Source organism: Natronolimnohabitans sp. A-GB9 (assembly GCF_030848565.1).
Taxonomy (GTDB): Archaea; Halobacteriota; Halobacteria; order Halobacteriales; family Natrialbaceae; genus Natronolimnohabitans.
Map to the genome: position 1 here is coordinate 1 of NZ_JAVDDV010000024.1, position 45,479 is coordinate 45,479.

45 protein-coding genes and 2 pseudogenes are annotated in these 45,479 nt (G+C 61.8%); 29 read left to right on the top strand and 18 right to left on the bottom strand.

Annotated elements, in window-relative coordinates; genetic code table 11:
* Positions 1-387 precede the first annotated feature (387 nt).
* The gene (locus RBH26_RS18555) at positions 388-1,251 is read right to left on the bottom strand and encodes a site-specific integrase (protein ID WP_306759867.1); all 864 of its coding nucleotides are present in this window, start codon (positions 1,249-1,251) and stop codon (positions 388-390) included.
* Positions 1,252-1,659: 408 nt separating this feature from the next.
* Here RBH26_RS18555 and RBH26_RS18560 point away from each other — a divergent pair, with 408 nt between their 5' ends.
* The 3 genes from RBH26_RS18560 to RBH26_RS18570 all read left to right on the top strand — a co-directional run bounded on the left by RBH26_RS18560 (position 1,660) and on the right by RBH26_RS18570 (position 4,115).
* On the top strand, positions 1,660-1,902 hold the full coding sequence (locus tag RBH26_RS18560) for a hypothetical protein (protein ID WP_306759868.1): 243 nt from the start codon (positions 1,660-1,662) through the stop codon (positions 1,900-1,902).
* A gap of 411 nt (positions 1,903-2,313) precedes the next feature.
* The gene (locus RBH26_RS18565) at positions 2,314-2,604 is read left to right on the top strand and encodes a hypothetical protein (protein WP_306759869.1); all 291 of its coding nucleotides are present in this window, start codon (positions 2,314-2,316) and stop codon (positions 2,602-2,604) included.
* Entirely contained in the window at positions 2,601-4,115 is a 1,515-nt protein-coding gene (locus tag RBH26_RS18570) for a hypothetical protein (RefSeq protein ID WP_306759870.1), read from the top strand. The genes RBH26_RS18565 and RBH26_RS18570 overlap by 4 nt, the downstream gene beginning before the upstream one ends.
* Before the next feature lie 267 nt (positions 4,116-4,382).
* On the opposite strand, the gene RBH26_RS18575 is transcribed toward RBH26_RS18570, so the two are convergent.
* Positions 4,383-4,916, bottom strand: coding sequence for a hypothetical protein (locus RBH26_RS18575; protein WP_306759871.1), 534 nt, complete (start codon positions 4,914-4,916; stop codon positions 4,383-4,385).
* 745 nt (positions 4,917-5,661) lie between these two features.
* Between RBH26_RS18575 and RBH26_RS21380 the strand changes: the two genes are divergently transcribed.
* The 3 genes from RBH26_RS21380 (at position 5,662) to RBH26_RS18585 (ending at position 7,102) form a co-directional block, all read left to right on the top strand.
* Positions 5,662-6,006, top strand: coding sequence for a hypothetical protein (locus tag RBH26_RS21380; protein ID WP_345784089.1), 345 nt, complete (start codon positions 5,662-5,664; stop codon positions 6,004-6,006).
* Positions 5,946-6,275: a GAP family protein gene (locus tag RBH26_RS21385; protein ID WP_345784087.1), complete on the top strand. Its 330-nt coding sequence runs from the start codon at positions 5,946-5,948 to the stop codon at positions 6,273-6,275. Before RBH26_RS21380 ends, RBH26_RS21385 begins: the two co-directional genes overlap by 61 nt.
* A gap of 200 nt (positions 6,276-6,475) precedes the next feature.
* Positions 6,476-7,102, top strand: a complete 627-nt coding sequence (locus RBH26_RS18585) for an ABC transporter substrate-binding protein (RefSeq protein ID WP_306759872.1) — start codon at positions 6,476-6,478, stop codon at positions 7,100-7,102.
* On the opposite strand, the gene RBH26_RS18590 is transcribed toward RBH26_RS18585, so the two are convergent.
* On the bottom strand, positions 7,080-8,384 hold the full coding sequence (locus RBH26_RS18590) for an IS4 family transposase (RefSeq protein WP_306759873.1): 1,305 nt from the start codon (positions 8,382-8,384) through the stop codon (positions 7,080-7,082). The genes RBH26_RS18585 and RBH26_RS18590 overlap by 23 nt on opposite strands.
* Positions 8,385-8,834: 450 nt before the next feature.
* On the bottom strand, positions 8,835-9,629 hold the full coding sequence (locus tag RBH26_RS18595) for a hypothetical protein (protein ID WP_306759874.1): 795 nt from the start codon (positions 9,627-9,629) through the stop codon (positions 8,835-8,837).
* 323 nt (positions 9,630-9,952) lie between these two features.
* Between RBH26_RS18595 and RBH26_RS18600 the strand changes: the two genes are divergently transcribed.
* Positions 9,953-10,462: a type IV pilin N-terminal domain-containing protein gene (locus RBH26_RS18600; protein ID WP_306759875.1), complete on the top strand. Its 510-nt coding sequence runs from the start codon at positions 9,953-9,955 to the stop codon at positions 10,460-10,462.
* Between the two features lie 20 nt (positions 10,463-10,482).
* Entirely contained in the window at positions 10,483-11,055 is a 573-nt protein-coding gene (locus RBH26_RS18605; RefSeq protein WP_306759876.1) for a type IV pilin N-terminal domain-containing protein, read from the top strand.
* Between the two features lie 64 nt (positions 11,056-11,119).
* Here RBH26_RS18605 and RBH26_RS18610 read toward each other — a convergent pair whose 3' ends face one another.
* Positions 11,120-11,350: a helix-turn-helix domain-containing protein gene (locus tag RBH26_RS18610; RefSeq protein ID WP_306759877.1), complete on the bottom strand. Its 231-nt coding sequence runs from the start codon at positions 11,348-11,350 to the stop codon at positions 11,120-11,122.
* A 493-nt stretch (positions 11,351-11,843) separates the two neighbouring features.
* On the opposite strand from RBH26_RS18610, the gene RBH26_RS18615 reads away from it, so the two are divergent.
* Together RBH26_RS18615 and RBH26_RS18620 are read left to right on the top strand one after the other, a co-directional pair.
* Positions 11,844-12,626, top strand: coding sequence for a site-specific integrase (locus tag RBH26_RS18615; protein ID WP_306759878.1), 783 nt, complete (start codon positions 11,844-11,846; stop codon positions 12,624-12,626).
* 494 nt (positions 12,627-13,120) lie between these two features.
* Positions 13,121-13,870, top strand: a complete 750-nt coding sequence (locus RBH26_RS18620) for an aquaporin (RefSeq protein WP_306759879.1) — start codon at positions 13,121-13,123, stop codon at positions 13,868-13,870.
* Positions 13,871-14,295: 425 nt separating this feature from the next.
* Here the strand turns inward: RBH26_RS18620 and RBH26_RS18625 are convergent, their stop codons facing one another.
* Positions 14,296-14,490 carry a hypothetical protein gene (locus tag RBH26_RS18625; RefSeq protein ID WP_306759880.1) on the bottom strand — a complete coding sequence of 65 codons (195 nt, stop codon included), beginning with the start codon at positions 14,488-14,490 and terminating at the stop codon, positions 14,296-14,298.
* A 180-nt stretch (positions 14,491-14,670) separates the two neighbouring features.
* Between RBH26_RS18625 and RBH26_RS18630 the strand changes: the two genes are divergently transcribed.
* A complete protein-coding gene (locus tag RBH26_RS18630; RefSeq protein WP_306759881.1) occupies positions 14,671-18,027 on the top strand; it encodes a PAS domain S-box protein in 3,357 nt (1,118 codons plus the stop codon).
* 26 nt (positions 18,028-18,053) lie between these two features.
* On the opposite strand, the gene RBH26_RS18635 is transcribed toward RBH26_RS18630, so the two are convergent.
* On the bottom strand, positions 18,054-18,293 hold the full coding sequence (locus tag RBH26_RS18635) for a hypothetical protein (RefSeq protein ID WP_306759882.1): 240 nt from the start codon (positions 18,291-18,293) through the stop codon (positions 18,054-18,056).
* A gap of 422 nt (positions 18,294-18,715) precedes the next feature.
* On the opposite strand from RBH26_RS18635, the gene RBH26_RS18640 reads away from it, so the two are divergent.
* From RBH26_RS18640 to RBH26_RS18655, 4 genes are all read left to right on the top strand, one after another.
* Complete coding sequence (locus RBH26_RS18640) at positions 18,716-19,108, top strand: SPW repeat protein (RefSeq protein ID WP_306759883.1); 393 nt, start codon at positions 18,716-18,718, stop codon at positions 19,106-19,108.
* A 136-nt stretch (positions 19,109-19,244) separates the two neighbouring features.
* Positions 19,245-19,541: a hypothetical protein gene (locus RBH26_RS18645; protein ID WP_306759884.1), complete on the top strand. Its 297-nt coding sequence runs from the start codon at positions 19,245-19,247 to the stop codon at positions 19,539-19,541.
* Between the two features lie 310 nt (positions 19,542-19,851).
* A complete protein-coding gene (locus RBH26_RS18650; protein WP_306759885.1) occupies positions 19,852-20,535 on the top strand; it encodes a helix-turn-helix domain-containing protein in 684 nt (227 codons plus the stop codon).
* A gap of 449 nt (positions 20,536-20,984) precedes the next feature.
* The gene (locus tag RBH26_RS18655; RefSeq protein ID WP_306759886.1) at positions 20,985-21,557 is read left to right on the top strand and encodes a hypothetical protein; all 573 of its coding nucleotides are present in this window, start codon (positions 20,985-20,987) and stop codon (positions 21,555-21,557) included.
* A gap of 94 nt (positions 21,558-21,651) precedes the next feature.
* Here RBH26_RS18655 and RBH26_RS18660 read toward each other — a convergent pair whose 3' ends face one another.
* Positions 21,652-22,383, bottom strand: coding sequence for a GNAT family N-acetyltransferase (locus RBH26_RS18660; protein ID WP_306759887.1), 732 nt, complete (start codon positions 22,381-22,383; stop codon positions 21,652-21,654).
* A gap of 186 nt (positions 22,384-22,569) precedes the next feature.
* On the opposite strand from RBH26_RS18660, the gene RBH26_RS18665 reads away from it, so the two are divergent.
* Entirely contained in the window at positions 22,570-23,013 is a 444-nt protein-coding gene (locus tag RBH26_RS18665) for a hypothetical protein (protein WP_306759888.1), read from the top strand.
* A 170-nt stretch (positions 23,014-23,183) separates the two neighbouring features.
* On the opposite strand, the pseudogene RBH26_RS18670 reads toward RBH26_RS18665, so the two are convergent.
* Positions 23,184-23,273, bottom strand: a pseudogene (locus RBH26_RS18670) ((2Fe-2S)-binding protein); the annotation flags it as partial.
* A 113-nt stretch (positions 23,274-23,386) separates the two neighbouring features.
* Here RBH26_RS18670 and RBH26_RS18675 point away from each other — a divergent pair.
* Positions 23,387-24,565: a redox-regulated ATPase YchF gene (locus RBH26_RS18675; protein ID WP_306759889.1), complete on the top strand. Its 1,179-nt coding sequence runs from the start codon at positions 23,387-23,389 to the stop codon at positions 24,563-24,565.
* A gap of 1,061 nt (positions 24,566-25,626) precedes the next feature.
* Positions 25,627-25,899, top strand: coding sequence for a hypothetical protein (locus tag RBH26_RS18680; RefSeq protein ID WP_306759890.1), 273 nt, complete (start codon positions 25,627-25,629; stop codon positions 25,897-25,899).
* A 53-nt stretch (positions 25,900-25,952) separates the two neighbouring features.
* On the opposite strand, the gene RBH26_RS18685 is transcribed toward RBH26_RS18680, so the two are convergent.
* Positions 25,953-26,813 carry a UbiA family prenyltransferase gene (locus tag RBH26_RS18685; RefSeq protein WP_306759891.1) on the bottom strand — a complete coding sequence of 287 codons (861 nt, stop codon included), beginning with the start codon at positions 26,811-26,813 and terminating at the stop codon, positions 25,953-25,955.
* Between the two features lie 105 nt (positions 26,814-26,918).
* Here RBH26_RS18685 and RBH26_RS18690 point away from each other — a divergent pair, with 105 nt between their 5' ends.
* The 5 genes from RBH26_RS18690 to RBH26_RS18710 all read left to right on the top strand — a co-directional run bounded on the left by RBH26_RS18690 (position 26,919) and on the right by RBH26_RS18710 (position 31,488).
* On the top strand, positions 26,919-28,610 hold the full coding sequence (locus RBH26_RS18690) for a thiamine pyrophosphate-binding protein (protein ID WP_306759892.1): 1,692 nt from the start codon (positions 26,919-26,921) through the stop codon (positions 28,608-28,610).
* A gap of 104 nt (positions 28,611-28,714) precedes the next feature.
* Positions 28,715-29,449 (top strand): class I SAM-dependent methyltransferase, encoded by a 735-nt coding sequence (locus tag RBH26_RS18695; RefSeq protein ID WP_345784088.1) that lies wholly within the window; start codon positions 28,715-28,717, stop codon positions 29,447-29,449.
* 153 nt (positions 29,450-29,602) lie between these two features.
* Positions 29,603-29,881 carry a hypothetical protein gene (locus RBH26_RS18700; RefSeq protein ID WP_306759894.1) on the top strand — a complete coding sequence of 93 codons (279 nt, stop codon included), beginning with the start codon at positions 29,603-29,605 and terminating at the stop codon, positions 29,879-29,881.
* A gap of 95 nt (positions 29,882-29,976) precedes the next feature.
* The gene (locus RBH26_RS18705; protein ID WP_306759895.1) at positions 29,977-30,990 is read left to right on the top strand and encodes a TIGR04024 family LLM class F420-dependent oxidoreductase; all 1,014 of its coding nucleotides are present in this window, start codon (positions 29,977-29,979) and stop codon (positions 30,988-30,990) included.
* Positions 30,991-31,077: 87 nt separating this feature from the next.
* Positions 31,078-31,488, top strand: a complete 411-nt coding sequence (locus RBH26_RS18710) for a hypothetical protein (RefSeq protein WP_306759896.1) — start codon at positions 31,078-31,080, stop codon at positions 31,486-31,488.
* A gap of 47 nt (positions 31,489-31,535) precedes the next feature.
* On the opposite strand, the gene RBH26_RS18715 is transcribed toward RBH26_RS18710, so the two are convergent.
* Positions 31,536-32,501: an NADPH:quinone reductase gene (locus RBH26_RS18715; protein WP_306759897.1), complete on the bottom strand. Its 966-nt coding sequence runs from the start codon at positions 32,499-32,501 to the stop codon at positions 31,536-31,538.
* Positions 32,502-32,715: 214 nt separating this feature from the next.
* Between RBH26_RS18715 and RBH26_RS18720 the strand changes: the two are divergent.
* Positions 32,716-32,917, top strand: a pseudogene (locus RBH26_RS18720) (DJ-1/PfpI family protein); the annotation flags it as partial.
* Between the two features lie 13 nt (positions 32,918-32,930).
* On the opposite strand, the gene RBH26_RS18725 reads toward RBH26_RS18720, so the two are convergent.
* Positions 32,931-34,052: a pyridoxal phosphate-dependent aminotransferase gene (locus RBH26_RS18725; RefSeq protein WP_306759898.1), complete on the bottom strand. Its 1,122-nt coding sequence runs from the start codon at positions 34,050-34,052 to the stop codon at positions 32,931-32,933.
* Between the two features lie 147 nt (positions 34,053-34,199).
* Between RBH26_RS18725 and RBH26_RS18730 the strand changes: the two genes are divergently transcribed.
* The gene (locus RBH26_RS18730; protein ID WP_306759899.1) at positions 34,200-34,856 is read left to right on the top strand and encodes a DUF6517 family protein; all 657 of its coding nucleotides are present in this window, start codon (positions 34,200-34,202) and stop codon (positions 34,854-34,856) included.
* 193 nt (positions 34,857-35,049) lie between these two features.
* On the opposite strand, the gene RBH26_RS18735 is transcribed toward RBH26_RS18730, so the two are convergent.
* Together RBH26_RS18735 and RBH26_RS18740 are read right to left on the bottom strand one after the other, a co-directional pair.
* The gene (locus RBH26_RS18735; protein ID WP_306759900.1) at positions 35,050-35,913 is read right to left on the bottom strand and encodes a 2-oxoacid:ferredoxin oxidoreductase subunit beta; all 864 of its coding nucleotides are present in this window, start codon (positions 35,911-35,913) and stop codon (positions 35,050-35,052) included.
* Positions 35,910-37,670 carry a 2-oxoacid:acceptor oxidoreductase subunit alpha gene (locus RBH26_RS18740; protein WP_306759901.1) on the bottom strand — a complete coding sequence of 587 codons (1,761 nt, stop codon included), beginning with the start codon at positions 37,668-37,670 and terminating at the stop codon, positions 35,910-35,912. The genes RBH26_RS18735 and RBH26_RS18740 overlap by 4 nt, the downstream gene beginning before the upstream one ends.
* A 332-nt stretch (positions 37,671-38,002) precedes the next feature.
* Between RBH26_RS18740 and RBH26_RS18745 the strand changes: the two genes are divergently transcribed.
* Together RBH26_RS18745 and RBH26_RS18750 are read left to right on the top strand one after the other, a co-directional pair.
* Positions 38,003-38,680, top strand: coding sequence for an FAD-dependent oxidoreductase (locus tag RBH26_RS18745; protein WP_306759902.1), 678 nt, complete (start codon positions 38,003-38,005; stop codon positions 38,678-38,680).
* Positions 38,681-38,759: 79 nt separating this feature from the next.
* Entirely contained in the window at positions 38,760-40,088 is a 1,329-nt protein-coding gene (locus RBH26_RS18750; protein WP_306759903.1) for a glycoside hydrolase family 68 protein, read from the top strand.
* Here the strand turns inward: RBH26_RS18750 and RBH26_RS18755 are convergent.
* Positions 40,085-42,250: a GH32 C-terminal domain-containing protein gene (locus RBH26_RS18755; protein WP_306759904.1), complete on the bottom strand. Its 2,166-nt coding sequence runs from the start codon at positions 42,248-42,250 to the stop codon at positions 40,085-40,087. The two genes, RBH26_RS18750 and RBH26_RS18755, sit on opposite strands and share 4 nt — an antisense overlap.
* A 160-nt stretch (positions 42,251-42,410) precedes the next feature.
* Between RBH26_RS18755 and RBH26_RS18760 the strand changes: the two genes are divergently transcribed.
* On the top strand, positions 42,411-42,797 hold the full coding sequence (locus RBH26_RS18760) for a hypothetical protein (protein ID WP_306759905.1): 387 nt from the start codon (positions 42,411-42,413) through the stop codon (positions 42,795-42,797).
* A 78-nt stretch (positions 42,798-42,875) separates the two neighbouring features.
* Here the strand turns inward: RBH26_RS18760 and mce are convergent, their stop codons facing one another.
* A complete protein-coding gene (gene mce / locus RBH26_RS18765) occupies positions 42,876-43,259 on the bottom strand; it encodes a methylmalonyl-CoA epimerase (RefSeq protein ID WP_306759906.1) in 384 nt (127 codons plus the stop codon).
* Positions 43,260-43,449: 190 nt separating this feature from the next.
* Between mce and RBH26_RS18770 the strand changes: the two genes are divergently transcribed.
* A complete protein-coding gene (locus RBH26_RS18770) occupies positions 43,450-44,205 on the top strand; it encodes a sulfite exporter TauE/SafE family protein (RefSeq protein WP_306759907.1) in 756 nt (251 codons plus the stop codon).
* A 67-nt stretch (positions 44,206-44,272) separates the two neighbouring features.
* On the opposite strand, the gene RBH26_RS18775 is transcribed toward RBH26_RS18770, so the two are convergent.
* Positions 44,273-45,112, bottom strand: coding sequence for an aldo/keto reductase (locus RBH26_RS18775; RefSeq protein WP_306759908.1), 840 nt, complete (start codon positions 45,110-45,112; stop codon positions 44,273-44,275).
* A gap of 117 nt (positions 45,113-45,229) precedes the next feature.
* The coding region (locus RBH26_RS18780; protein WP_306759909.1) for a hypothetical protein at positions 45,230-45,479 on the bottom strand (250 nt) is incomplete at its 5' end.

A 45,479-nucleotide genomic window follows, 5' to 3' on the forward strand; every position in this document is an offset into this window, starting at 1 on the left:
TATATTGATTTTGCCAATAGCAATAGGACTCGTCTCTTATTTCTCCAGTGATTCCTTCGTATCTGGGGTTCTATACGGGTTTCTAATGGCAGTTATTATCTTACTCTTTTACTGGTGGTCAGACATACTCGGCAATCCTGAATACGCGGGATGGCCGTTCAATAACAAGTAGTAGATAGCCAGTGCGACCATTCTTATCCCTGTAGTGACCGCTCGACTTTCCGCGTTGATCGACATTCACACCGTCCCACATTCGCGCTGTGTATTCAGCACGCAGTTCGTATCCGCTCTGAAGGATTTCAACAGAGCCTGGTACTCCGTTTTTCTGGAAAGTGAGAAATTCGGGAGTTTCAGGCCTCTATTCCTTACGCTGGCCTCCAGGCCAACTTACAACCGATCGACGTACTTCATTCGAGTCTCTCTCTCGTCCTCTTTTGTCTGCTCGTTATAGTGTTTCTCGAGCGTCTCGATACTCACGTCGCATCGGTCACTAACCTTGTCTTTGGGCCATCCACTATTGAGGTGGTGTGTTATTGCTCCCCGGCGAATGGGATGCATTGATGTTGACGACGGACAGCCGAAGGCTTTCGCTTTTTTCTGAGCTGCTTCGCACGTCTCTATGTCTTTGTTATGCGGGCAGTCGTTCGTGTACACGCACGGGCGCGAGAAGGCCACGACGTTCTTGTACGCCCGCTGCCGCGTGAGGCGTTGGGTTCTCGTAGTGAAGAGTGGCCGCCGGTTGTAGTCGTCTCTCGCGTCCTCACGATGGACCTCGATGTAATCGTTTAGGACGCCAATCAGTTCTTCGGAGATCGTGACGTTGCGTTCTCCCTTGGGTCCGTTTTTGAGCGACGTTCCCTGCTCCTTCCGGTCGACGAACTCGAGCTTCCGTTCTGCGGGATAGAAGTCACCAATGTCGAGAGCGATAGCTCCTGAGATTCGACAGCCAGTCTCCCAGAGCGTGTAGAACAGCGCGTGTTGTCTCGAGGCATACTGGTAGGTTTCAAGATAGCCAAGAATCTCCTGTGCCGTCTGGAGCGTTATGTGTTTGTGGCTGGCTTGATCGGCTTCTGGGATCTGCGGTATGTCGATCTTCTCACCGATGCCCAGCTCGACGAGGCTGGAACTCTCGCACCAATTCACGAACGTTTTGATGTGCTTGACGTTGCTTTTGAACGTGGCGGGTGCGAGATCATCTTTTTGCCTGTTCAGTTTCCACTGCTCGATTAGGTAGCCGTCCATCTCTTGCATAGATTCGACGCCTTCTCGCTCGAGGTATTGGACGAAGTGTTTGGTTGGGTATTTGTAGGCGCGGTAGGCTGAGTGTTTGAGGGTAGCCTTTTTTGCTGTCAGGAAGTCGCGCCGTGCTTTGCGCGGGTGAACGTTTCGGTTGGGTGTCATTGATCGGGTTCTCCGATCACAGTCGGTCGTGTGTACTCACGCTGGGGTGTAGCGGTCGCACCGAGTGGCCACCTATCTGAGATTATGAATCCTGAAGGGGTAAAGTGGAAACGCCGAGCGACGGTTGCGAGGCGTTGGGTCGGGGATTTATTTCGTGAGTCGTTAGGCGAACGAAAGGGTTCAAATCCCTCCGACCCCATTTGAAATAAAAACCGAGGAGCGGCTTCTCTCGGGTTTTCGACATACTTCGAACACGGGGTGGTCTGCGTGACGACCGCCCCCTGGCCATCGACGACTGGCCAGTCGACGTGTCGCCACTGCGGATCTCACGTTTCCGATCAGTTCTGCCGCGTCTACGGCGACAATCGGGATCGAGTTCACCGCTGTCCCGAGTGTGACACCTACTGCCGACTGACCCGTGGGTCCGCAGCTGGGACCGACGTCGCGATCCCCGACCCCGAGACGTCGGAAGGCCGCCACGGTGGTGAGGTCGATGTCTGAGACGTTCGTTCGTGCGAGCGACCTGGACGACGTCTCGAGTCGAACGCCCATCGCCCATCCAGCAAGCGAGGCGGTTCGTTGCTTGCTCGAGGAATGCAAGAACACTGTTTCGTGGCGAGATGAAAATCAAGACCAAGCGACTTACAGCGGGAGTGACCAGTCGTGGCCGCAGTCTGGACACTCGAAGTCTGCGATCGTCTCGTCCTCAGAGACGTATTTGTCGACTAATTCACCTAGTCCATCATCACACTCAGGACAACGGGCTCTCATTGCTACTATACGTCGTCTTAGCGACCAACCCCGGTTGAGTCTCCTCCCCAATTGCTTTGGTAGTTCATCTATCGAAACCTGTCTGAACGTTACGAAGCGTTCCAGAAACCACCCGGTGCCGAACGAAAGCGGAGGTCAGCGATGAGCGTCGATCGCGACGATCGCGACCTCGAGGCCGAGCTGGCGAGCGCCGATGCTGGCCGGGTCGGGATCCCCGTCGACGCGGTCTGCGTGGGCTGTGGGCGGACCCGAGTCAAGCGCGTCGATCCAGCGGCGATGGATCACGATTCCCAGGTCGACCCGACCACGCTCGAGGCGACGGACTGCGCGTCGTTCAAGCATATCTGTCACTCCTGCCAGGCCGCGACGTGGTGGAATCCGGTGGCCGTGTTGACCGGCCTTCTCGAGTCTGATCGGGGTGATCAGGAGTGACGTCCGACCACCCGGCGACGGCCGCTCACGAAATTCGAGGCTATCTGACCTACACCGAGTACGGCGACTCACCGTACTGGCAGTGGGGGAAAGTGGTCGAGGCGTACGACGGCGGTCAGAAGGACATCAACATCGATATCGACGGCGAACGGTGGGTCGTCTCCGTTGGCTACCAGGATGGTGGTCTCGAGCCGCGCCCGTCGGACAAGGTCGACGGAAACCTTCGCGAATACCGCGTCACGGCTCACGGCGAAGACGAACGGAAGCTCCCGCTGTTGATTCAGCCCCGACTCGATTGGTCGAGCGAGCGTCGTCCCCAGTCCGTCCCCGCCGATCTCGGGCTCGCGACGAACGTCAAGCTCGAGCAGTGTGTCAACCTCGAGCCCGAGGAGATCGAGGAGCTGATCCCGCGTGTGCTGTCGGCGATCGCGGAGAAAGTCGACGTCGACTGGTACGCCGAATACTTCACCGGCACACCACACGAGTACTCGAGAGTCACCCAGTATGAGCGATACCTCCGTGTCGACCGGGAGTACGCACGCAAGATCGTCAGAAGCGATGGGATCTTTCACCGACTGTTCCACTTGCTCGCCGACCAGGAGGGATCGAAGATCGTCTACTCGGCGGACAACCGCGACGTCGTCGGCTACAATCACCAGCTCCGGCTGCCGACGAAAGCCGTCTCGAAGATGTTCCCCGACGGTACCCGTCATGGGCTCCAACTCAAGCACTATCACCCGGAGCACGTCCGCAAAGACGAGAAAACCGACGATGGCGAACTCGACCCGTTGTACCATCCGAAACTCGGTGCGCTGTTCAAGAAGGGACTGAACGGCGGCGCTCATCCCTGGCACGAAATCGACGGTCTCGGGCAGGAACTCGAGGAGACGCTGATCAACACCCTCGAGTGGTCGGACGTCCCGACCAAGGGATCGACGTCGTTCGTTTCCGACTGGCACTTCGACGCGACCGAGCGATCCGACCTGGACGTCGCGCTGTTCGACGATCCGACGCCAGCGATCGAAACCGAACAGGAGTCCGTGTTGATCTCGACGCTGACCAGGCTGTCCGATCGCGACCAGGACGTCCTCGAGCGGGTGGCCGTGACCGATGGCGGGAACGCCCACGTCGACGAGATCGCCGAGGAAACCGATTGGTCGACGTCGACGGTCTACCGCGCGCTGCGGAAACTCGGCGATCTGCTCGAGAACGACAACGGGAACGTGTCGTTCATCTCGGCGAAGATCCGCGATCGCGTTCGCGAGTTAGTCGACCAGCTCGACGAGACCGTCGAAGCGACGACGCGGATTATCGAGGATACGCTCGACGTCGATCCGCGCGATCTCGAGCGAAAGGGTCGGGCGTGGCAGAACTGGCTCACCCGGTACGGCGCCGAACTGATCCGCAAGGGAGAGCAACCGAACGAGAACGCGAAGATCCGCATTCGGGAGATCCTGAACACCTACAAGTCGGTACAGCGTGTCATAGAATCAGTCTCAGCCGGTCAGTAGAACTGCGAACTGATCGAAGAAGAAATTACCAGATAAGAGTAGTATTTGTACTGGTATGCAAGATGGAAGGCGCGAGTGTTGCAGACAAAATGACCTACGACCACCTCGGAACTGCCACTGTGAATCGATTCCCGTCGTCATACTCGAAAGTACGCTTACCGTTCGACAACTGCGAGACTTTAGTTTCTGGGTGGGGACGCACTACTGGCACAGGCAAGCATTTATAATAGATCTTGATGGATCGATAAAGCAACCCGGGATAGGGTACTAGTCTGCCGGGAGGGCATCGAGCCGTCGCAGGCTATACGTTCGAGGCAATATTTCGTGTTCATTTTCAAAGTAATCGTGGAGAGCATCATCGTATCCGCCGTCTGGTGCTTCGATAGAATCCACCTCTACGTACCTGTTTTCGTCATCATCCCATTCATATAGGAATCCGTACCCGCCTGCACCAGCTTCCTGTGTATACGCTACAAGTGCCCACCCGTCACCATATCCAAGAGACAGCGTTGCAGCAACCCATACCTCAACTACGGTATTATTGAGATCAGCGCCGTACACGTACACCTTCCCGTCTTCCTCAATCACATTTATGTCCTCAAAATTGCCGTGTTCCGTGATGTAGTCCCAGTTTCTTGCACCTGGATTAATATCGTTGAACACGCCGTAGTCCCCAGTGTACGATGCAGGGATGGATTCGATATCATCACCTGACAACGCTGCCTGAAGGTTTGTCTTAACGGCCGTAGGACTGACATCGTCTGGTGCTATCGTGATGCAGACCTCATCCCAACTACCCATGTTTAGCAGGTCACTGTTTACACCCCGGATGTTAGTGCTTTACTCACCGACGAACTTCCCTGGCCACGCAAGGAAGTGAAGAGCGTCAGCTCGCCGTCGCAGACATGTTTGAACTCTCATCAACCGGGCGGTCACATTCATCGGTTGTGTCCCAAACCTATCTAGAGTCGTAACCTACCGATCCCGTCGTAAAGAGGTCTATGACATATACTTCCATGTCGAAAAGGTATTCTTCTTAGCCACCCTGTCGATATGCTCTTTTCTTTAAGTTGATTAGAGGTGACGTATAGGTGAGAATGAATGCCGCTATCTACGCTCGTGTTTCGACAAACGAGCAAGATCCGCAACGGCAAATCGAAGACTGTCGCGGGACGCTCGACGAGCGGGACAGTGATAGGGCTTAGCGTAATTCGAACATCTGCACAACTTCGGACTCCGCCCCCGAAAAACGGAGGTCGATTCCGCGTGAGCCGAGTTTTCGACTCATCGTGATCAACACGCGTGAACGGTATACTCGGTTATTTCGGTCTTCAGCGACAGCGCTGGCTAGCGATAGCAACAACCTCCTTCGAGGGAGCGGGGTATAATGTCGGTGGAACGTGTATTCGATCGAAAGTTGCATAAGTGAAGTTGACAACCAGCAATACTCGGGCCGTGGTGTTCCAATCGACGTCGGTCATAATCGTGAGCCGAAAATCTCGAGTGTCGACGGACAGGCCGCGATCACGCGTGTAATCCTCGAACGATGAACTTCCTGGTAATCCTCCCCCTGGTATTCGTCATGATCGGCGGGCCACAAATCCTCAGCGCCATCTTTCTGGCCACGAGCGAGGACTGGCGGCGGAATTCGGCCGCGTTCGTCTTCGGCGCCTCCCTCTCGATCAGTCTCGTCGTCACGCTCGCGTATTATTTCGGCAGTGGCGTTCGTCAAGGCGGATCGAACCGGATGCTGCAGCTGTTCGTACTCGTCGTTCTCCTCGCCGCGATGGTGAACGTCTACCTGAAGCGCGAGCAATCGGAACCCCCGGCGTGGATGGGGAACTCGAGACCGCGACTCCGACGTTCTCGTTCCAACTGGGATTCCTGTTGATGGGGTTCTTTCCGACCGACATTCTCACGTCGATCACCGTCGGGACCTACCTCGCGAGTCACGGCGATCCGCTGTGGTACGCGACCGGGTTTGTCTTACTGACGCTACTGTTTCTGGCCGTTCCATCGCTTTCACTGGTTATGATCGGCGACCGTGCGGAGACGCTCCTTCCGACGGTTCGCACGTGGATGAACACACATTCGTGGATCGTGAGCGAAATCGTGATCCTCATCTTTGTCGTGATTACCATCAACAACATCGTCGGGTGACTCTCTATCGAAGGGGATAGTGGCGTCGGAAACGCCACGAGCAGGCGGTGGTTCCGGGTACCGTGTACACGATAGCGACCGTCGCTATCAGCACTGAGACGGTACCGTCGACGTTCCTCGAGTACAGGTACAGGGCAGGGAAACTCACGCTAACCGCCGGAAAGCTACTTTGCGAACTTTGTGGGGAGTTGGAGTGGAAGATGTCGAGAAGATCTAACGCCAGTGGACAGGAGCGACGGAGTACGAATCGTCGACGGTTTTTGAAAGCGACCGGGGGAGCGGGCGCCGCCGGCCTTGCAGGCTGTCTGGGTGGCGAGTCGACGGCAACCGCCACCGCTTCCGAGGCGGACGATAGCAGCGACGAAGACGACGGGGGTGACGAGACGCCGACGGACACGATCACACTCGGCGGCTCGATGAGCCTTTCCGGCGATCTCTCCGACCTCGGTCGGCTGTATGCGGACGCGTACGAATTGACCAGAGAGCGAATCAACAACGCTGGCGGCGTCGAAGCGGGCGACGGTACTACCTACGATCTCGAGCTGGTCCTGCGAGACGACGAGAGCAACCCCTCGAGGAGCGAAGCCATCTACCAGGACCTCGTCAACCAGGCGGGGATCGACTACCTGGTGGGGCCGTACTCGAGCGGAATTACACTGCCGGCCAGTGACGTCGCGGCGAACGCCGAGCGGCCGATGGTTGCGGGTGGCGGCGCTAGCAGGCAGATACTCGAGCGCGACAACGAGTGGATTTTCAGCCTGTTACCGACCGCCGACACCTACGCCACCACGCATTGGTCTTTAGTTAGGCCTCAGCAGCCGGCTTGATGGCGATAGCGAGCTGTTCTTGGAGAATCGGGCGTTGTTTGTGGATCTTCTGCGCGTCGGCGATGAGGCGGTCAAGCAGTGGTGGTGGAGAATACCCGAGGTAGCCACTCAACCGGTAGAGAATGAGCTGGGCGTGCGACCGGAAGGTCGCCGCCCAGCGTTCCGGCGGGAACACGAGCTCATCATCTGCGTGTTCGATGACCAGACTGAGCAACTCACGGCTCACGACCAAGGACAACAGCGCCGCGTACAACAGAATCTCTACGACGTGCTTCTTCGTCGTATCGAACTCATCCAGTCTGTACTGCGTCTTCAGCTCCCGAAACAGTAGTTCTACCTCCCACCTGCACCGGTAGATCGTCGCTAGATCCTCCGGCAGGAACTCTTCGCGTGAGGGATTCGTGATGTACAGGTGGTAGTCGTCGGCGTCCTCGTTGCGGACGCCGACGACGCGGAACCGTTTCGTATCGCGTGACTGCGTGCCCGCGTACTCTCTCCGGTCAAACTCGATCTCAACTTCGACATCGATGTACTTGCGACAGAGATCGTCCACGACGTCGAAGATTTTCTTCCCCTCCAAGGGAATGGCGCGGCCGCTCCATTCCCGTAATTCGTCGGTTACAACCGGGTTAGAGCTGCGTTTCAGTCGGCTCACGAAGTAGCCGTCGTTCTCGTCGATCAATGCGAATCGTCGGTACTTGAAATAGGCCAGGTCGAGGATCGCTAACCGGCCTTCGAGCCACGATCCTGTCTCGAACTGTGTGCTGTCGTGTCGTTTCTCGTCTGTGACACTGAACCGGTCGATCGTCTGCTCAGTGACGTTGTGGAGCAGGTGGAGCCGTGCTCCAGCCTGCTCCTCACGGCGACCTTCGTACTCCTCAGAAAGCAACTCGTGGAGCCGGAGAACCGTTCCATCTGCGATCATTACGTCTCTGAATCGGTTGAACTCTTCTGAGACAGTGTGGGGAACAGCGACCTCGTCGAGCCCGTACTCGACGAGGTCGCGGAGGTACTCTGCGAGAGTCGGCGTCAACCGCTGATAGAAGCCTCCTGAGGACAATGTCTTGTCTGCAGTTGAGTTGTAGCTTCGTCTGAAGCTGGCGAGCGTTCGGCTTGCGCCGCCGGCGAAGCCGAACGCAAATGACCAGACGAGCGGAGGAATCTGCAGTTTCCGGTCACGCTCGACCACGCCGACGGCATCGGCGTGGTCTTCGAGCGCTTCAGATGGAAGGAAGTTAGTGAGACGACGTTCTACTTCACGTGAGGAGGGTTCGGAGTGCACATCTGACGCCTCCTCATTGCTTCCGAAAAGAACTCTCGATAAGCCGCCGCTGTCGTGCGGTTTTGCGCCTAACTAAAGACGGATGGGGTCGAGACTAACTGTGAACTGCGCGTCGATTGTGGCGTGCATGGGTCACTTCGGGGTAGGTACCAGAGGTGACCCTGTTTCCACAGGAGTCAGTTACGACTCTAGACCAGTTTGGGACACGACCAATTATCTTCGCGTCCGTCTCCAGAGAATCCTAGAAGTGCACCTCCCTGAGAATTAGGTATCTCTGGAGTCAATTGATCCAGTGCCTTCTCTGTATTTGATATAAAGTACTTTCTAGTACCAATTGGTACAATCGCGATAGCAGCGGTGAGTATAATCAGCAGTATATCCAATATAATACTCATATCTCTCTTCCATTCAACTATGCTGATAAATACTACGAACCAGATTATGATATTGTCAGCCGGCAGTCGGTGACCGAAGATCGAGCGATCGGGCAGCGTCCGCCGAAATAACGATATTCATCTCCCCGAGTTCCACCGGACCGTCCGCGACCGATTCGATGAGATCGGCGAGCGCCTCGAGGTAGGTTCGATTACGATCCTCCTTGATCGTCAGCGTCGCCTTCCCGTCGTGTTCGACCGCGCGATTCTCGAGGTACGCGGCAACGAACGTTTCGCGGACGTCGGTCGGAGCGCTCTCGAGGTAGACCGGCAGCGAGAGATGTTGCTCCGTTTTCGAGCCCACGGGAGCACCGAGCACCGAGAGCACACGCCCGAGAACGGGACCGTCGGTCGTCGGCCGCGCTTCGTCGGCACGGCGATCACGATCGTCGACGAGCTGGTAGTCGACCCCGGCGTCCTCGAGCGCGGTGAGTACGTGGCTGTCCGTCCCGTGGAGCGCGAACGACGGCATGTAGTTTCGCTCGGTGATCGACCCACCCGAGAAGACGTTCGCGACGAGAACGTTCAGCGGCGTGAACTCGGGATCGGCGTACCCACACTCGAGCCAGCCGTAGTCGCGGGCAGTCTCGAGCCCACGTACCGGGTCGGGTTTCGAGCCATCGAGCCACGGCCGGACCCGACCCCGCGGGAGATCGAGTCGCGACGCGACGGCACTCGAGCCCTGGTCGGGATGTCGCTGGTGGTGCTCGCGGACCCGGCGATAGTCTTCGACGGCACTCCAGGTGTCGGCGTAGGCCCGGGAATCGTAGGTGCGCGCGAGCGCGCGCTCGGCAACGAGCGACGTGGACATGTACGGATCGTGAGGTCGAACGTACATTACTGTTGTCAAGTATCGGTTTCAGATCTGAGAATTGCCCTCAAACACGGTTCAAGGCCCTCTTGGATCGGTTCTGCGAGTGGCTGATTATCAGATCTGAAAACCTTTCGTTCCTACTGGACTGTCATTACCCCATAGGTTTATACGAGGGAAAGGATCTCGTTGCAATCAACATCCGACAGCGACGAAGGAAGGTCGCTCGAGGTGGCTGGTATGCGTGGTCCCTCGAGCGCACACATGGCGGTTGGACGTCGCCGTGTATAACCCTTCTCGCCGATCGGATGTGGTGAGAAACCATGGACGCAGACCTAACCAAATACAGACAGAAGTTGATCGGAAGCGAGGAGGAACGCGCAGTATCACCAGTCATTGGGGTCATCCTGATGGTGGCCATCACCGTTATCCTGGCAGCCGTGATCGCGGCGTTCGTGCTGGATATGGGTGATGATATGGGCAGTGAACCGTTGACTGCCTCCGTTGATAGTGAGGTGACGTACTCTGATGACGAGGTCGTCATCGAAGCCATCGATACGGGGAACGCGGACGAATTTCTAATTCGTGCAACTGGCGAGAATGAAGATGACATCTTTGATGATGGTCAGTCTGATACCTTCACATTCGACGGATCGGGTGACACTGTAATACTATCCGCGGATGAGGATAATGACGACGTGGACTTTGAGGAGAGTGATGTGAGTGAATTCACAAGTGATGGTGACAAAGAAGCAGAACTACGAATTATTGCAGTTGACGGTGACGACGAGACACAAGTTTCCAGCGTAGATGTTGTCTGGAATAATCAATAAGATATCCAAATAGATTGATTATGGACGCAGACCTAACGAAATATAGACAGAAGTTGATCGGAAGCGAGAAGGAACGCGCAGTATCACCAGTCATCGGGGTCATCCTGATGGTGGCCATCACTGTTATCCTGGCAGCTGTGATCGCAGCGTTCGTGCTGGATATGGGCGATGATATGGGTAGTGAGCCGTTGACTGCCTCCGTTGATAGTGAGGTGACGTACTCTGATGACGAGATCGTCATTGAAGCCATCGATACGGGGAACGCGGACGAATTTCTAATTCGTGCGGACGTCGATACGGAGGATGGTAGTTCAGACTTCGGTGAGGAATTCTTCTTTGATGAGGATGAGAGTGACGATGTCTCAGAGTCTGGAACATTTACATTCGACGGAGCGGGCGACACCCTAGCGCTCGAGCCGGATGAAGATATTGACCAAATACATGACCTGAATGATGATGTTGGTGAATTCACAAGTGAAGGTCCTCACGAAGTGGAACTGTCGATCGTTGCGATCGACGGTGACGATGAAACACAGGTCTCCTCTCTGGAAGTCAACTTCGATGAAGACACTACCACCGGCAGTCCCGACTAACTAATCAATCATCTACCAACAGCAATTACCATATTTTATATTATTATGTATTATGTGTAGTGTGTCACTCGAGATCGTCGCTATCTAATTCTCCCTCGAGATACGCACATCCACGATCAGTAATCCGATAGAGACCGTCGTCGACACGGTCGACGAGTTCGGCATCACGCAACTCTCCAAGCCGAGCGCTCACATAGTGCCTCGAGTAGTCCGTATTCACTGCGAGCACCCGTGGTGAAAGAACGAGATCGCTGTCAGCGAGGGTCTCGAGAATTCGATCGTCTGCTTGTGTCATCCACGATACCCTCGGTCTTGCCATACCGGCACGTGCCATGCTGGCACTTTAGCGATACTGGTTGATACACCTGATCATAACGTATGTTATCCTACAGATTAACGTAAGTTCGGTTAACTATAAGTAAGTGGAACGTTTTGGCTCGCGTGACGGAGGCCAGACGGACCCACCGCTATCCGGTCGGTCCTCGAGAAAACGCGGACCCGGTGTTAGGGGCACCGGCCCGCCTGGCTCCCGTACCAAAGCTACGGAAGCATGTACGCGAACATCGCAACGGGGCAAAAAGCCCCCGATCGATCGCATCGATCAGCCAGTGGTCCACGACCTACGGCACGAACTACGGTTCACGACGCACCCGCGACTCCGCCACGATCTCGCCCGGTCGCTGCGTTCCGGACGGCGATCGCCGATCGTCCGTTCGAACGTGACGACGTCGAGAACGGGCCGATAAGCGCGTTCTTCCGCGCCGATCGCTGGCAGGAGCGTGGTGACCGTGAGTAGGGATCTCTCGCCTCGAGAGGCCCGTGACCGGTTTCTCTCCCGTCGTCGACAGGAGAACACCGAGAAGACGGTTCGAAGCTACGAGAACCGACTGACTCGGTTCGTACAGTGGGCCGAAGACGAAGGCATCGACTCGATGACGGAGGTGACCGGCTGGGATTTAGACGAGTACCGGGCGGCTCGCGAGGCCGCGGGCGTCGCGCCCGCGACGCTGAAGGGACAGCTCTCGGCCGTGAAACAGCTGCTCGATTACTGTGCATCGATCGACGTCGTCGAAGACGATCTCCCGGAGAAGGTGAACGTCCCGACGCTCTCGCGAGCGGAGGAGTCCAACGACACGATGCTCGAGGTCAACGACGCGGAGTCGTTGCTGTCGTTCTTCCGATCGTCGACCCATTGGTTCGGCCGCCCGGAGCACGCGTTCCTCGAGGTCACCTGGCACGTGGGCGCTCGGATGAGCGGTATCCGTGCCCTGGATCTCCGTGACTTCGATCCGGACCGACAGACGCTCGAGTTCCGACACCGGCCGCCAACGCTGTTGAAAAACAAGGACGAGGGCGAACGCGTCGTCGGAATCTCCGAACCGGTCGTGAAGGCCCTGCAGACGTACATCAGCCGCGAGCGGTTCGAAAAACGCGACGAGCAGGGACGCGAAGCGAGTCAATGCCCGACCCGAGACGATCCGGCGACACTACTACAAAGCGACCGAGCGGGAGGAGTTCGAAGAACTGCGCGCCGAGACAACTCTGAAACTCGACATAGAAGACAACGATGAGTGACGATATCGCCCGAAATTTGGAGCGTACAGCCCTGAAGATGCCGCGATACCGAGTAGTGTCCATCCCTCCGACCCCATACTTTCCCTCCGAACAAAACTGTAATAATCAGGGATTACAATTCTTCCGAACTTTCCATTATAGATGACACTTCGGATTTCTTGTCGCTATCCATCCCGGGAGAACCTTCCCCGGAAACCAGTTCTCGAGCAGTGTTGTGTCTCCCACACTCTGAGGAATAGTACGTATCCGAAGAATGCCTGATGTGTCCCCAATCGCGTGTACTAGCGGAATGCAGCCGTGCGGTGACACCTGTTGCAGAAGCTGGGTACTATCGACGCTGAGTAACCCGACCAAGCGACGGCTCGGACTCGAGCTGGCGTCCCTGTATCGCTCGAGAGGTCAACCCGTCGCTGTCCGAAAATCCGGACAGTGCGGCCGTCCGGCGGTTGGGGTAGAGTGCTATATCCGCTCGAGACCCATGCGTTAGATAATGACTTCCAGTGAGTTCACCACCAGGCAGAAACTCCTCGCGGAATTTTTCGGATCCGCGACGCTCGTCTTCATCCTTGTGTCGTCGGGGCTACTCGCCGACGGAATGCTCGAGGCGAGTCCGAGTATGGGCGTACTGTTCATCGGGCTGGCGACCGCCGGCTGGCTGTTCGTCGTCGTCCAGATGATCGGGCCGATCAGCGGTGGCCACGTAAATCCAGCAGTCACCGTCGCGCTGCTGGTGACCGGCGACGTGGACGCAAAGACTGCCCGACAGTACATTCCCGTGCAGTTCCTCGGGGGGCTCGCCGGAGTCTGGCTAGCGGGATTGACCGTTGTGAGCACGATCGGGTGGGAGGTGTTTGCCATCTCCGCTGTCGAGCGACCGGCGTCTACCTGGGTTGCCGAGTTCCTCGGGACTGTGGTCCTCGCGTCGGTCATCATCTCCCTGATCCGCCAGGAGAGCGATTGGATCGGTCTCGCGGTGGGCTTTACCGTCGGCATGGGTATCATCGGAACGGCCTCGACGGCATTTTTGAACCCGCAGGTCGCACTCGCTCGCATCTTCACGTCGGGTATCGCCGGCATCCAGCCGTTCGACGCCGTCATGTTCATGTTCGCCTCGATGCTCGGCGGGATCGCTGCGGGTCTCATGTGGCGCTACCTCTGGCCGCGACCGACGCTCATCGACAAAGCGAAACCAAAACCCAGCGACGATACAGTCCTCGACGACTCGGTCGCGAAATCGTAGCTGCGAGCCGAACGCGTTCGAGGTATCGAGGATCGACGGAACCCGCTTCGGTTCCGAACTGTTTTCATACGGTCTCCTGTCGTCACTGGCCGCCGCCCCCATGTGGCGACCGGCGGGACCGCGGGACAGCAGTCCGTCTCAGTCGTCTCACTCGGGGCTGGAGCGCGCGGCTGACACAGTTCGTCTCCAGGCTCTCGAGGACGAAGCGGCCACTGTGGACGCCGAGGTGGATAACGCGGCCGTCGTGGACGACGGGTAAGCCGTCGACATCGACTCGAGAGAGCCGCGAACCGTGGCCCGCGGTGGTCCGGGCCGCGACTCGCGACGCAGAACAGCAACGGTTTGGCGATTCGATACCGTTCCGACAGAAGCGGGAACCCGAACGACGACCCTCGTTCGGACGTGCGTGGTCGAACGCCCGCCGGTCAGTGTGCCCCAGCCGAAGCGCCGTGGTCGTCCTCGAGTGCCGCGAGGACGAACCCACCGACGCTGAGCACCATGATCGTCCCGCCAGCACCAACGAGTGTGAGTTCGCCACCGAGGAAGACGCCGGCGAGGATGGCGAGGACTCCCGCGACCAATGCTACGAAGCCAGCAGTAATCGCAGTCGAATCGTCCATAACTGAAATAACTGGAGATACTCCTGATAAATCGGTCGGATAAACGAGAACCGAACTACTGAAGTTATACTGCCGGACAGTCGTCAGTGAGACATCGGCTGCGCAGGGCCTAGATTCCCGCATTCCGCCGCTATTCGTCGCCGGCGGTCGTTTTAACTGCTTCAGGATCCATCAGAAGGTATGAGCACACGATTCGGCGCCGAGGAAGACGGCTTCTGGGGAGAGGCCAACAGCGGCGTCGTCCGCCGGGCGTACCGGCGACTCGCGAATCGAGTCTCCGATGGCGTCTACCGTCTCGACGCCGACGGCCGGTTCGTTGCGATCAACGACGGCTTCGTCGAGTTGACTGGCTACGGCCGCGACGAACTCCTCGGCGAACACGTCTCCGTGCTCCTCGAAGATGCGACCGTGTCTCGAATCGAACGCGAGATCGAGCGCCACCTCGCGGAGGGAGTGGACGAACTCGACACGCTGACGCTGTCCGTCGAGACCGCCGACGGCGAGTGGATCAACTGTGAGCTGGACATCGATCTCCTCGTCGCCGACGGCGAGTTCAGGGGGACTATCGGTGTCGCTCGGGAGTGTCCCCAGCGGTCGGACAGTATCGAGACGACACAATCCTCCTATGACTCGCTGACCAGCGTCCTCGAGGAGGCAAACATCGGCGTCATCGTCCTCGACGACGAGTGTACCGTCACGCGAGTCAACGAGACGATCGAACGCTACTTCGGCCTCGAGCGCGCCGAAATCGTCAGCCGAGACAAGCGCGAACTGATCGACGACACGATAAAATACGCGTTCGCCGATCCGAAGCAATTTGCCGAAACAGTCATCGCAACCTACGAAGACAACAGCTACATCGAGCAGTTCGAGTGTCGCGTCACGGCCGGCGAGGACCGTGCGGAACGCTGGCTCGAACACTACAGCACGCCGCTCGAGTCGGGTCCCTACGCAGGCGGACGGATCGAACTCTACTACGATATCACGGACCGAAAGCGCTCCGAGGGGGCCCGCCAGGAGACCGAAGAGCGGTTCCAGTCACTGGTCGATGCCGTCGAGGAGTACGCCATCTTTCGGCTGGACCCGGACGGCTACGTCGTCAGCTGGAACGACGGTGCCGAGGCGATCAAGGGCTACGAGACTGAAGAGATCCTCGGCGAACACTGCTCGACGTTCTATACGGAGTCCGACCGGGCGGCGGACGTTCCAGAGCAGCACCTCGAGGCGGCGATCGAGGACGGATCAGTCGAAGACGAGGGATGGCGCGTCAGGAAAGACGGAAGCCGGTTTTGGGCGTCGGTCACGATCTCGGCGGTGTGGAACGACGACGGAAGTCTCCGGGGATTCCTGAAAGTCACCCGCGATATGACCGACCGGTACGAACGCGAGCAGGAACTCGAGAACGAACTCCAGCGGGTTTTCGGTCGGATCTCCGATGCGTTCTACGCGCTCGACGAGGAATGTCGGTTCACCCACGTCAACGAACGAGCCGAGCAGATCCTCGATGCCGACCAGGACGATCTGCTCGGGACGGACATCTGGACGGCCTTTCCCGACCTCAAGGGAACCGTCTTCGAAGACCGGTACCGGGAGGCGATGACGGACCAGGAGGCAGTCTCGTTCGAGGCGTACGCGCCGTCGAACGACGCCTGGTTCGAGGTCCACGCCTATCCGTCGGAGACGGGGCTGTCGGTCTACTTCCGGGACGTGACCGAGCGGGTCGAGCGAGAACGCGAACTCGAGCGAACCGAGCGGCGGTTCGAGGCGATCTTCCAGGATCCGAACATCCTCGTCGGGTTACTCGAGCCCGACGGGACGGTACTCGACATCAACGAGACGGCGATGGAGTACATCGATGCCGACCTCGAGAACGTGACCGGCGAGCCGTTCTGGGAGACACCGTGGTGGGGCGAGGGCGATGCGGTCCAGCCGGAGATCAAGCGGAGGACCGAACGGGCGGCGGACGGCGAGTACGTCGAGTTCGAGACATCGCTCACCCGTCCGAACGGCGAGGAGTACACGCTCAGTGGGTTCTTCAGACCCGTTACCGACGAGGACGGCGAGGTGGTCTCTATCATCGTCTCCGACCGCGACGTCACCGAACGGAAAAAACGCGAGCAACAACTCCGGAAGTCCGAACAACGCTATCGGACGCTCGCCGAGAACTTCCCCAACGGCATCGTCACGATGTTCGACGACGAGTGTCGATACACGCTCGCTGCGGGGGAGGCGTTCGGCGACCTCCCAGTCGCGCCGGACGACGTCGAAGGGAAAACAGTCGAAGCAGTCTGGCCCGACGAGCCTGCCAGACGACTCGGGACCGCGTTCCGGGATGCACTCGAGGGGGAACGACGGGTCGTCGACGTCGAGTACGCAGGTCGGGAGTGGGTCGTCCGTATCGTCCCACTGACCGGCAGCGACGGCACCGTCTTCGGCGGGATGACGATCGCCCAGGACATCACCGAGCGCAAGGAACGCAAGCGGGCCCTCGAGGAGAGCAAGCGACGCTATCAGACCCTCGTCGAACACTTCCCCAACGGCGCAGTCGGCCTCTACGACGAGGAACTCACCTACACGGTCGTCGGTGGCGAACTGATAGACGAGTTGGGGATCGATCCCGACATGGTCGTCGGTAACGCCATCACCGAACGATATCCGGACGAGCTCGTCGCAGAGTACGGCTCGTGTTTCGAGGCCGCCTTACAGGGCGAGTCGAACACGTTCGAGGCCGAGTACCACGGCCGCGATCTGGTCGTCCACACGCTACCCGTCCGAAACGCCGACGGCGAGATCCACGCGGGGATGGTGATGGTCCAGGACATCACCGAACGCAAGGAGTACGAACGCAAACTCGAGGAATCGAACGAGCGGTTAGAGCAGTTCGCCTACGCCGCCAGCCACGACCTCCAGGAACCGCTGCGAATGGTCTCGAGCTATCTACAACTCATCGAGAGCCGGTACGCCGACGTCCTCGACGAAGACGGCGAAGAGTTTCTCGAGTACGCCATCGACGGCGCCGACCGCATGCGCGCGATGATCGACGGCCTCCTCGAGTACTCCCGGGTCGAGACGCGAGGCGACCCGCTCGAGCCGACCGACCTCGACGACGTTCTCGAGGACGTCCTCGAAGACCTTCGACTCAGAATCGAGAGCACCGACGCCGAGATCACCGCCGAGGACCTGCCCCGTGTCGAGGGCGATCCGAGCCAGCTTCGGCAGGTGTTCCAGAACCTGTTGTCGAACGCGATCGAGTACAGCGGCGACGAGCCGCCACGGATCCACGTCGGTGCCCAGCGAGTCGGCGACCAGTGGCGGATCTCGATCCGCGACGAGGGGATCGGGATCGATCCCGACGAGACGGACCGGATCTTCGAGGTGTTTCAGCGACTCCACAGTCGCGAGGACCACTCGGGCACTGGGATCGGCTTGGCGCTCTGTCGACGGATCGTCGAACGCCACGGCGGTCGCATCTGGGTCGACTCCGAACCGAGCGATGGCTCGACGTTCTCGTTTACGTTGCCCGCAGTAGACGAATAGTCGAACGAACTCGAGAAAGGACGTGGTTAGTCGCCGATGCAGTACCCCAGCCCGTCGGCGCCGTCGCGTTCGCAAGCGTTCGACGAGCGTGGGCGGACCGAGATCGTCGTCTCACAGTCGGGACAGCGGTAGACGATACAGCCGTCGGTCTCGCGGACGATCCAGTCGCCGTCGATGTGGCTCTCGTGACCACAGTCGAAGCAATGGAGGACTGCCTTGGGGCTGCCGGGAGGCCGGGATCGGGATGTCGAGGGCGGGGACGTCATTACGAGAACAAAGGAGCTGGACGGCAAAAACGGTGTCGAACCGCTGAGATATTACCAGGTAATTACAACCGTGGCAGGCGCTGACGCCCCGAAATAGAGGTGTGTTATCCGGAATCAAGACCAACGATAAAATTACCAACTATCACATATTTTTGGTGCAATCACTGATCGAACTCGTGTGATCGGCCTCGAGTGAGGACCGGCTGGGACGCAAACGTGTTATACTGCCGGACAGCAGGCAGTGAGCCGTCGGTCGCGACGTCGCGGCCGTCACCGTCGGCAACGGCCGCAGTCGTGGGACCGACCGGTGAACCGTGCTGTCCGACAGTACAGGACGAGCGAACGTATCGAGCCGACACTCATATCACGGGTAGAACAATGCGGGGCCTACGTTTAGTGCACTCGGCGGTGTACGCTCGGCTATGAGCGACACACGAACGACAACGAATGGATCGCCGATTCCGGTGCGGACGGCTGGACTCGCCGCCGTGATCGGCGCGTGGGTTCTCTGGTCCGGTGTCATACTGACTGGAACCGGGGCGATCGTCCTGAACAACGTCGTCGTCGGAGCGGCGATCGCTGCCATTGCCGCCTACGCCGCGGCCTGGCCCGACGGCGGGCGGCTACCAGCGATCGCAGCCCCACTGGTTGCTGCCCTGCTCGGACTCTGGATCGTCGCCGCGCCGTTCGTCTTCGAAGTCGGGGAACGACTGCTCTGGAGTAACGTGATCTCCGGCATCCTCGTCGTGATCCTGGCCGGTAGCAGCGTCTACGGGAGCTGGCAGCTGACACAGTCGAGAGCGACCGGTGTCTGAGACGGACTGCTGTCGTCAGTTACGGGCCAACCGCGATCGCTCTACGGGTCTACCGGCGGTTCGTCAGGAAACCGTATGATCGGTCGGTATCGATCGTGAGGGAAGCTATATTCTCGTCGGCCGCGTACGGTCCGTGATGACGCCTGGACCCCAACGGACGGACGAGCGGAGGCATGCCGATCGAGTCACTCGATCGGATCGGTCCCGCACCAACCCGTCGGACCCCGAGCGGCCGGCGCGACCCGAAGACGTACTCACCCGAGTGGATCGGCTCGAATCCGAGCTGGGGCGCCTCGAGAACACGGTACGTGGCGTCGCTCGAGTGGCAAACGTCGACGTCGGGTGTCCGTGCAACCGCTGTGACCGGAGCTATCTCCTGATCAGCGACGACGTGATGGCGTGTCCGGTGTGTGGCTACCGCCGGCCGTTGTGATCGGCCCCTCCATCGTCGCCGTCGAGTGACCGGTGGTCGACGCTGACTCGGTCGATGTCGATCGAAAAACGCGCCGCGGCCGCCTCTATTCCCTGTCGACCAAGGCGGCGGGCTTGGTCACGTAACCTTATCGCTCCGAATAGTATAGTTTTTTGGTATAATAGACGACTGAAAATTCCTCTGAAAACGCCCCTGGACACACATTATTTAAGGTTACAGTTCAGTCTCGAGAACACTCACGCGAATTGGGTGGCGGGAAAGGCTACCGGAAACCCAACGGGTCTATACGTCTCTGTGGTGGGTCCCGTTGATGACCACGGTCGTCGAACTCGAGATTCCGGCCGACCGTCTCGGCGCTGCCCAGACATTCGACCGTGTCTCGACCTTCGAGTTCGAGATCGGTGGCATGATCGGTGACACACCGCCGCTGGTCTGGGTCTCCGGACCGGACCGGGAGACCGTTCGCGAAGCACTCGAGGCGGATCCGTCGGTCGACGTCATCGCGACGTTAGGCGACGAAACCCAAACGGACGGGGCTTCGATCGACCATGAACGCTGGCTGTTCCGCCTCGAGTTCGGTGCGGAGAGCAAGCTGTTCGAGCAGATCGTCATGGAAAACGACGGGGCGATCCTCGAGGCGTGCGGGGAGAACGGCTCGTGGTCGGTGACGCTGTTGTTTCACGACCGAGAGGCGCTCTCGGAGTGTTACGCGCTGTTCGAGCAGTACGAGTTCCGGATGGAGGTCAGGCGCCTCGCAGGGGTCGATGACGTCGCAAGCGCACAGACGCCGCTGACCCAGACCCAGTACGAGACGATCTGTAAGGCCCACGAACTCGGCTACTTCGATATCCCGCGCGAGATCACGCTCAAGGAGTTGGCCGCGGAACTAGACATCTCACACCAGGCGCTTTCGGAACGGCTCCGTCGGTCCCAGGCCGCACTCGTCAGCGCCGAGTTGACCGACGGAATGACACCGACGGCGATCGACCCGTAGTCTGTGGCTCGGTTCTCGAGGCTCGGTTGACTCGAGACGCGAGGCCAGCAGAGCAGCAGCGTTCTCGATGTCGATCCCTAACCACGTTTCCAAATAATAACAATGTCGACCCTCGAAGGGGTGTGAGTGGACGATCGTTCAGCTATTCTCGATCAAAAGATATACTAACCGCAACAACTAGCTTTATTACCTGACGCATCCATAGCAGTAGTGTCGGCAGGACTGCCGACCCGCGACGCTACCGAGTGCAATACGACGCGCCGGTGGATCACTCGTGCTCAATCACAGCGGTCACTCGTGGCTGTGTGGCCGTGACCGACGACGTTGGGGTCGACAATAATCGGCCCCCACCTCGTTTTCGAGCGTCCGACGACGATCGTACAACGAACAGGGCGGCGTGAGACGGCCAAGATACTTCCCTACCGCCACAGGAGCTATCAGTATCGACAATGGCGGACAGCGCAGCCCGGCTCGGACATACCGATGGAACACGATCGGACGGAGCACAGTCGACTGGTCGGTCGGAGGCTGACGACGACCTCGAGCCAGACGAGATCTTTCACATTTTGCAGACGAGTCGCCGCCGCCGCGTTCTCGAGCATCTCGAGGGCGGCGACGAACCGGTAACCGTCCGGACGCTCGCCGAGCGGATCGCCGCCCGAGAGAACGACACGACGGTCGAGAACCTGACCTCGGATCAGCGCCAGCGCGTCTACATCTCGCTGTACCAGACCCACCTCCCGAAACTCGACACCGCAGGGGTCGTCGACTACGACAAGAACCGCGGCACCGTCGAATCGACCCCGCTTGCGGCCCAGTTCGATCCGTTTCTGTCGGAACTCGAGCCATCGTCGATGGATCCGTGGCTCGGCCGGTACGCGGGGGCGGTCGGCTGCTGTGGACTAGCGGTCGCAGCGACTGCGACCGGCACCACACCGATCTCCTGGAGTACCACGGCACTGCTCGTCGTGACGGCGTTCGGTGCCGTGACTGCGGGTCACGCTTATACGGAACTGGCGTGACACCGCTCGGTCTCGATACGGCCCCTGTTCCAACGGCCCGCCCCACTCGAGCCGGGGTGTGCCGGGTCTAGTTCCGTCCGTACGAAACGATCGACTACAGTTCGATCGCCATCATCACTTCGTCGACGTGGTGGCCGTTGAGCTTATAGTGATCCTTACGGATCGCTTCGGTCTCCCAGCCGTGTTTCTCGAGGAACGCGATGGCATCCTCGTTGCTCGCGGGAACGCTCTGATAGACCCGTTCGTACCCGTTGGCGCCTGCCCACTCGAGCCCCCGCGCGAGGAGATGCGAGCCGAGCCCGTGGCCGCGATACTCCTCTAAGACGCCGACGGTCAGTTCCGCGGTATGGGAGAGTTTCTCCAGTTCTGGCGCATAGAGGTGAACCCAGCCGACGACGTCGTCGTCGACAGTCGCGACGAAGAACATTCGCGCCTCGAGGTCGTTGTGTCGGAGCAGGGCCTCCTCGTGGTCGATCTCGTCGGCGACGCTCTCGGCCTCGATATAGGTCTTCTCCTCGGCGACCTGTCTGATGGCGCCGACGACCCCCGAGAGGTCCTCCTGTCTGGCCGGCCGGATGTGAAACTCGAGATCCTCCGAGACGTACTCCTCCTCGGCCCCGGCGTCGATCGTCACCCGGAGTTTGCCGTCTTCCCCTTCGAGGCGTCCGTCGCGTTTGAGGATCGCGACGTGATGTCGAAAGCCGCTAGGTTCGATATCCAGTTCCGACTGTGCGTCGTCCGGGTCGACCGCGCCGTGGCGCTCGACGTACTCGTAGATCGCCTTTCGGTCCGCGTGGCCGAACTCGAGCGGTTCAGTCGTTTCCATGATGTGTGGTATCCCACCACAATACTTAGTCCTGCTGCAGCTCGGTCCATACCCGTAGTGGCACACATCCGACTCCTTGGCAACCGCGAGGACTTAATAGGAGAACTGGTGAATCCGACGTGACTTCCAGCCTCCGTTCATCACGTCGAGTGCGTGAGAGCGGACTGGTAGCTCTCGCGTGTCCCCATGTTCGGAACGGAACTGGTCGTCGCCGGTCTTGCCCTCGCCCTCGCGGTAGCCGCCGGATTGGTCGTCCACGAACTGGCACACGCACTCGTCTTGCGCCTCTTCGGTATCGATTACACGCTCTCCTATCTCCCTGGACGGACCGACGGTGTCGGCGGATTCGTAACGAGCGGTCCGCTGGCCGTCGTCCACCCCCACCCAACGGGACGGGATTCGGCGCACGCGCTTCGGGTTGCAGCGCTCGCGCCGCTTTCCCTCGCCGCCCCGGTCTTCGCCTTCGGTATCGGTGGGAGCGTTCCAGCCGACTCGCCGATCGTGCTGGCACTCGCAGTCGGCTGGCTCGCCTGTGCGATTCCGAGTCCCCAGGACTTCTCGGTGGTCTTCTACGCACACCGTGTCCTCGAGGCCGAGTCGAACGCGACGCGCGGTTCCCGCGCCGATTGACGGTCGTCGCTTCGCCGTCGCGTTCGTGACTCGCCACTCTAGGTTCGCTCCGAGTTCGGACCCACGACCATACGGTCTCCTGTCGTCACTGTCCGCCGCTCGCCGCCCCCGCCCTGGCGATCGGCGGGACCGCGGGACAGTAGCCCGTATCAGCTCTCGTCGACGGGCTCCGGCGACTCCCCCGCCTCGAGGAGGACGTCGCGGAGGATCCGACCGCGTTCGCACTCGATCTCGCGCCCGCGAAACTCGATGGTCGGCATACCTGTTCGTTCGGCTTCGAACACCTTCGATCTTCCCCGCACGTGACGGCTCGACGACGATCGAGATCCCCAGAATCGAAAGGCAGTTTTGGGCCACGCGAGTACCGCTTGGTATGCTTTCGATCGCGCTTGCCGGAAAACCAAACGCCGGCAAGTCTACGTTCTACACCGCGGCGACGATGGCCGACGTCGACGTCGCCAACTACCCGTTCACGACGATCGACGCCAACCGCGGCGTCAGCTACGTCCGGACGGAGTGTCCCTGTCTCGAACGCGAGGATCGCTGTAACGCAGACAACTGTGCGGACGGCAAACGATACGTCCCGATCGAACTGATCGACGTCGCGGGGCTGGTTCCGGGCGCCCACGAAGGGAAGGGCCTGGGCAATCAGTTCCTCGACGAGCTGACCAACGCCGACGTGATCGTCAACGTCGTCGACGCCTCCGGCGGGACCAACGAGAAAGGCGAACCCGTCGACATCGGCGAACACGACCCGCTCGAGGATATCGACTTCATCGAGGAGGAGATGGACCTCTGGCTGGCCGGCATCGTCGACCGCAACTGGGAGGCCGTCGAACGGAAATCGCGCTCGCCCGATTTCGACATCGACGACGCGCTGGCAGACATGCTCTCGGGCTTTGGCGCCTCGCCGAAACAGATCGCGACCGTCCTGCGGGAACTGGACTACCCCGAGGACCCGATCCAGTGGGAAGACACCCACCGCGAGGAACTCGCCCGGCTGGTCCGCGAACGGACCAAGCCGATCGTCGTCGCGGCGAACAAAATCGACGTCGCTCCCGAAGACCACGTCGAGAAACTGCTGGACCTCGACAAACCCGTGATTCCAACCACCGCGGAGGGCGAACTCGCCTTGCGACGGGCCGCGGACAACGAACTGGTCGACTACGATCCTGGCGACGAGACCGTCGAGATCGGCGACGAGGTCAGCGACGCCCAACGCGAGGCCCTCGAGGACCTCACCGAGGCGATGGCCGAGTACGGCGGCACGGGCGTCCAGGGAGCGCTCAACCACGCCGTCTACGACCTGCTCGAGCACATCACCGCCTACCCCGTCGAAGACGCCTCGAAGTGGTCCGACGGCAGCGGCAATATCCTCCCCGACGCCCACCTGCTCCCGGACGGATCGACGCCCGTCGACCTCGCCTACGCCGTCCACTCCGACATCGGCGATGGCTACCTGCACGCGGTCAACGCCAAGACTGATCGGGAAGTCGGCGAAGACTACGAACTCGAGGAGGGTGACGTGATCAAGATCGTATCTACTAACTGATTGTACTGTAACAAATAAGACTCTGCGTTTTACGCGGGCGTGATGATCGGGACAGGCGGAGGAATTATCGGAGTTGTTCTTCGTTCAATCGACGGTGATACTCAGATTTCATTATGTGTAGCGTGAGAAGTGCCGGAAAGAGAAGAAGTGGCCATAACCACGGAACCAGTAGAATAAGTATCGTAAACTGTACGGAAAAGAGCATCAGTAGAATATCGCTCTGCCTCTCGGAATCTATGGACATTAGACTATCATATTTCTGAGCTTATAATACATATTTCGCTTCTAACTAACCACTTCGCATCTACAGTGACCGCGAAGGTCGAAGCAGATCAAGATGGTGTTTATACGTTGTGTACACTGTGTGTACTCAGATATGGTAATCAAGATCGTCAGCACCAACTGACAATATTCTAATAGGACGGCTCTACGTTTTAGATGGGTGTGTCGATCAGTACAGACGTCTCAGTTACCGCTCACTACGCTCGCGGTGTCTTCGCCGTACCGCAGAGAGACGCGCTGTCGCGCGTCTCGAACACTGCGCCGGCCGATTCAGAAACTGCGAGCGAAGCGAGCAGTTTGCATCTGTAGTGATCATGAAGATCGAAACAGATCAAAATGAAGTTTATATGTTGTGGACACTGTGTGCACTCAGAAGTAGTCCCCGACAGCGAGTAATCCGACGGCGACAGTCACGATCGGCGTGTCGCATCGATTGGCGCCCCCGTCCGGTGAATATCCCATCCAGCCGAGATGGAACTCATAGAACTCGAACCAGCCGGGTGGTTCATCACCAGTGTACCCGACGTCGATACACGTCGAGAGTGGCAGTTCAGGGAAAGAAATCGCGATACAAACCACGGCGACCACGCCACCCAGTAGAAATCCGACCCCAACGAGTGACAATCGACTCGACATACACGACGGGCTGCTGTCAGTCGGTATATCCTTTGGGTTGCTGGGCCCGCATCCAGAGCGACCACGTCCCGTCGTGGGTTCGATACGGTGCTGACTGACCAGTCAGTTTAATATCGTCGAACGTCTACTGCCTCGAGAGGACGATGGAAAATCAAACACCGACGCTGATGGAGGACATCCATCGGGCACACGAAAAGAACAAGACGCACCTGTGGGGAGCGATCGTCTCGACTGTCATCTCGCTGTTTTTCGTCCCGGTCGTCGGTATCGTCGCGGCCTACAGCGGGGTCAAGCTGACGAACGTGATGGAGCGGTCGTGGTTCGGCCTGCTCTTTGCCGGTCTGGGGATCGCAAGCGTCGTCATGTGGTTGCTGGCGCTTGCGCTCTGGCAGTTCGGCTACGTCGAACTCGCCTAACTGGTATCGCTCGCGGATCGCCCGGCACACGTTCTCACAGTCGAAGTTCGACGTCATCCGAGTCCCGAAAGCGGTTCGAACCAGACGGCGAAGACGAGGACGGCCAGGAAGACGTACGACCCCCGAATCAACAACATCGTGGCCAGTTCCGGCTCGGCGCGGCGGGCGATCGCGGCGACGGCGGCGAAGGCAAGCGCCGCGAGGACCGCCGTCGGTGGGAAGACTCGAGCGACGGCGAAGCCGACGACGATCAGGAGTGCCGTCACCATGAGGCCGTAGGCGACGGTGTACGCCCGTCGTGGGCCGACAGTGACCGCGACGGTTCGTTTCTGAATCGAGCGGTCGTATGCGTAATCCTGTGTGTCGTCGACGACTTTGATCCCCGACAGGAGCACGAGGAAGACGAGCGCGAACCCGACGGCGACGGGAGCGACTGTCCCGGCCTGGACGTAGAACCCGCCGAGGATTGCAAGCGCGATTCCGAGCGGGTAGCCCGTCGTCGCCGTCACGGGATTCGTATCCAGCTGTGGCGCGTGGTGGTAAGCGATCACCCACGTCGGGACCGTCAACGCGGCGGCGACCCAGTCGACGAACACCCACAGCAAGATCGTACAGCAGAACGCGACTGCCGTCGAGAGCGCGAGCCCGACCCGACAGCCCCGTTCGGTCAAGGGGTGGTCGTCGTCCTCTCCGCGGACGTAGAAGTCGATGTAGCCGTCCTTGACGTGGGCGGTGTAGACCGCGGCGAAGATCGCGACGACGTGGATTGCAGCGAGTGTCGGTTCGAAATCGCCGGCGAGGATCGCACCGAACAGGGAGGCGGCAAGCGGCGGCGTCATGAAGACGGGATGGACCTGTGACAGGTACGCCCGAACCGTCGGACCGACGCCGGTCGCTGCTCTCGCGAGGGCCATGACTCGAGCGACAACGAACTGAGGTATAATACTCATCCCGAAGCGGGCTCTCAGGCGTCCGTCGAAACACACGGTTTGATGATCCGTCCCGTATCACGGACGAGCATGACAGACGGCGACACCGGTGCGGACCTCTTCGTCGACGCGCTCGAGTCCTACGGCGTCGAGTACGTCTTCGGCAATCCAGGGACGACGGAGCTGCCGATCCTGGAGGCCATCGGCAAGAGCGACCTCGAGTACGTCCTGGGACTACACGAGGACGTCGCGGTCGGGATGGCCGCAGGGTACGCCCAGACGCGGCGGTACCATGCCCACCACGACGACTCGATCACGCCGGTCGGCGTGGCGAACCTCCACATCGCGCCCGGACTCGCACACGGGCTGGGGAACCTCTACGCTGCGAAGATCGCCGGCGCGCCGCTGGTCGTCACCGCGGGCAACCACAGCACCGACTTCCGACACGAGGAGCCGATCCTCTCGGGTGACCTCGTCGAGCTGGCCGACCAGTTCTGCAAGTGGTCCGACGAGGTACTCGACGTCGACGCCTTGCCGACGATGCTCCGGCGGGCGTTCCGCGTCGCGATGACGCCGCCGACCGGGCCCGTCTTCCTCGGACTCCCCCTCGACGTCATGCTGGCCGAGACCGACGCCGAGCCCGAACGGCTCGGTCCCGTTCCAAACGCCGGCAGCGGCGATCCCGTACAGCTCGAGCGCGCCGCCGAGTTGCTGGCCGACGCCGACGCTCCCGTTATGGTCGTCGGCGATGGCGTCGCGCGCTCGGGTGCGGACGCCGTCACCGCGGCCGTCGAACTCGCAGAGGCGACGGGAGCCCGCGTCCACGGTGAGATTCTCGCCTCCGAAGTCGACTTCCCGGCCGACCACGAACAGTGGGTCTCACACATCCCACCTAGCGAGTCGCTCGCGTCGATGTTACTCGATACCGACACGATCGCCTTCGTCGGCTGTTCGACGAACACGACGTTGACCCGCCACGAGGAGGCGCTGGTCGACCCCGAGACGACCTGTATCCACATCAGCGACGACGATTGGCAGGTCGGCAAGAACCAACCCGCCGACGCGGCCGTCATTGGCGACCCGGGACTCGTTTTACAGGCGATCAGCGAACGCGTCCAGGGGAAGATCGACGACGCGACAGTCCGGGAGCGACTCGAGGACGTCGAGGCGGTCGCGGAGATGGTCGCCTCGAGGATGGGCGACGTGGGAACCGGCGACGCCACGAACGATCCTCGAGTCTCGAAGGCAGAACTCGTCGACGCGATGGAACGCGTGGCCGGCGACGCGTACGTCGTCGACGAAGGGGTCACCTCGAGGTTCGTTATGCTAGCCCGCTGGGATCTCGCGCCCGAGCAGTACATCTCGAACAAAGGCGGCGGACTCGGCTACGGACTGCCGGCCTCGGTAGGGGCCGCCATCGCCGAAAGCCAGCGCGACGAGCCCCGTGACGTCGTCGGCTTCATCGGCGACGGCTCCTACCTCTACTACCCCCACGCGATCTACAGCGCGGCCCGGTACGACGTCGACCTGACCGTCGTCGTCTCGGACAACCGTAACTATCGCATCCTAAAGGACAACACGATCGACCTCATGGGTGGCGGAGAGGACGACTACGAGTTCGTCGGCATGGACTTCGACCCGGCAGTCGACCTCGTGGCGAACGCCGAGAGCCACGGCGCACGGGGCCACCTCGTCGAGACGCCCGACGGGATCGAACGAACGCTCGAGGACGCCCTCGAGCGCGACGGCCCGGACGTCGTCGACGTGTTGGTTCACGACTAATACTGCCAGACAGCAGTCAGTAACACGTCGGTCGCGAACTCGAGCGGCCGTACAAAAACCACCACAGGAATTGACGGTCTTCGAACGGTATGTGCATCCAGGACATGAAAGAGCACGTCAGGGAGAACTTCGATACCAGCCCGGCCGCCTACGAGCGATACGAGAGCCAAACGGGACGGTTCGCGGACCTCGCCGAGCGACTCGAGGCGGCGATGCGGGAGCGACAGGACGGGACGCTCGAGTGGCTCCTCGACGCCGGTGCCGGCTCCGGGGCGAGCACGCGCGTCTTCGATCGAGAGGGTCGTGAGACCGTCGCACTCGACATCAGCGGCGAGATGCTCCGTGAAAACGGCGCGATAAGCCGGATCCAGGCCGACTTCGATCGGCTCCCGTTTGCCGACCGGAGCTTCGACGGCGTGGCGTTTACCGCCTCGCTGTTTCTGACGCCCGACCCGGACACGGCCGCAGAGGAGGCCCATCGTGTGGTTCGGCCCGGTGGCACGGTCGGCGCGGTCGCCCCGCTGGGCTGGACCACTGCCGACGAAACGGACGTCTTCGAGCAGGTTGGACGGGAGTCACGCTCGCCGACGACCGCCGACGAGATCGATGCGGCGCTTCGGGACCACTTCGACGTCGTCACCGGCACCTGGACGTTCGAGACGACAGCGTCGAACCTCCGGCTGTTTCACGCCGTTCCCGCGATGGCAGCACGGCTCTATCCGCGGCTGGACCACGAGGAACGCGTCGACCGTGCCACGGAACTGCTCGAGGACGTCGACGGCCCGCTTTGGCAACGCTGGCGGTGGATCGTCGGGACTCGAGGGAAAGGAACGGCCTGATGCGGACTGTTGTCCCCCTGTGCTGCCGATCGCCGCCTCCGTGTGGCGATCGGCGGGCAGTAACGACAGGAAACCGTATGACTCGCTTGTAAGAGAACTCTCCGACTGGGACCGACGGATACGATTACCGTACTGGCCGCCGTCCGTCCACCCATGACGGACGATCATCCCGACCGAACCCAGCAGTTACACCACCACCTCGAGGCGACCGGCGAGTTACCGATCGACCGCGAGGCCAACCGCTGGCTCGGCGAGGCCGAAGCGATCGCAGCCGACGTCGCGACGAGCGATCTCGACCGCGAGACGGTCCACGAGCGCGTCACGAAGATCCAGAAGCTGCTCTCGGAGGTCGACGGGACCGGTAGCGAGGACGGCGACGAGCACCTCGAGGCAGCGAGGGCGAGCTGTGAGGCGATCCTCGAGGACGGATGAGCCGGAGAGAACGCTGCAGTTTTATGTGAGTTCATGACGCGGTAGCCGATGATGACAGACAGCCGATCGATCCGATCGACGCGGAGGGCAGTGCCATGAACGCCGAACTGGACCTGCTGGTACAACTCAACGACTACGAGCGCCCGCAAGGCGTCGCCGAGCGCGCCGTCCAGGCCGAGGAACTTGGCTTCGATCGGATCACGGTCGGCGAGACGACCGGCTGGAACATCGTCCCGCCGCTGACGCTTGCAGCCGACCGGACCGAGACGCTGGGGATCTCGAACGACGTCGTCTCGCCGTTCGGTCGCTCGCCGGCGCTGCTCGCCCAGACGGCGCTGACGATGCACGACGCCGCCGACGGCCGGTTTCGACTCGGACTCGGCCCGAGTTCACCTGCGATCACCGAACGCTGGCACGGCCTCGAGTTCGATCGCCCGCTCCGGCGGACGCGTGAAACTATCGAGGTGATCCGCTCGGTCTACGAGGACGGAAACCCAGCCTACGACGGCGAGGTCTTCGATATCGCCGGGCTCGGCTACGAACGCGAGGTCCCGGAGAACCCGCCGCCGATCGATATCGCCACGCTCGGGCCGAAAGCCACCGAGATGGCCGGTCGCTTCGGCGACGGCTGGACCCCACAGCTGTTTACGACAGCCGGCCTCGAGAAGCGACTCGAGGACCTCGCACGCGGTGCCGACCTCGCCGGGACGGGCCTCGAGGACGTGCGTGTGGCACCGATCGTCCGCGGCGTCGCCAACGAGGACCGCGAGGCGGCACGCGAAAAGGCGCGTTCGACGATCGCGTTCATGCTCGGCGCCTACGGCCCCTACTACGGCGATTCGGTCGCCGAACAGGGGTATCCGGAGGTCGTCGAGGCAGTCCGTGCCGCCTGGGAAGAGCGCGATACCGACGCGATGGCGGCCGCCGTATCCGACGAGGTCCTCGACGAACTGGCACCCGCTGGCACTCCCGAGGAGGTCCGCGAGTGGGTTGCGGAGTACGCCGCCCTCGAGGGCGTCGACGCCGTCCGTCTCGGCTTCGTCGACGGAACGACCGAAGCCGAAAAGGAGACGACGATGGAGGCGGTCGCCGAACTGGTCGACGAGTAGCGTTCCACGGTGCTGTCGGGCGATTTCGCTCGAATATTCCGTTCGATCCCACACGTTGCTTAAATAGGAGACGGCGCTATCCGGGGTATGATACCACCCGCGAATTCCTCGTCCCCGGCACGTCCCGTCACCAGCGAACCCAGTGTCGGGACCGACGAAACCGCCGAGACGGCGATGGGACTGCTGGCGAGCCGACGGCGGCGGGCGGTGTTACGGCACCTAAAACGCGTCGGCGGCAGCGCCACGCTGGCCGACGTGGCAGCGGCGATCGCGACCGAGACGCGGACCGCAGGCCCGAGGACGGTCTCGGACCACGGCAACGTCTCGAGGCGACAGCGACGAGCCGTTCGCCTCTCGTTACACCACGTCCACGTGCCGAAACTGGCCGATGCGGACGCGATCGACTACGATTCGGAGACGAGAACGCTCACGCTCCGTGAGCACGGGCGTACGCTTCTCGCCCGGGAAGGAGCCGTCTGTGGCCCGGTTCGATACTAGGCACTCGAAGCGACAGGAGCCGCTGGGAACCAGTGCGGTCGCAGTCGTTACGGTTCGATGACGAGCTTGCCGAGGACGCTCTCGTTCATCACGTCGCGGTGGGCCTGTGGCGCTTCCTCGAGATCGTACGTTCGGGCGAGTTCGATCGACAGCTCGTCGGATTCCATGAGATAGGCGACACCCCGAAGCGGGACGCGCAGGTCCGGCGTATTGAACATACTCATGAACTGGTAGTTGACGTCCTTCGAACGGGCGGCGCCGTCGTTGGTAAAGCCCGGATCGGGACTGTTCTCGCCGATCCCGACGACGCGACAGCCGGTCGCGGCGACGTCGGCGTCGAACTGGAGATAGTCGTCCAGCCGGTGGTCCAGTATCGCGTCGACGCCGCCGTCGGCGGCCTCGAGGACGGCGTCTGCGAGATCGTCACGCGCGTAGTCGAGGACGGTCCCGGCACCGAGCGCCTCGAGGTCGTCGTGGTACTCCTCCGCGGCGGTCGTGATGACGCGGGCGCTGACGGCGTCGGCGATCTGGACGGCCGCGTGGCCGACCCCGCCGGAGCCGCCGTGGACGAGACAGTACTCAGCGGGCTCGAGGTCGGCGTGGGCGACCAGCGCGCGCCAGGCAGTGACGGCGACGACGCCGGCCGCGCCGGCTTCGGTCAGATCAGCATCGTCGGGAAGGGACACGACGCGATCGGTCGGCACCGTCGCGTACTCGGCGTAGGCGCCCTGGAAGGAGCCGTTACCGATGCCGGTCCCGAAGACGCGATCGCCCTCGTCGAAGCCTTCGACGTCGTCGCCAGTCTCGGTCACGATCCCGGCGAGATCGACGCCGGGCGTGAAGGGGACGTCGACGGGCTCGTAGGAGCCGTCCCGGAAGTAGGTGTCGACGGGGTTGACCCCCGCGGCGGCCACCTCGACGAGGAGTTCGTCGGCGTCGGGTTCCGGCCGGTCGACGTCGTCTACCTGCAGTACGTCCGCATCGCCGTGCTCGTGGAGTCGGACAGCGCGCATCTCGTTGCTACCATGCCCGTAGAGGCGTATAAGGCTACACGTCCCGGCGAGTTCGTGTCAGTACGGGCTTGTCGATCTCGCGATCCTGTCGAGTTCGGTCGCCAAGCGAGTCCGCTCTTGTATCGGCAAGTCAAACGCTTGTCCGCGCGCTGGCACTCGTCTCGTGTACGATGGGCAATCTGGATATCGATGGCTCCGAGCTCGAGGACGTCACGGTCGCGGGGTCATCTGTCACGGTCCGTGGACGCTGGTCGAGGCAGGCTCGTGGACGGACGGCAGCTGACGTCCGCAACGCCGGTGGCGAGTGGGTCGACGAAGAGGTCGTCGACGACGGGCTGATCACGAGTCACAACCCCGACGACCTCGAGGCGTTCTGTGAGAGGCTGCTCGAGGAGTTTGGCGCGACGAATCGGTAACCGATAGCGACGGCTATCGGACCGCTTTCGTCGCGTCGTCGATAATCTCGAGGGCGTCTTTCAGGTTCTCCATGCTCGTCGCATACGACAGCCGCGCGTAGCCCTCGCCGTTTTCGCCGAAGGCGTCGCCGGGAACGACGACCACGTCGCGCTCGAGGACCTCGTCGACCCACCCCGCAGGGACCTTCGGCATCACGTAGAACGCGCCCTGTGGCGTGGGCACCTCGAGACCGGCGTCCTCGAGGCCGTCGAGAACGACGTCACGCCGTTTCTCGAAGGCATCGACCATCTCCTCGACCGGCTCCTGTGGCCCCGTCAGCGCAGCCTCAGCGGCGTACTGAGCGGGTGCTGAGGCACAGGCCTGCCCGTACTGGTGGACCCGCAGCATACGTTCGATGCGTCGGTTCGAACCGATCACCCAGCCGAGTCGCCAGCCGGTCATCGAGTAGGTCTTCGAGCAGGCGCTGACGACGACCACGTTGTCCGTCTCGGCAAACGCCATCGGGGAGTGGTGTTCGCCCTCGAAGACGATCTTCTCGTAGACCTCGTCGGAGAGACAGAGCACGTCGTGTTCGTCGGCGATACGGGCAAACTCACGCATGTCCTCCTCGCTCTGGACGGCTCCGGTCGGGTTGGCGGGACTGTTGACGATGAAGGCGGCGGTGTCGTCGGTGATCTCCTCCTCGACGGTGGCGGGATCGAGCGTCAGATCGTCGCGTAGCCCGACCGGTTTGGGCGTCCCGTCGGCGATCTTCGTCAGGGCATCGTAGGAGACGAACCCTGGGTCGGGGAAGATGACCTCCTCGCCGGGGTCGACGTGGGCTTCGATCGCGAGATGCAACGCCTCGCTGCCGCCAGAGGTGGCGATGACGTCCTCGGGATCGATCTCGAGGCCGTAATCACGGTCGTACTTCGACGCGATCGCCTCCCGAAGGGTCCGGGTCCCCTTGTTCGACGTGTAGGCGTCGGTCTGCCCGGATTCGATCGCCTCGATGGCGCCCCGCCGGGCGTGGGCGGGCGTCGGGAAGTCCGGCTGGCCGATCCCGAGGTTGATCGCGTCCTCGCTTGCGGCCTCGAACACTTCGCGAATCCCGCTGATCGACACCTGCTCGACTCGGTTGGCGAACTCGGTCATGCCTAAAGGGGTGGGGCCGACCCCGTTAACGCTTGCTGTGTCCGTCGGTCCCGAGTCACGCTCGAGCGACCGGTGGCCGTGAAATTCGTGTTACGGAGACAGAACGTGACAAAAGGAATTTACGGGTTCTTACACTGGTCAGAACTGATGACTACCTCTCGACGAACCCTTCTCGCCGCTGGCGTCAGCGGAACGCTTGCGCTAACTGCCGGCTGTCTCGATTTCATCCGTGGCGACGGCCCGCTCGAACTGGAGGCCGAACGCGTCGCACCGTCCGAATCGGCCCTCGAGGAGGCCGGTTACGAAGAACACGAGATCGAGCGGGAGACGATCCACGAGCGCGTCGACGTCGGCGTCGAGCGTGAGGTCTCCGCGTCGGTCTGGCTCTCGTCGTACGCAACGGAGATCGAATATCAGGGCCACGAACACGACGGCGCGTTCTTCGCTGCGATTTCGGTCCCGGACGTCTCGGTCGCCGGCTATTCGGCCAACCCGATCGATGGAATGAGCAACGAAGAACTGCTCGAGGAGTTCCACGGTGAACTCGACGGTGAGTACGACGCGCCCGACGATCTCTCCCATCGGGAGTCGTTCGGCCTCGACATCCTCGGTGACGGACGCGAGGTCGACGTCTTCGAAGGTGAGACCGAGCTAGACGGCGAGCGGATCGAAATCGACGTCGTCGTGTCGTCGTTCGCCCACGAGGACGACGTACTGATCTTGCTCGGCAGCTACCCCGCGGCGCTGGCCGACGAGTCGGTGGCCGCCGAGGAACTGATGGAGTCGGTCGAACACCCCGTCTGATCGTCTGCTTACGTCTGATACGGACTGCTGTACCGCTGTCTCGTCGAACGGCAGAACAGATCAGCGAATCGGCGGGACGTGACGACAGGGGGTCGTAGAATGCGGAGCCGAAAGTGCGACTGATTTTCGCCACGCTTCTGACGCTACTCGAGTCAGGGACTGGACGAAAAATCGACCGGGATAGCGGCGGTCGTTAGTAGAACTCGCGAACGAGATCCATGGCGTCGTCGGGCGCGCCCTCGGGGATCTCGGACATGTCCTCGGTGACGCCGTGTTTCTCGTTGTACGGCACCGAGTTTTCGTCTTTGTACATGACGCCCTGGTACTCCTTCTCACCGTCGAGGATGACTTCCTTGGCGGCCTCGTAGTCGGTCGGGTCGTGGCCTTCCTCGTCTAAGTCGACGAGGCTGTCGCGGAAGTAGTCGTAGGTGTCGACGTCGTTGAACGTGACACACGGGCTGAACACGTTGACGAAGCCGAAGCCGTCGTGTTCGATCGCTTCCTGGACGATCTCCTGGTGGCGAAGTGCGTCGGAAGCGAACGACTGGGCGATAAACGAAGCGCCGGATGCAAGCGCCAGTGCAAGCGGGTTAACCGGCGGCTGCTTCGTCCCTTCGGGGGTCGTCGAGGTTTCGAAGTCAGATCGCGAGGTCGGCGAGGCCTGCCCCTTCGTCAGTCCGTAGATACGGTTGTCCATGACACAGTAGGTCATGTCGACGTTCCGTCGGACGGCGTGGACGAAGTGGCCCGCACCGATCGAGTAGCCGTCACCGTCACCGCCGGCGACCATCACTTCGATGTCCGGGCGGGCGAGTTTGACACCGGTGCCGACCGGGAGCGCACGGCCGTGGACCCCGTGAAGGGCGTAGCTGTGCATGTAGGTCCCGATCTTGCCGGAACAGCCGATTCCGGCGACCACGAACGTGTTGTCGGGGTCGTTGCCGGTCTCGGCGAGTGCTTTCATCATGCCGTTCATCGTCCCGAAGTCACCGCACCCGGGACACCACGTCGGCTGCTTGTCGGATTTGAAGTCTGTGAATCGGACGTCGGAGCTCATTGTGCAGGCACCTCCTCGGAGAGTTTCTGAGTAATCTGTTCGGCGAGTTCGTCCGCCTTGAATCGGACGCCGGTGTACTTGTTGATCCGCTTCAGACGGGTAAGGGCATCGTGTTCGAGCAGGTCGGCGAACTGCCCCGTCGCGTTACACTCGACGACGATCGTCTCCTCGGCGGCCTCGATCTCGTCGGTGAGATCCGGTCGCGGGAAGATGTACGGCACCGAGATGACGCGGACGTCGACGCCGTCTTCCTCGAGATAGTCGAGCGCTTCGGCGAGTGCGCCTTCGTTGGAGCCCCACGTGATGACGAGGTTGTCGGCGTCCTCGTTGCCGAACTCGCGGTACTCCCAGCCCTCTTGTTCTTTGGCGGTCTCGACTTTGCGGTTGCGCTTGTCGACCTGCTGGACGCGCTCGTCTTCGTCTTCGGTCCGGCGGCCGAGCTCGTCGTGCTCGAGGCCAGTACTCATGTGCGCGCCGTCGGTCGTGCCGGGGATGGCACGCGGGCTGACGCCGTCGTCGGTGACGGCGTGGGCGCGGAACCGACCCTGTTCGTCGAGCCACTCGTCGACCTCGTCGTCGTCGTCGACGAGCTTGCCGCGGTCGATCTCGACCTCGTCCATGTCGAAGGCCTCCGGCGGGAACGTCTGCTCGGTAACCGACATCGCCAGGTCGGAGACCAGAAAGACCGGCGTCTGGTACTTCTCAGCGAGGTTGAACGCCTCGATGGTCTTCCAGAAACACTCGTCGATCGACGTCGGAGCGACGACAAAGCGTGGGACTTCGCCGTGGCCGCCGTACAGCGCCATGTTAAGATCGCCCTGTTCCTGTTTCGTCGGCATCCCCGTCGAGGGGCCGGAGCGCTGGACGTCGGCGATGACCAGCGGCGTCTCACTGGTCGCGACCAGTCCGAACGTCTCGGTCATCAGGTCGACCCCGGCGCCAGACGTCGCGGTCATCGATCGAGCGCCCGCACGTGCGCCACCGAGAGCCATGTTGATGGCCGACAGTTCGTCTTCGGCCTGCACGACGTGGCCGCCGTAGTCCTCGATCCGGCCCGTCAGATACTCCATGATCGACGTCGCGGGCGTGATCGGATAGCCGGCGTAGAACCGACAGCCAGCGGCGATCGCGCCCATGCCGATCGCTTCGTTTCCGTTCAGCAGGACGTAGTCGTTGTCGGTCGTCTCGAGGTTGTACCCGAGATGATCGACGTCGTAGTTCTCCTGGACGTACTCCTGGCCTTTGCGGGCCGCTTCCTTGTTGTTCTCGACGATCTTCGAACCCTTCCCACCGAAGCGCTTCTCTAAGGATTCGTCGAGGTACTCGACGTCGAACCCGGTGATCTCACAGGCGGCACCGAGCGCGACGATGTTGCGCATGATCGCGCCGCCGGCCTCCTCGGCCAGCGACTTCAGCGGGACGTCGACTGCGGTCATCTCGTCGGGAATCTCGGCCTCCCAGGAGCGCTCGCCATCGTAGATGATAGCGCTTCCCTCGTGGAGTTCGTCGAGATTCTCGTCGATTGTCCGCTGGGTCAACGCGACCAGGATGTCCAGTCGGTCGACGACGCTCTGGACTTGGTCGACTGACGTCCGAATCTTGTAGGCTGTGTAGCCACCGCGGATTCGCGACGCGAAGTCTTTCGACGTGAATACGTGTCGTCCGGCACGGGAGAGTGCCTGAGCGAAGATCTTTCCGGTGGAGTCGATACCGTCTCCGGCTTCGCCACCGATCGCCCAGTTGAGGTCCTCGGCCATGTTATCTCGAATCTTGCCTCCAATAAATGAAAAGGCTTCTGAAAGCCCAATCGGACCGCCGCAATAACGGGGAATATGTCTGGGTACTATATACAGATTTATTAACTGTGATAAAATACAAACGAGGTGTTTTACGCGCTATCTATGCCGAAATCGGGAACCAACGACACCGTCGAGTAATGATCCGTACACACCACTCTCATTTCTGTCATACTTCTCGTATCTGATTCCCGACCACGTGTCCGTGTCCCCGGCGAACGAGTCGGTGAATCGTTCGAGCCACGTATCGTGGAACGGAACGCCTTTTCGAACGGCTCTCGAACGCGTTCGACATGGCAATCGAGGGGACACCAGTCACCGTCGAATCGAGCCGTGAAGTCGGTCCGGACACCGTCGCACTCGAACTCGAGACTCCCGCGGAGTTCGATGCGCTTCCCGGACAGTTCGTCCTGTTGCGGGCCGTTCCCGGCGACGTCGATCCCGAAGAAACGGAGATCGACGAGGACGACGTCGTCATGCGACACTATACGCTCTCCTCGCCGGGCGTCGAGGACACCTTCGAGATCACGGTCGGTGTCGATCCCGAGGGCGAACTCTCGCCGTGGCTCGCCGACCTCGAGGGCGGCGAGACCGTCCATATCGAGGGTCCGTTCGGGGCGATCACCTACGAGCGCGACGACGACGTCGTCGCCGTCGCGGGCGGACCGGGCGTCGGCCCCGCAGTCGCCATCGCCGAAGCAGCCCACGAGTCGGGCCACGACGCCGTCGTCGTCTATCGGGACGACACGCCGGCCCACGAGGAGCGACTCGAGGCCCTCGAAGAAGCCGGCGCCGACGTCGTCCTCCTCGAGGCGGGCGACGACGAGGGCCTGATCGAGGCGATCGAGACGTACCGCGAGGACGGGCAGGTCTACGCCTTCGGCTTCGACGACTTCGTGACGACCGTCGCGGACGCGATCGACGACGCCGGCGGCGACGCCGACGAGGCGCTGATCGAGAACTTCGGGTAACGATCCGCCTCTACTCGACTGAAGTACAACGCCCGTAGTAAATCGGAATCGTTATTCGACGACCCCCGGACGTCGAACCATGACGAACGAAGCGGACGGCGAGCGCTCGGTCCCTCGCTGGACACGGTCGCACGCGAAACGCATTGAACGAAGCGACGCGTCGGTCGCCCCCGTGGTCTATCCGCCGGACGAGGAGATGGACCCGGACCTGCACGTCTGGGACACGTGGTTCCTGCGCGAGCGCGACGGCACGATCGCAGAGATCGACGGCTACCGGGTCGTCTTCTCACTGACGGCGCCAGCCGACCTCCTGCCCGGCACGCGCCACGACGTCGCGACGATCCGCTACTTCTACTCCCGGGACGGACGGAACTGGCAGTGTGGCGGACCGGTGTTCGCGGACGACGCGCCGTTCGGCTCACGCCAGTGGGCCGGTTCGGCGCTGTACGACGACGGCACGGTCTACGTCTACTATACGGCCGCCGGAACGCGCGGCGAGGACGAACTATCGTACACCCAGCGCATCGCCGTCGGTGCCGGCGGAACTGTCGAGACCGGGTCGGACGAACTGACGATCGCGGGTCCGTTCGATCACGAGATCCTGCTCGAGCCAGACGGAACGATCTACGAACGCGAGAGCCAGGCATGCGGAATGATCTACACCTTCCGCGACCCGTGGTTCTTCGAGGATCCAGCCACCGGCGAGACCTGTCTGTTGTTCGAAGCCAACACGCCGATCCCGGACCCGGAGGAGGACGACCGGTTCGAGGGCGACCCCTCCCATCTCGAGTTCAACGGCAGCGTCGGCGTCGCCGTCTCGCCGTCGGGCGATCCGACCGAGTGGGAACTCGACGAGCCGCTGCTGGAAGGCGTGGGAACGAACCAGGAACTCGAGCGACCACACGTGGTCGTCGACGACGGCCGCTACTACCTGTTTTTCTCCAGTCACGATCACACGTTCGCACCCGGTCTCGAGGGCGTCGACGCGCTCTATGGCTTCGTCGCCGACTCGCTTCGCGGGGAGTACGTTCCCGTAAACGAGTCCGGCCTGGTGGTTACGAACCCGGCGAGCGCGCCGTTCCAGACCTACTCCTGGGTGGTCTATCCCCACCGCGAGGAGTTGCTCGTCAGCAGCTTCTTCAACTACTACGATCTGCGGGGTCTCTCGCTGGACGACGTCGCGGAGCTGCCGCCGGCCGAGCAGCAACGCCGATTCGGTGGCACGCTGGCGCCGACGGTTCGTCTCGACGTCAGCGGGACCGATACGCGCGTGCGCGATGTTCTCGAGCACGGTCATCTGCCGCTCCCTCGAGAGGAACTTCCGCCGCTGCTGTCGGCGGACCGGGGTTCAGACGACGACGGCGATGGAGACGAGCGAGTACTGAGCTCGCGAAAAGGGGAGTATTAGGGCTCTGACTCCCAGGCCGAGTCCAGCGTCCAGACGTCGAACGACTCGACCGTCGCCACCCCGTCGGTCGCGTACAGGGAGATGCCGTCGCTGTCCGCTCGAGTCGGGTAGATCCTAGTCGTCAGGCAGTGGCGATCGTTCGCGAAGAGCTCGAGGACCGAACCGTCGAGGAAGGCCCGAAGCGACAGCGAGTCGTCGACCGGCGTCACGTCCATCCTGACCGGCTCCGCGGCGGTTCGCGGATCCACACTCGAGTGAGCCCGATCGACGACGAGTTCGCTGGCTCGTGTATACCGGATCGGCGTTCGTTCGTCCCCATCTGGCGACTCGCCGACGACGAGACCGAACTCCGCGGCGTCCTCGAGACGGACCTCGAGATCGATCTCGAGGGCACGACCGCTAACGTCGACGTCGCGACGCTCGTCGTCGAGCGTGACCGGCGCCGACCCGTCGTCGCGACGTTCCACTCGAAGGTCTGTGAGTTCGTCTGCGGGCCGCTGCCGGAGTCGGCCGTCGGGACCGAGGTCGATGCGACGGGGAAGCGACATCGCCCCCGACCAGCCCGCGTCCCACTGGGCTGGCTCGTCGCGAGCCGGCTCGAGCCAGCCCCAGGTGAGCCAGCGGCCGTCGTCGTCTCGCAGCGACTGCGGGGCGTAGAACTCGCCGTGGTCGAGCACACCGGTTCGTTCGACGTCGAACTCGCCGTCGGCGTACGTGCCGAGGAAGTAGCGGACCGTCTCGTAGTTCGAGACGTGGAGCAGCTGTTTCTCGCCCAGATCGAGTAGTTCGGGACACTCCCACATGTGACCGTCGCGCTCGGGGTCGCCGACGAGGATCGGACCCTGATACGTCCAGTCAGTCAGGTCGTCGTCCTCGCTCGTATACAGAAGCGCCGTTCCGCCGCCGTCCTCGATGCCGGAGCCGACGAGGTGGTGCCAGGTTCCGTCCGCCTGCCAGACACAGTGGTCCCGAAACTCCGCGCGCCAGTGGTCGGTCGACCGCAGCGACGGCTCGACAGGTGGCTCGTCGATGACTGGGTTCGCCGACGATTTCTCCCAGCCCGTCAGTCCCGCGTCGGTCGCGGTCCCCACACACGGAAGCTGTAAGTCGTCGCGGCCGCCGGTGTAGACGATCGTCGGCGTGCCGTCGACGTCGACTGCACAGCCCGACCAGCAGCCGTCACGGTCGGGGCCGTCGGGCGAGGGCGAAAGCGCCACGGGACGGTCTTCCCAGTGGACCAGATCCTCGCTGACCGCGTGTCCCCAGTGGATCGTCCCGTGATAGGGACCGCCGGGGTTGTACTGGTAGAACGCGTGGTAGGTCCCGTCCCACTCGATCACCCCGTTCGGATCGTTGAGCCAGTTCGCGGGCGGCGAGAGGTGATACTGCGGTCGATGCGGATCGGCGGCGAGTCGCTCCCGGTCTGCTGCCAGCGCCGCCGCGTCTTTCGGCCGCTCGTCCGCGATGCGAACACGGTCGTCGGCCAGCACGTCCAGGAGACCACAAAGGAGCCGCGTTCTGTTCTCTGCCGGTCCGACGGGCGTCTCGCCCTCGAACCGGATTCCAGTTCCGAGGCCTGCGACGTCGCCACAGCCGACACGCCAGCCGACGACTGCGACCTCGTGGGGTGCCTCGTGATCCTCCCTGAGCGTGCTCGCGAGGACCTCCCCGCGTTCGGGGAGGACTGACTCGTATCTCGCGACCGGTTGCGGTCCGCCCGGATCGCGGGTCGGAACCCGCAGTTCGTCGAACGACTCGACCGCAGGATGGTCCGTGTAGAGCGATTTCCAGAGGACGCCGACCGTCGTCGTCGGCTCCTCGAGCGTCGAGACGTCGGGTTCCACGGAATCGATTCCGAGCGCCCGGACCGCCTCGAGGGCCCGCAGGGTAAGCACTAGTCCGCCACCGTCCTCGAGAGACGACCGGATCGGCTCACGACAGTCGGGGAGGGCGTCGATGTCTTCGACCGCGGCCGCTCGATGCCACCAGAGAACGTCGTAGTCGCCGTCGCCCACCGACGTGTCGTCGCCGGTCGCGACGTCCTCGATCGAGACGATGTCGACGTCGATTCCGTTCGCACTGCACCACTCAAGCGCCGCTCGCTGCTCCGGCGACTGATTCCCGTCGACCAGAAATCCGACCGTTGCTGCTGGCTCGCTCATCTATCGAGAAGCCAACGCCGCGCGACTATATGGCTGCCGACGTTGACGCTGCCGGCGGTTCGGCCCGCCTGGCTCGCTCGAGTCGCCGCGAGACACCGGGGATGAGTACTAGCACTACGCAAGCAGTGCCACTACACCACCCCGTCTCGCCAGTGTACGTATGGTCGACGAAGACCTCGAACTCGAGCGCGATCTGGGAGAGGCCACTATCGTTTACGAGGACCCGGACGAGGACACCGTCAGGAAGACGGTGCCAAACGAACACATCGCCTACTTTCAGGACCACTGGATCATCAAGACCGACGAGGACGAGGAGGGCCACGACATCGTCAGACGGATTCCCTCGAAGCGCGTCCACTACGTCGAACGGTCGGTCGAACAGTTCGAAGAGGAAGTCGAGACGCTGATCGATCAGGTGCAGTCGTTCGCCAGCGACCTCCGGACGAAGATCCCGGTCGGCGGGAGCACCGAGGGTGGGGAACAGCCCGAACCCCACCGCATCGACGTCGAACGCGAGCCGGTAGACGACGAGGACCGACTCGACTGACCGGACTGCTGTTCCGCTGTCTCGCCGCTTGCCGCCCGCGTGTGGCGATCGGTAGTCAGTGACGTACTGCGGGCCGCATCAGTGCTCGACGAACTCGATCAGGATCCCGCCGGTGTCTTTCGGGTGGAGAAACGCGACCGTATGACCCCACGCACCGCCGCGTGGCTCCTCGTCGATCAGCGTGACGTCGTGGTCGCGTGCGGTCTCGAGAGCCGCGTCGATGTCGTCGGTCGCGAGCGCGAGATGGTGGATCCCCGCACCGTTGTCCTCGAGATATCGCGAGATGGTTCCCTCCTCCAGCGGTTCGAGCAGTTCGAAGTAGCCCTCACCGACCTCGAGGAAGACGACGCGCATTCCGTCAAACTCCTCTTCGTGGGCTATCTCGAGACCGAACAGCTCCGAGTACAGTTCTGCGAGTTCCCGTGCGTCCTCCGTGGCGATTCCGGCGTGGTCGAAGTGCATCGATCACACGTGGGAAGGAGTAGCGTGTTATTCTTTTGATTCGGGTCGACGGCGGCCGACGACCGATCCGGCGTAACCGACCTCGATTCTGGCGAGCGGCGAGACGTGACGACAGGGGATCGTATCAGGGAGTGTCGCGCCTGCAAGGAACACGACTACCCTCACGGATCGGCTACGCCCAGCCGGACGCGTGGTTGTAGCTACCGAGATTCTGATCGCGCTCCTCGCATTGTCGTTTCTCGGCGGCGTGATCGTCGCGACGATCGGTCCCGGCGGCATCCTCATCGTCACCGGGTTGTACCTCCTCACGTCGCTCTCGAGTGCCGAAGTCGCGGGGACCTCGAGTGCGGTCTTTACCATTGGGGCGGTCTTCGGGAGCGGCATCTACGCGCGATCGGGCGAGATCGACTGGCTGATCGCGGGCGTCGTCAGCGGGTCTGCCGCCGCCGGCACGTGGGTTGGCGTCCAGGCCAACGCCTACCTCTCGCGGGAGGCGTACGGACTCCTCCTGGCCGCGTTGCTCGCGGTCGTCGGCTGTACCATCGTCTACCGGGAGTATCGGGACCTCGAGCCACGCGTCGAACTCGGACGGGAGAGACGCGATCTCGCCGCGTTCGGCGGTGTCGGCCTCGTGATCGGGGTCTTCGGCGGCTTGCTCGGGATCGGCGGCGCGGCGCTTTCGGCACCCGCGCTCGTGTTAGTCGGCGTGCCGATGCTCGTAACGATCGCGGTCACACAGCTCGTCGTCGTCTTCACTGCGCTGTTTACCGCGATCAACTACTGGCTGCTCGATGCGATCGTAGGGGGTCTGTTCGCCCCGATCACGGCGGCGTATCTCGGCGGCGTCGGACTCGGCTGGTGGCTTGCACACCGCATCGACGCCGGGCGGCTGAAGCTCTCGCTTGGCGTCGTGCTCGTCGCGCTCGCACTGTCGCTGGTCGTCTGATGCGGACTGGCGCAAACGACCACGGTGTGGGTCGCGGTCGCGTGGTACTGACGGATGGCGGTCCGTCTCAGCGGAGTCCGATTGTGGCGGCCAACCGGTTCCAGAGCCCGTCGCCAACGTCGGCGACCGCCGCCAACTCGTCCTCGGAGAGTTCGAAGTCGAAGAGCGCCGCGTTGGCCTCGATGTGCTCGTCCCTCGAGGCCTTCGGGATCGCCGCCACGTTCGGCTGCTGGATCAGCCACCGCAGTGCGACCTGTGCCGCCGACTTGTCGTAGGGGTCTCCGATCTCGGCGAGGCGATCGTCCCCCGGGACGGCACCCTCTGCGAGCGGACTGTAGGCCGTCAGACAGACGTCGTTGTCGACGCAGTACTCGAGCAACTCGTCCTGGTGGTGGTAGGGGTGGTACTTCACCTGGTTGGCGACGATCGGTGTCTCGGAGCCGTCGCGGGCGGCCTCGAGTTGCTCGACCGAGAAGTTGCTTACCCCGATATGTTCGACGGCGCCCTCGTCCTGTAACTCGTTCATCGCCTGCAGTGTCTCCTCGAGTGGCGCCCGGCTGCTCGGCGCGTGCAACAGGAGCAGATCGACGGTTGACAGTCCGAGTCGCTCGAGGCTCGCACGCGTCGACTCGAGGGCGTCGTCGTAGGCGGCGTTCCGACGGTGGATCTTCGTGACGACGAAGACGTCCTCGCGGGCGACGTCGCTCGCGGCGATCGCCTCGCCGACGGCACGCTCGTTGTCGTACAGCTGTGCGGTGTCGACGTGGCGGTAGCCGACCTCGAGGGCCCGTTCGACGGCTCGTTGGCACTCGTCGCCGCTCATCCGCGCGGTGCCGAATCCGAGCGTCGGAATCGACGCGTCTTGTACGTCGACTGTGGCAGTCGAGAGGTCGCTGGTAGTGGTCACGATCGTCTCTTCACCGGTGACGGTATTCAACCTCGGGTGATGACTCCCGAGGTGGCTGCTCGGTGATCGTCCGCTGTCCGTCGACGACGGCGCTCGAGCGTACGAGGGCTGGTCGTGTTACGTGAACTCGTACTTCGTGAGAGCGTACACGCGAGCGACGATGAGTGCCACGAAGATGGCGATCACCAGGGCTGCGAGCACGGCCGTCACGTCCCACTGGAGGACGAAGTAGAGGCCGGCGACCAGCACCACGATCAGGGCGACGATTCCGGTAAAGAGCCGCCAGTTCACTCGCGACGCGCTCTCTTGTGCAGTTTGTCCCATCGGAACGGGGACGTCTTCACCGGAGAAGCCTATATAGCTACAG

Bases quoted from the DNA above. Each gene is read 5' to 3' on its own strand.
- RBH26_RS18645 (WP_306759884.1), top strand. From the start codon at position 19,245: ATGACGCCTGGACCCCAACGGACGGACGAGCGGAGGCATGCCGATCGA.
- RBH26_RS18715 (WP_306759897.1), bottom strand. From the start codon at position 32,501: ATGCGCGCTGTCCGACTCCACGAGCACGGCGATGCGGACGTACTGCAG.
- mce (WP_306759906.1), bottom strand. From the start codon at position 43,259: ATGCACTTCGACCACGCCGGAATCGCCACGGAGGACGCACGGGAACTC.
- RBH26_RS18635 (WP_306759882.1), bottom strand. From the start codon at position 18,293: ATGACGTCCCCGCCCTCGACATCCCGATCCCGGCCTCCCGGCAGCCCC.
- RBH26_RS18660 (WP_306759887.1), bottom strand. From the start codon at position 22,383: ATGGAAACGACTGAACCGCTCGAGTTCGGCCACGCGGACCGAAAGGCG.
- RBH26_RS18700 (WP_306759894.1), top strand. From the start codon at position 29,603: ATGACGGACGATCATCCCGACCGAACCCAGCAGTTACACCACCACCTC.
- RBH26_RS18755 (WP_306759904.1), bottom strand. From the start codon at position 42,250: ATGAGCGAGCCAGCAGCAACGGTCGGATTTCTGGTCGACGGGAATCAG.
- RBH26_RS18690 (WP_306759892.1), top strand. From the start codon at position 26,919: ATGACAGACGGCGACACCGGTGCGGACCTCTTCGTCGACGCGCTCGAG.
- RBH26_RS18675 (WP_306759889.1), top strand. From the start codon at position 23,387: ATGCTTTCGATCGCGCTTGCCGGAAAACCAAACGCCGGCAAGTCTACG.
- RBH26_RS18710 (WP_306759896.1), top strand. From the start codon at position 31,078: ATGATACCACCCGCGAATTCCTCGTCCCCGGCACGTCCCGTCACCAGC.
- RBH26_RS18640 (WP_306759883.1), top strand. From the start codon at position 18,716: ATGAGCGACACACGAACGACAACGAATGGATCGCCGATTCCGGTGCGG.
- RBH26_RS18595 (WP_306759874.1), bottom strand. From the start codon at position 9,629: ATGTCCACGTCGCTCGTTGCCGAGCGCGCGCTCGCGCGCACCTACGAT.
- RBH26_RS18565 (WP_306759869.1), top strand. From the start codon at position 2,314: ATGAGCGTCGATCGCGACGATCGCGACCTCGAGGCCGAGCTGGCGAGC.
- RBH26_RS18630 (WP_306759881.1), top strand. From the start codon at position 14,671: ATGAGCACACGATTCGGCGCCGAGGAAGACGGCTTCTGGGGAGAGGCC.
- RBH26_RS18695 (WP_345784088.1), top strand. From the start codon at position 28,715: ATGAAAGAGCACGTCAGGGAGAACTTCGATACCAGCCCGGCCGCCTAC.
- RBH26_RS18585 (WP_306759872.1), top strand. From the start codon at position 6,476: ATGTCGAGAAGATCTAACGCCAGTGGACAGGAGCGACGGAGTACGAAT.
- RBH26_RS18655 (WP_306759886.1), top strand. From the start codon at position 20,985: ATGGCGGACAGCGCAGCCCGGCTCGGACATACCGATGGAACACGATCG.
- RBH26_RS18750 (WP_306759903.1), top strand. From the start codon at position 38,760: ATGACGAACGAAGCGGACGGCGAGCGCTCGGTCCCTCGCTGGACACGG.
- RBH26_RS18600 (WP_306759875.1), top strand. From the start codon at position 9,953: ATGGACGCAGACCTAACCAAATACAGACAGAAGTTGATCGGAAGCGAG.
- RBH26_RS18740 (WP_306759901.1), bottom strand. From the start codon at position 37,670: ATGGCCGAGGACCTCAACTGGGCGATCGGTGGCGAAGCCGGAGACGGT.
- RBH26_RS21380 (WP_345784089.1), top strand. From the start codon at position 5,662: ATGAACTTCCTGGTAATCCTCCCCCTGGTATTCGTCATGATCGGCGGG.
- RBH26_RS18665 (WP_306759888.1), top strand. From the start codon at position 22,570: ATGTTCGGAACGGAACTGGTCGTCGCCGGTCTTGCCCTCGCCCTCGCG.
- RBH26_RS18625 (WP_306759880.1), bottom strand. From the start codon at position 14,490: ATGGACGATTCGACTGCGATTACTGCTGGCTTCGTAGCATTGGTCGCG.
- RBH26_RS18555 (WP_306759867.1), bottom strand. From the start codon at position 1,251: ATGCAAGAGATGGACGGCTACCTAATCGAGCAGTGGAAACTGAACAGG.
- RBH26_RS18575 (WP_306759871.1), bottom strand. From the start codon at position 4,916: ATGGGTAGTTGGGATGAGGTCTGCATCACGATAGCACCAGACGATGTC.
- RBH26_RS18650 (WP_306759885.1), top strand. From the start codon at position 19,852: ATGACCACGGTCGTCGAACTCGAGATTCCGGCCGACCGTCTCGGCGCT.
- RBH26_RS18685 (WP_306759891.1), bottom strand. From the start codon at position 26,813: ATGGCCCTCGCGAGAGCAGCGACCGGCGTCGGTCCGACGGTTCGGGCG.
- RBH26_RS18745 (WP_306759902.1), top strand. From the start codon at position 38,003: ATGGCAATCGAGGGGACACCAGTCACCGTCGAATCGAGCCGTGAAGTC.
- RBH26_RS18610 (WP_306759877.1), bottom strand. From the start codon at position 11,350: ATGACACAAGCAGACGATCGAATTCTCGAGACCCTCGCTGACAGCGAT.
- RBH26_RS18705 (WP_306759895.1), top strand. From the start codon at position 29,977: ATGAACGCCGAACTGGACCTGCTGGTACAACTCAACGACTACGAGCGC.
- RBH26_RS18735 (WP_306759900.1), bottom strand. From the start codon at position 35,913: ATGAGCTCCGACGTCCGATTCACAGACTTCAAATCCGACAAGCAGCCG.
- RBH26_RS18760 (WP_306759905.1), top strand. From the start codon at position 42,411: ATGGTCGACGAAGACCTCGAACTCGAGCGCGATCTGGGAGAGGCCACT.
- RBH26_RS18730 (WP_306759899.1), top strand. From the start codon at position 34,200: ATGACTACCTCTCGACGAACCCTTCTCGCCGCTGGCGTCAGCGGAACG.
- RBH26_RS18725 (WP_306759898.1), bottom strand. From the start codon at position 34,052: ATGACCGAGTTCGCCAACCGAGTCGAGCAGGTGTCGATCAGCGGGATT.
- RBH26_RS18620 (WP_306759879.1), top strand. From the start codon at position 13,121: ATGACTTCCAGTGAGTTCACCACCAGGCAGAAACTCCTCGCGGAATTT.
- RBH26_RS18605 (WP_306759876.1), top strand. From the start codon at position 10,483: ATGGACGCAGACCTAACGAAATATAGACAGAAGTTGATCGGAAGCGAG.
- RBH26_RS18680 (WP_306759890.1), top strand. From the start codon at position 25,627: ATGGAAAATCAAACACCGACGCTGATGGAGGACATCCATCGGGCACAC.